Here is a 55,870-nt window from a genome sequence, read left to right on the forward strand (position 1 = left end):
CGCTCGATCGGGTCGGTGAGCTGCTGGGCGTAGAGCGTGGCGGCGGTGACCTGGCCGAGGCTGGCCCAGCCCTTCAGGTGGAACCAGCCGCCGATGAGCAGGGTCGCCACCATCGGCACCAGGTAGCCGAACTCGGCCACCGGCCAGAACACTGTCCGCAGATAGAGCGTGTAGCGCTCGGCCGCGTACGACCGGCTGATGTCCGCGTCGCCGCGGGCCCGGCGACGGGCCGCCTGCCGCAGCGCCTCGGTGGTCCGCGCCCCCTCGACCGTCTCGCTGATCCCGTCGGTGATGTCCGAGTAGGCGGCGTTCTCCCGCAGGTAGCCCTGCGGCGCGCGGCGCAGGTACCAGCGGGTGCCGGCCCACAGCACCGGCACCGCCAGCAGGCTGGGCAGCGCCAGCAGCGGGCCGGTCAGCACCAGCGCGCCCAGGATCAGTAGCACGGTCAGCGCGGCGATGAGCGTCTCCGGCCCGGCGAACCGGACCGTGCGGGACAGCGCGGCGACGTCCCGCGAGGTGCGGGTGAGCAGATCGCCGGTGCCGGCCCGCTCCACAGTGGCGAGCGGCAGCGCGAGCACCCGGTCGACGAACTCCTCCCGCAGCTCGGCGAGCACCCGCTCACCGAGCCGGGCCGAGGCGAGGTGCGCGAAGCGGACCAGCACCGCCTGCACCACCACGAACGCGGCGATGGCCGCCACGACCCGGTCCACAGTCGTCGCGGCGATGCCCTGGGAGATCCCCTCCACCAGGTCACCGAGCAGGCGCGGGGCGACGAGCCCGGCGCCGGCGGCGAGCGCGTGCAGGCCGAGCGCGACGGCCAGGCCACGCGGGTGACGGCGGATCAGCTCGCGCACGTACCGGCGGACCTGGGCGATGTCGGCGACGGGCAGCGCGTTGCTCATCGGTCCTCCTCCCGGCTCACCGTGGCGGCGTAGCGCGGCTCGCCGGCGAGCAGTTCCTCGTGCCGGCCCTCGGCGACGACCTTGCCGTCCTCGACGAAGACCACGTGGTCGGCGTGACCGAGCACCAGCGGGCTCGTGGTGCAGACGAGCGTGGTGCGGCCGCGGCGGGCCGGGCCGAGCCGTTCGGCGATGCGCGCCTCGGTGTGCGCGTCCACCGCGCTGGTCGGCTCGACCAGGATCAACGTCTCCGGGTCGGCGACCAGCGCGCGGGCCAGCCGCAGCCGTTGCCGCTGCCCGCCGGAGAACTCCCGGCCGCGTTCGGCGACCTCGCCGTCCAGGCCGCCGGGCAGCGCCTCGACGATGTCGGTGGCACTCGCCGCGGCCAGCGCCGCCGCCACGGCGCCGGGCTCGGCCCGGTCGTGCGGGTCAAGCTCCGTGCGCAGCACGCCGCTGAACAGCTGCGCGTCGTTGTCGGCCACCAGGATCCGCTCCCGCACCGTCGCCAGCGCCACGTCCCGCAGCGGTACGCCGTGCAGCGTGACGTCCCCGTCGGCGTACCGGCCGAGCCGGTCGGCGATCTCGGTGGCGTCCTGCGGGGTGGCGGCGGCCAGCGCGGTCAGCCGGCCCGGTCGCAGCACCAGTCCGGAACGTACGTCCGCCAGTTCGCCCGGCCCGGCCGGCACCGGCACCGGGGTGGCCGGGTCGGTGAACTCCGGCGCGAGCCGCAGCAACCGGACGACCCGGCGGGCCGCGACGTGTCCCCGGGTCAGCTTGTCGGCCGCCTCGGTGAGGTTGCGCAGCGGGCTGACCAGGAACGCGGTGTAGCCGTAGAACGAGACCAGCTCGCCGGCGCTGATCTCGCCGCGCAGCGCGAACCGGGCGCCCAGCCAGGTCACCAGCACCACGAAGACGCCGGGCAGCAGGATCTGCGCCGCCTGCAACAGCGACTCGACCCGCGCCACCCGCAGCCCGTCCGCGCGCAACGCCTGCGAGCGTTGCCGGTAGCGCTCGGACAGCACCGGCTCGCCGCCGACTCCGCGCAGCACGCGCAGGCCCGAGACGATGTCCGCGGCCCGGGCGGTGAGCCGGCCGGTCGAGTCCCGGTACGCGGCCTGCTGCCGGTGCAGCGGGCGGATCAGCAACGCCACGAGCGCCATCAGCAGCGGCACCCCGAGCACCACCACGAGGCCGAGCGGCTGGGAGGCGCTGAGCAGGATCACCGCCACGGTGACGATGCCGACCACCGAGCCGGCGCCCCGGGCGGTGATGTCGATGGCGCTGCCGATGTGCTCGATGTCGGCGGTGCCGATACTCACCACCTCGCCCGCCGCGACCCGCCGGGGCAGCGCCGCGCCGAGGCGGTTCGTGGCGTCCACCGTGACCTGCACGGTGCGGTAGGCGGCGCCGAGCCAGTTGTGCACCGCGCAGCGGTGGCGCAGGATTCCGGCGACGGCCTGCACCAGACCCAGCCCGAGCAGGGCCAGACTCCAGCGCACCAGCGCGTCCGGGTCGCGTTGGGCCAGGCCGGCTTCCACGGCGCGGCCGAGCACGGCCGGCACCAGCGCCTGGGCCAGCATCCAGATCACGCCGAGCGCGAGCCCGGCGCCGAAGATGACGGGATGTCGCCCGGCGAGCCACACCAGATATCGAGTGGCCGACCGCGCGTCGGGGGTGCCGGGATCGCCGGCCGGTGAGAAGCGCATGGCGCACCGACGCTAGGTGCCGGGGCGACCCGCGCGCCAACCAATTCCGGCGGCCGTGACGATCCTCGCGTCAGCGGTCGACCTGCGTGAAGTCCCAGCTGTGCGGCGGGCGGGCGATCAGGCGCGCCGGCGGCTCGGGCAGCTCCCGAGGGCTGTTCCGCCACTTGGAGACGACCACCAGCCGGTGGTCGGTGGAGGAGAACACCTCGCTGGAGACGTGCATCGGGTCGTGCTCGAACTCGGGCAGCGCGGTCTCGCAGACCCAGGTGATCAAATCGGCGAAGCCGTACGGCTCGGCCTTGGCCTCCCACATGCGGACGATCATGTCGGTCCCCTCCCCGCTCACACGCTGACCACTGTCAGCGGCATCGCCGAGTCGGCCGGCAGGTCCAGCCGGCTCGGCGCGACGCCCGCGGCGACCAGGTGGGAGCCGAGCGCGGCCACCATCGCGCCGTTGTCCGTGCAGAGCTTCGGCCGGGGCGTACGCACCCGGATGCCGTGCCTGCCGGCCCGCTGCTCGGCCATCGCCCGCAGCCGGGAGTTGGCCGCCACTCCGCCGCCGATCACAAGCGTGTCGATGCCGCTGCTGCGGCAGGCGTCGATCGCCTTGCCGACGAGCACGTCGCAGACCGCCTCCTGGAAGGATGCCGCCACGTCGGCGACCGGCACCGGCTCACCGGCCCGCTGCCGCGCCTCCACCCAGCGGGCGACAGCCGTCTTCAGGCCGGAGAAGGAGAAGTCGTACCGGTGTCCGACCAGGTCCTTCGCCGCGGTCAGCCCGCGCGGGAAGGCGATCGACGCCGGGTCACCGGCGCGCGCCTCGCGGTCGATGTACGGCCCGCCGGGGAACGGCAGCCCGAGCAGCCGGGCCACCTTGTCGAACGCCTCGCCGGCGGCGTCGTCGATGGTGGCGCCGAGCGGGACCACGTCGCGGGCCAGGTCGTCGACGCGCAGCAGCGAGGAGTGCCCGCCGGAGACCAGCAGCGCGATCGCGGGCTCGGGCAGCGGGCCGTGTTCGAGCGTGTCCACCGCCACATGTGCGGCGAGGTGGTTCACGCCGTACACCGGCTTCTCCGCCGCGACCGCGTACCCCTTGGCGGCGGCGACCCCGACGAGCAGCGCGCCGGCCAGGCCCGGCCCGGAGGTCACGGCGATGGCGTCGATGTCGGCGATGGTGACACCGGCTTCGCGCAGCGCCCGGTCCATGGTCGGCACGATGGCCTCCAGGTGGGCGCGGCTGGCCACCTCGGGCACCACGCCGCCGAACCGGGCGTGCTCCTCGACGCTGGAGGCGAGCGCGTCGGCGAGCAGCGTGTGCCCGCGCACGATGCCCACGCCGGTCTCGTCGCAGGAGGTCTCGATGCCGAGGATCAGGGGTTCGTCAGCCATGCGCGTCAGTCCTCGTTGCGCTGCATGACCAGCGCGTCGGTATTGCTCGGTTGGTAGTAGCCGCGCCGCACGCCGATCGGCTCGAAGCCGTAGGTGGCGTAGAGCCGTTGCGCGGGCGCGTTGTCCGCGGCGACCTCCAGCAGCGTGCTGCGGGCGCCGCGCCGGGCCGCCTCGGCGAGCAGCGCCTCCAGCAGCAGCCGGCCGATCCCCCGGCGGTGGGCGTCCCGGCGGACCGCGACGTTCTGCACCCACGCCTCGTCGGGCGGGGACACGGCCAGCCCGGCGTAGCCGAGGACGGCGCCGTCGTCGTCGGTGGCGACCAGGTAGAAGTGCCCGTTGGCGAGTTCGTTCCAGAACATCGCCGCCGACCACTGCTCGGCGCCGAAGAGGTCCGCCTCGATGGGCAGCACCTCGTCGATGTGCCACCAGCGGAACCGGCCCAGCCTCATGGCAGGACCGGCTTGTGGCCGGTGGCCGCGACCGCGTCCGGGCGGCGCAGGTAGAGCGGGGTGAGCGTCTCGCCGGGCGCGCCCGCGCGGATCCGCGGCGCGGCGAGACGGGCCAGCGCCAGCGGGTCCGGGTAGCGCGGCTCGTCGCGTACCGGCAGCCCCAGCACGTCCGCGTACCGGTGCGCGCCGTCGCCGACCGCGACGGTGACCGCAAGGTCGCGCGCCCGCTCCGCGACCACCGCCGGGGCGGCCACCTCCGGCCCGGCCAGGCGCCGGCCGGCGCCGTCGTAGACGGCCCAGTAGATCTCCCGGCGCCGCGCGTCGCTCGCCGCCAGCACCGGCTCGCCGGCGGCCGCCGGGTGGCCGAGCCCGTCCAGCGAGCAGACGCCGTACGTGGGTACGCCGAGCACCTGACCCATGGTGGCGGCGGTGACCAGCCCGACGCGCAGCCCGGTGAACGGGCCCGGGCCGAGGCCGGCGACGATAGCGGCCAGGTCGGCGGGCCGTGCACCGACGTCCGCCAGCACGGCGTCGACCTGCGGCGCGAGCAGCTCGCCGTGGGCGCGGGCGTCGACGGTGCACCGGGACGCGCGGACCGCGACGCCGTCCGCCGAGACCTCGGCAAGGGCCGCGGTCACCGCGGGCGTCGAGGAGTCCACCACGAGTACCAGCACGGTAAGCCAGCCTAGCCGTCCGCTCCGTCCGCCCCGTCCGCCCCCGGCACGCCCCCGGCACGCCCTCGGCACGCTCCCGGCACGCCCCCGGCACGCCCTCGCCGCTCGTCCGGTCACGATGCGTAGCGCCCGGATCAAAGAGAAGAGGTGAGAGCCTTATGCCTCTGGGTCATAAATATGACTCAGAGGCATAAGGCTAAGAAGAGGACTGCCATTCTCCGGAGATGACGGAGAGTCGCCTCGTTCGAGAAATCGCCCGGACCTTGCGGCGTGAACGCGAACAGGCAGGGCTCACCCAGCAGGCTCTGGCCGCCCGGTCCGGGCTCAGTCAGGCCGCCATCGCCCGGATCGAACGCGGCGACCGGCTGCCGAGCCTGACCGCCGCGGAACGCCTGCTCGCCGCGCTCGGCCGGCAACTGCGGATCGAGGTCGAGCCGCTGGACAGCCACCTGGACGCCGCGCTGGACGAGATGGCCGGGACGGTGCTTGCCGAGCGGATCGAAGTCCTCCGGCTGGACCGGATCATGGACGCCCTGGGCGACCTGCCGTACGTACTGTCGGGCGGCACGGCGGCACTGCTGCAGGGCGCGCCGCTGCCGGTGGACGCGGTCGAGATCGCGGTGCGCTGGCGGGACTCGCCGCAGTTCAGCGCGCTCCTCGATCGGATCTACGCGCAGCGCTGGGACGCTCGATGGCAGGTGTGGGGCGGCATCCACACGGAGCCCGAAGAGCCGGGCGAGCACCGCTGGCTGACCCGCTACGGCGAGCTGCGGGCCCGGATGTGCGAGGAACTGCCCGAGCCCATCGAGGTCCGCCTCGGTGAACGTACGTACCCGGTCGAGCCGCTGGTCGAGGTGGAGGTGACCGACCGGCGCACGGCCGAGCTGCTGTCCCGGTACCGCCGGCGCCTCGCCGCGGCGGGCGAGGCGCCGGGCGGGTCAGCCGGCTGAGCGCTCCCAGTCGACGGTGGGCAGCCCCGCGTCGGCCAGCGCCTTGTTAGCGGCGCTGAACGGGCGGCTGCCGAGAAAGCCGCGCGGGTTCATCGGGCTCGGGTGCCCGGCCTCCAGCACCACGTGCTGCGGGTTGGTCACCAGCGCCGCCTTCTTGCGCGCGTAGCCGCCCCAGAGCAGGAACACCACGCGCTGGTCGAGCGCGTCGAGCGCCCGGATGGTGGCGTCGGTGAACTCCTCCCAGCCCTTGTTGGCGTGCGAGCCGGGCGTGGCCTGCCGGACCGTCAGCACCGAGTTGAGCAGCAGGACGCCCTGCGCGGCCCAGCCGTCGAGGTTGCCGCTGCGCGGCTTCGGCACGCCCAGGTCCTCGCCCAGCTCCTTGAAGACGTTGCGCAGCGACGGCGGCACCGCCACCCCCTCGCGCACGCTGAAGCTCAGCCCGTGCGCCTGGCCCGCCTTGTGGTACGGGTCCTGCCCGAGGATCAGCACCCGGGTGTCGGCCGGCCCGCACAGCCGGTAGGCGGAGAAGAGGTCCTCCAGCGGCGGGAAGACCGTGGCGGTCGCGTACTCCCGGGCGACGAACTCGGCCAGCGCCGCGGTGCGGGCCGGGTCCAGGTGGGGGGTGAGCACGGCACGCCAGGCCTCCGGCAGCAGCGCCGGCAGGTCCAGGGTGGGGGCGTCGGGCATCGGCAACCTCTCCTCGTCGGTCGCCATCTTCTTACCAGCCGCGACCGACACTCCCGGGCGGCGGCAGGGCCGGGTACTGGACGAGAAAAGTTACCGGAGCGTAACCTACTGGCAAGTTACTTACGCCACACCGCCACTGCTAGCTTGCATCCACCACCATCGATGCTCGCTAGGAGTGCCCGTGAGCAGGAGAAACACCCGTCCCCGCACGCCCTCCGCCGCCCCCTCCCCCCGCCGCACGACCGGCCTCCGGATGCTGGCCGTCGCCGCGGCTGCAGCCACCTACCTGGCCGGATCCGGCGCAGCCGCAGCCGCAGCCGCAGACGGCACCACGCCGGTGGTCTCCCGCGGCGTGACGATCCCCGCCTTCTACCACCCGCCCGCCGACCTGCCCGCCACCAACGGCACGCTGATCCGTACCGAGCCGCTGCCGCTCGGGCTCAGCATCCCCGGGCTCGACGGCCGCCCGATGCCCGGCACCGCCACCCGCCTGATGTACCGGTCCACCGACTCCAACGGCCGGGCCGTCGGCGTGACCGGCGCCTACATCGAACCGTCGGCGGCGTGGCGGGGCACCGGCCCGCGCCCGCTGGTCGCCGTCGCCTCCGGCACCATGGGGCAGGGCGACCAGTGCGCGCCCTCGTTCGCCCTGCAACACCCGCTCACCCTCACCGGCGACACCCTGTCCGTCGGCTACGAGGCCCTGGCGATCTACCGCCTCCTCGCCACCGGCGCCGCGGTCGTCGTCACCGACTACGTCGGGCTGGGCGCGACCGACCGGCTGCACACGTACGTCAACCGCCTCGACGAGGGACGTGCCCTGCTCGACGCGGCCCGCGCCGCCCGCACCGTGCCGGGCGCGTCGGTCACCGACCGGTCCCGCGTCGGTCTGTACGGCTACAGCCAGGGTGGCGGCGCCAGCGCCGCAGCCGCCGAACTCCAGCCCACCTACGCGCCCGACGTGCCGCTGGCCGGCACCTACGTCGGCGCGCCGCCGGCCGACCTGACCGCTGTCATCGGCGGCATCGACGGCAGCGCGCTGGCCGGGGCGCTGGGCTGGTCGCTCAACGGCTTCGCCCAGTCCGACCCGGCGGTGCGGGACGTCATCGAGGCGAACGTCAACGACGCCGGCCGGGCGGCGCTCACCGACACCTCGACCATGTGCGTCGGTGACGCCATCCTCCGGTACGCGTTCACCAAGAGCAGCAGGTGGATCACCGGCGGCCGGTCCCTCACCGCTGTCATCGCCGCCTCGCCCGAGGCAGCCGCCGTCCTCGACCGGCAGCGCATCGGCACGCTCAAGCCCGCCGGCCCGGTACGCGTGGCGACCGGCGTCCAGGACGACATCGTGCCCCACCGGCAGGCCCGTCAACTGGCGGTCGACTGGTGCCGCAAGGGCGCCAACGTGACCTACCAGGCCGTCAGCCTGCCCAACCTCGGTGACAAGCTCCTCACCAACCACCTGGCGCCGCTCATCACCGACCAGGGCGACGCGGTGGCCTGGCTGACCGACCGGCTCGCCGGGCGCACCGCCTACTCCAACTGCTGGACGATGCCCCTTCAGCCCTAGGACAGTTCGGCGACCCGGGCGGCCCAGTCGCCGCCGACCGGCTCCAGCGTGACCGCCCGGGTGTCGTCGTCGCGGCGGTCGATGCGTACCCGCAGGTGCGCGTCGACCAGCTGCTCGACCATCCCCTCGCCCCACTCCACCACGGTGACCGCCTCGTCCACCGAGGCGTCCAGGTCGAGGTCGTCGATCTCCGCGCGCGGGTCGGCGGCCTCACCCAGGCGGTACGCGTCGGCGTGCACGAGCGTCACCCGGCCGCCCCGCGCCGGGTCGGGCCGATGCACCCGGGCGATGACGAAGGTGGGCGAGGTGATGTCCCCGCGTACGCCGAGACCGGCGCCGATGCCCTGGGTCAGCGCGGTCTTGCCGGCGCCGAGCGGGCCGCTGAGCAGCAGCAGGTCACCGGCCCGCAGCACCCCGGCCAGCCGCCGCCCGAACTCGTGGGTGTCGTCGACCGTCTTCAGCTCCACGACCACTGTCATAGCGAGTCCAGGAACCTCTCCAGCGCCACGTTCACCTCGTCGGCGTGCTCCAGCATCACCACGTGCCCACTGTCGTTGATCTTCACGAACTCGGCGTGCGGCAGCCGCCGGACGATCTCCTCGGAGTGCGTCACCGGCGTGATCATGTCCTTGTCGCCCACGATCACCAGCACCGGCGTGCCGGCCAGCGCCGCAAGCGCCGGGAACCGGGAGTGGGTGGCGATCGTGCGCAGGTAGCGGGTGACCGTGTCGGCCGAGGTGCGCGAGTTCATCATCTCGACGTACGACACCAGGGCCGGGCTCGGCTTCGACGTGCCGAAGCCGTACTTGCGGGTGAGCAGCCAGGCCACGTTCGACGTCGACCGGCGCGCCCGGTCGATCACGGTCCCGCCGTACCGGGTGGCGTTGCTCATCATGTAGAGCACCGGCGAGCCGACGCGGCCGAGCAGCGCGGGCGCCACCAGCTTGGTCTCCGCCGCGAGGCCGCCCGAGGTGGCCATCAGCACGGTGCCGACCACGCGGTCACCGAACATCTCCGGGTACAGCTCGGCCAGCGCCATGATCGTCATGCCGCCCATCGAGTGCCCGACCAGCACCAGCGGGCCGTCCGGGGCCACCTCGTCGAGCACCCGGCGCAGCGTGTGGCCCAGCGCGGTCAGGTCGTACTCGCCGCTCTCCAGCCGGCCGGAGCTGCCGTGCCCCGGCTGGTCGTACGCGACCACCCGGTAGTCGCCGCGCTCGGCGAGCCGCTTGCGCTGGAAGTGGAACGTGCCCATGTCCAGGCAGAACCCGTGCACCAGCACCACAGTCGGGTGCCCTGCGACAGGGCGGGTCGGCTCGACCACCTCGACGTGGATGTCGGTGCCGTCCGGCATCTCCAGCCGGTACGCCTCGTCGTAACGCTGCTCACCGAAGACCTCGTCGGCGTACCGGTCGGTGGGATCGTTCTTGAGCCGGCGGACCAGCACCCGCTCGCTGACCACGCCCGCCGCGAGCCCGGCGGCGGCAACGCCGACGGCGGCGCCGACCAGCCCGGCCACCTTGCCGGCAGCGGTACGCGGTCGCGGCAACCGGACACTCATGCGTGCTCGCCGTCGTAGACGCGGGGCACGCGCACACCGCCGAAGCGGGTCACGATCTCGTAGTTGATGGTGCCGACCGCCTCGGCCCAGTCGTCGGCGGTGGGCTCGCCGTCCGCGCCGCTGCCGAACAGCGTCGCCACGTCGCCGTCGGTCACCTCGTCGTCGCCGCAGTCGACCACGAACTGGTCCATGCAGACCCGCCCGGAGATGGTCCGGCGCTTGCCGGCGAGCTGCACCGGGCCGGTGTTGGAGGCGTGCCGCGGCACCCCGTCGGCGTAGCCGAGCGGCACCACCGCGAGGTTGGCCTCCTGCTCGGTGAGGTAGGTGTGGCCGTAGGAGACGCCGGTGCCGGCCGCCACCCGTTTGGTGAGCATCACCCGGGCGCGGGCGGTCATGGCGGGACGCAGACCGAACTGCTCGCCCGCGACCGGCGACAGGCCGTAGACGGCGATGCCGGGCCGGACCAGGTCGAAGTGGGTGTCCGGCCGGGTCAGCGTGGCGGCCGAGTTGGCCAGGTGCCGGTAGCGCGGACGCAGACCGGCACGCGTCACCATCTCCAGCCCCTCCTGGAACACGGCGAGCTGGCGGTCGGTGGTGGGGTGACCGGGCGAGTCCGCGTACACGAAGTGGCTCCACACGCCGACCACCTCGACCAGACCGTCGGCCTGGGCCTTCGCGGCGGCCTCCAGCAGCGCCGGCCAGTCGGCGACCGTGGCGCCACCCCGGGCCAGCCCGGTGTCGATCTTGAGGTGCAGCCGGGCCGGGCGGTCCGCCCGGCGGCTCGCCTGGATCATCTCGTCGAGCTGGGTGAGGCCGGCGCAGCCGAGGTCGACGCCGACGGTGATCCCGTCGTGCAGCGGCAGCCCGGGGCTGAGCAGCCAGGCCAGCACCGGCGCGGTGATGCCCTCCTCGCGCAGCCGCAGCGCCTCGGCCAGCGTGCAGACGCCGAGCTGGTCCGCCCCGGCGTCGAGCGCCGCGCGGGCGGCCGGCACCATGCCGTGGCCGTACCCGTCGCCCTTGACCACCGCCATCAGTTCGGCGCTGGTGCCGGCCTTGAGCCGGGTCACGTTCTCCCGGATCGCGTCCAGGTCGACGCGCACCTCCGACTGCCACATGTCCTCAGCCTACTTCCGTCAGTGATCATCAGCGCCGTGAGCCGAGCGGGCGGTGCCCGCCGCCACCGGGCGCCGCCGCCCGGATCAGCCCAGCCGGGCCAGTACCGGACGCAAGGCCGCGGCCACGTCGGGCGCGGTCACCGGACCGCCGCGCGCCGCCTCCCGCCCGGCCAGCCCGTGCAGGTACGCCGCCGCGGCGGCCGCCCGTTCCGGGGCCAGCCCGGCGGCGAGCAGCGAACCGAGCAGCCCGGCCAGCACGTCGCCGGTGCCACCGGTGGCGAGCACCGGGGTGCCGGTCGGGTTCACGTACGCGCGGCCGTCGGGCGTGCCGATGACCGTGCGGTCGCCCTTGAGCAGCACCACCGCGTTCATCCAGGCGGCCAGCCGCAGCGCGGCGGCGACCCGGTCGTCCCCCGGCATCTCGCCGCAGAGCCGGGCGTACTCCCGGTCGTGCGGCGTCACCACGATCGGTGCGTCCCGGCCGCGCAGCCGGTCGGCCAGCTTGCCGTCGACGAGCAGCGTCAGCGCGTCCGCGTCGAGCACCACCGGCACCGGCGCGGCGAGCACCGCGCGCAGCTCGGCGGCGGAGTCCTCGCCGGTGCCGAGCCCGGAGCCGCAGACCCACGCCTGCACCCGGCCGGCGTCGGCGACCCGGCCGGTGGCGATCACCGACGGATGCTGGTGCAGCACCTCGCCCTCGGCGCTCCCGGCGTAGCGGACCAGGCCGGTGGGACCGGCGAGCGCCCCGGCGACCGAGAGCACGGCGGCGCCGGGGTAGGTGGCCGACCCGGTGGCGACGCCTACTACGCCCCTGGTGTACTTCTCCGACGACGCGCCCAGCGCCGGCCACCAGTCGGCCACGTCCGTCTGCTCGATCACCTGGAGCGCCGGCGTGCCGCGCAGCCACGGCGTCAGCCCGATGTCGACCAGCTCGACCTCTCCGGCCAGCTCGGCGGCCGGCCCGACGACCAGTGCGGGCTTGAGCGCGCCGAAGGCGACTGTCACGTCGGCGCGGACCGCCCGGGGCCGCCCGGCGTCGGTGAGCGGGACGTGGCCGGTGTCGACAGCGACGCCGCTCGGCACGTCGACCGCGACCACGGTGGCGCGCGTGCCGCCGCGCCCGCGCTGCCCGGTCAGGCTCGCGGCCAGCTGCTCGGCCGTCTCGCGGAGCCCTCCGGTGCCGCCGATGCCCACGATGCCGTCGAGCACCAGGTCGACCACAGCGGGCGGCCGGTCGGCCACACGGCCGCCGGCGGCGCGCAGGGCGGCCAGGCCCTCGGCGTGTGCCCGGCCCGGCGTGAGGAGCAGCGCTGTCACCGCCACGCCCCGGCGGGCCAGATGCGCGCCCGCGAACAGGGCGTCGCCGCCGTTGTCGCCGGACCCGGCGAGCACCAGCACCCGGGCGCCGTAGACACCGCCCCGGTCGGCGAGCAGCAACGCGCAGCGGCGGGCCAGCCCGGCCGCCGCCCGCTGCATCAGCGCACCGGGCGGGAGGGTGGCCATCAGGCCCGCCTCCGCCGCGCGAACGTCCGCGACCCGCCACACCTGTCTCATGCCACCCCGCCCCGCTCGTCGCGCCGGCTCAGCATCCGCTCGCGGCTCCCCCGATCACGGCCTCACCCTACCGGCGGTACGCGCCCGGGACCGGCTGGCGAACAAGCCCTGTGGATAACCCGGACCGTTGTCCACAGGGGTCGGCGGCCACTGCCGGGTGCCGCCTAGCGTCCCGGTGTCCGGAACCGGCCGGTGGCGCCGGGCGAGGGAGGGCACGTGGTGGAGAAACCGTTCGACGTCGACCCGGAGCTGCTGCGATCGGTGGCGCGCGAGCTGGCCGACGACGCGTACCGGCTGGGCCGCGGGCCGGGCGCGGCACCGGAGTCGTTGCTGGTGGCGGCACCGGACGGCTGGCGATCCGCGGTGGCGCTGACCGAACTGGAGTCGGCCGTGCGGCGCTGGTCCGGCGCGCTCGGCGCCCGGGTGGCCGACACCGCTCAGGCGTTGCGCCGCGGCGCGGACGGCTACGAGGCGGTCGACGAACGCGCCGCCCGCCGCCTCACCGGGGTGCTCCGGTGAACGACGGTCCGGCCGACGCCGTGGACGTGCCGGTCGGCTACGCGCAGCTCTGGCGGGCCGATCCGGGCGCCTGGTCCACCGCCGGGGCGGCGTGGCGGGGCCTCACCACGCCGGTACGGCAGCGCGCCGACGCGTTGACCGCCCGGATCGGCACGCTCCGCCCCGGGTGGTCGGGTGCGGCCTCGACTGCCGCGCAGCGGCGCATCGGGGATCTGCGCACCGATCTCACCGACGTGCTGCCCGCACTGGTCGAGGTCGACCAGGTGCTCGCCGAGTTCGGCGCCCGGCTGGGCGCGGCGAAGGCCCGGCTCGGCGCCGAGGTGGCTCGCGCCGAGTCCGGTGGCCTGCTCGTCGACCGCACCGGCGCGGTCCGGCCCGACCCGGCACGGCCGCCGGGGCAGACCGGGCCGGCGGTGGTCGACGCGCGGGCCGGGATCCGGGGCGCGCTGACGCTCGCCGGCGCCGCCGACCGGGAGGCGGCCGGCCGGCTGGCGGAGCTGACCACCGCTGCGGTACGCGGCTGGGTGAGCGTCCCGCCCGCGTGGCGGCCCGGTCCCGGCGCCGGGCCGGCCGAGGTGAGCCGCTGGTGGGCCGGCCTGAGCGCGGCCGAGCGGCGCTGGCTGGTGGGGCGGGAACCGGGCCGGATCGGGCGCCTCGACGGGCTTCCGGCCGCCGTCCGGGACCAGGCGAACCGGCTACTGCTCGGCGACCGGCGGGAGCAGTTGCTCGCGCGCCGGCTCGGGCTGCTGCACCCGCTTCCGGCCGGGCCGTTGGAGGCGTCCCGGCGGGTCCGGCTCGCCGCTGCCGAGGCGGCGCTGCGCGGGCTGGACGGGCTCGGCGAGCGGCTGGCCGCGGGCGGGGCGCCCCGGGCGTACCTGCTGGGGCTCGACCCGGCCGGCGACGGCCGCGCGGTGGTGGCGCTCGGCAACCCGGACCGCGCCGCCTCGGTGCTCACGTACGTCCCGGGCATGACCTCGGATCTCGCCGACGCGCCGGCCGAGCTGGGCCGGGCAGCACGGGTGTTGCAGCGATGCGCGGCGCTCGGGCCGGGCGAGGAGGCGGCGGCTGTGCTCTGGCTGGACTACGACGCGCCCGGCTTCCTCACCGAGGCGGCCGGCACCCGGCAGGCCGAGGACGCCGGCCCGGCGCTGCACCGGTTCCAGGACGGGCTGCGGGCCGCGCACGAGGGCCCGCCGGCCCGGCAGACGGTGCTCGGGCACAGCTACGGCTCGCTCGTGGTCGGCACCGCCGCCCGCGACCACGGGTTGGGCGCCGACGCGCTGGTCTTCGTCGGCTCGCCGGGGGTCGGCGTCGACCACGCCGCCGAGCTGCGGATGCCCGCCGGTCAGGTCTGGTCGTCGACCGCGCCGGACGACGTGATCCGGCTGGCCCGCCCACCGGACGAGCTGGCCCGCCGCGCGCTGCTCGCGGGTACGCCGCTCGGTCCGGCGCTCGCCGTGCTCGACCCGCACGGCGAGCGACTCTGGTTCGGCGCCGACCCGAGCGCGCCGGACTTCGGCGGGAGGCGCTTCCCGAGCGCTCCGCACGGCCACACCGGCTACTGGGATCCGGACAACCCGGCGCTGGACGGCATGGCCCGGATCGTGCTGGGCCGATGACCGCCCGCGGCCCTCCGGCGACCGGTGCGCGGCCATCCGGCGGCCGCCCGCGAGGCAGGCCGGAGACGACGCGGTCCCTCCACCCGTCGTGCGGGCGGAGGGACCGTGGACGAGATCGGCTACTCGACAGTGACCGACTTGGCCAGGTTCCGGGGCTGGTCGACGTCGTGCCCGCGGGCGGCGGCGATCTCGGCGGCCAGCACCTGCAACGGCACCGTGGTCACCAGCGGCGCCAGCAGCGTCGGCGTACGCGGCACGTAGATCAGGTGGTCGGCGTAGCGGACCACCGCCTGGTCGCCCTCCTCGGCGATCACGATGGTGCGGGCGCCGCGGGCGCGGACCTCCTGGATGTTGGAGACGACCTTGTCGTGCAGCATGCCCCGGCCCACCGGGGAGGGCACGATGCAGATCACCGGCGTGCCCTGGTCGATCAGCGAGATCGGGCCGTGCTTCAGCTCGCCGGCGGCGAAGCCCTCGGCGTGCATGTACGCCAGCTCCTTGAGCTTCAGCGCACCCTCCAGCGCCACCGGGTAGCCCACGTGCCGGCCGATGAACAGCACCGTCGGCTCGGACTTCAGCTCGCGGCCCAGCTCACGGACCGGCTCGATGCGGTCCAGCAGCTCCCGCAGCTTGCCCGGCATCTCCTGGAGCTGGGCCACCACCGCGCCCACCTCGTCGGCGAACTTGATGCCGCGCACCTGGGCCAGGTGCAGGCCGATCAGGTAGCAGGCGACGACCTGGGTGAGGAACGCCTTGGTGGAGGCGACGGCGATCTCCGGGCCGCCGTGGGTGTAGAGCACCGCGTCGGACTCGCGCGGGATGGTCGAGCCGTTGGTGTTGCAGATCGCCAGCACGCGGGCCTTCTGCTCCTTGGCGTGGCGCAGCGCCATCAGCGTGTCCATCGTCTCGCCGGACTGCGAGATCACCACGATCAGCGTGGACCGGTCCAGCACCGGGTCGCGGTAGCGGAACTCGCTGGCCAGCTCCACCTCGCAGGGGATGCGGGTCCAGTGCTCGATGGCGTACTTGGCGACCAGGCCGGCGTGGTAGGAGGTGCCGCAGGCGACGATGAAGATCTTGTCGACGTCGCGCAGGTCCTGCTCGCTGAGGCGGACCTCGTCGAGGGCGATCTCGCCGGTCTCGGTGAGCCGGCCCAGCAGCGTGTCGGCGATGGCCTGCGGCTGCTCCTCGATCTCCTTGAGCATGAACCAGTCGTAGCCGCCCTTCTCGGCGGCCGACGAGTCCCAGTCGATGTGGAAGTCCGTGCCGCTCGCCGGCTGACCGTGGAAGTCGGTGATGTCGATGCTGTCCGGGGTGATCAGGACGATCTGGTCCTGCCCCAGCTCGACCGCGTCCCGGGTGTGCTCGATGAACGCGGCGACGTCGCTGGCCAGGTAGTTCTCGCCGTCGCCCCGGCCGACGACCAGAGGCGAGTTGCGCCGGGCGCCGACCACCGCGCCGGGGATGCCGGCGTCGACGGCGAGCAGCGTGAACGCACCCTCCAGGCGCGCGCAGACCACGCGCATGGCGGCGGCGAGCAGCGCCGGGCTGTCGGTCTCGCCGGCCGAGCGCAGGTCGGCCAGCGCGCGGGCGATCAGGTGCGCGGCGCACTCGGTGTCGGTGTCGCTGGCGAACTCGACACCCTCGTCCTCCAGCTCGGCGCGCAGCTTCGCGAAGTTCTCGATGATGCCGTTGTGGATCACCGCGACCCGGCCGTCCGGGGAGAGGTGCGGGTGGGCGTTGCGGTCGGTCGGGCCGCCGTGCGTGGCCCAGCGGGTGTGGCCGATGCCGGTGGTGCCGTCGCCGATGCCGATCGGGCTGGCGGCGCAGTCCTCGGGGTTGTCGGCCGCCCGCTCGGAGAGGACCTTCTCCAGGTTCGCGAGCTTGCCGGCCTTCTTCTCGGTCAGCAGCTCGTCCTCGCAGACCACGGCGACGCCGGCCGAGTCGTAGCCGCGGTATTCGAGACGCCGCAGTCCGTCAAGCACGATGCCGAGCGCCGGGCGCGCACCGGCGTAACCCACGATTCCACACATGGTCCGCAGCCTAACCGAGTTTCGCTCATCGTGCGTGCTCGGAAAGGCGGTTAACGATCACTGAACTTGAGCGAACCGAGCGCCGGGGATGCGATTACCGGACAAAGCACCATCCAGGTCGTTCCGCCCGTCCCTACCGGTTCGGGACGCGGGGCGCGGACCGCCGGCCGGGACCGCACGGCTGGTCGCCACCGCCTACATTGAGGCCGGGCGCCGTCCCCCGGCCCCACCGTTCCGCGGTCGTCCGCGCCGTACCCCTGTGAGCTGAGCCCATGTCCGAGACGACCCCCGCCCCCGAACCGGCCTCCGGACCGAGCGACCCGACCGCCGCGCCGGCCACGCCGCAGCCCTCGTCCTGGACGCCGCCGGACCCGTTGGCCGCCCCGCAGCCGTGGACGCCGCCCGCGCCCTGGTCGCCGCCCCCGGCACCGAGCCCGTGGGCGGCAGCCGGCCCGGAGAGCGCGTCCGGAACCGACCCGGCCTCGTCCCCGAGCGGCACGGGCCGGCCGGTGGGCGAACCGGGGTGGGCGGCTCCGGCCGACCCGGCCGCCACGCCACGCCCGGCCGTCCCACCGGCCTCCGGCGATCCGCAGGCCCCAGGCTTCCCGGCCACGCCCGGCTGGCCGTCCCAGCCCGGCGTCCCGGACTTCTCGGCACAGCCGGCCTGGACACCGGGCGCCTACCCGCCCGGCCCTCACAAATCCGGGTCCTACCCGCCCGGGCCCTACCCGCCGCCGTACGCGTATCCGGGCATGCCGCCGCGCCGCAGCGGCGGCGGCTGGGTGGCCGGTCTGGTGATCGGCATCGTCACCGTCCTCGCACTGATCGTCTGCGGCTGCGTCGGGCTGTCCTTCCTCGGCCGCTCCATGACCGAGGGGACGGCCTCCGGCGACCGGTACGACGGGCCGCTGTACGGCGAGCCCGACGGATGGGCCGACGAGCCCACCGGTCCCCCGGCCCGACCGGTCACCACCCCGTCCGGCGGACCCGGCAGGTTCACCGTCCTGTACGAGGTCACAGCCACCGACGGCGAGGCGGAGGTGCAGTTCTACGACGCGGACGCGAACTTCCACCAGCCCGGCGCCGTGGACACGCCCTGGCGGCTGAGCCTCACCGCGAACGACCGCGAGCGGGTGCAGATCATCGCCAGCCCCGTCGAGTCCGGCGAGGTGACCTGCCGGATCACCGTCAACGGCAAGGTCGTCTCCACGGACTCGGGCGAGTACGGCGCGACCTGCTTCGGCTGGTGAGCGGTCGGCGGCGGGCCGTAGGCTGGCCGCCGTGACGACGACCGATCCCCTGGTGGCCCGGATGCGGCCGTTCGGCACCACCGTCTTCGCCGAGATGTCCGCGCTGGCCGTGCGCACCGGCGCGGTCAACCTCGGGCAGGGCTTCCCGGACACCGACGGCCCGCCGGAGATGCTCGCCGCCGCGGCCGAGGCGCTGCGTACCGGCCACAACCAGTACCCGCCCGGCCCGGGGATCCCCGCGCTGCGCGCCGCCGTCGCCGGGCACCAGCGCCGGTTCTGGGGCCTGGAGTACGACCCGGACGGCGAGATCGTCGTGACGGCCGGCGCCACCGAGGCGGTCGCGGCGAGCATCCTCGCGCTCTGCGAGCCGGGTGACGAGGTGATCTGCTTCGAGCCGTACTACGACTCGTACGCCGCCTCGATCGCGCTCGCCGGCGCGGTCCGCCGCCCGGTGACGCTGCGGCCCGGCCCCGACGGCAGGTACGCGTTCGACCCGGACGAGCTGCGCGCCGCGTTCGGGCCGCGTACCCGGCTGGTGCTGCTGAACTCGCCGCACAACCCGACCGGCAAGGTCTTCACCGCCGACGAGCTGACGACGGTGGCCGAGCTGTGCCGGGAACACGACGTGTACGCGGTCACCGACGAGGTCTACGAGCACCTGGTGTTCACCGACGCCGCCGCGCCGCACGTACCGCTGGCCACGCTGCCGGGCATGCGGGAGCGGACGCTGCGCATCTCGTCGGCCGGCAAGACGTTCTCCTGCACCGGCTGGAAGGTCGGCTGGGTGAGCGGCCCCGCGCCGCTGGTGGCGGCGGTGCTGCGGGTGAAGCAGTTCCTCACGTTCGTCAACGCCGGGCCGCTGCAACCGGCGGTGGCTGTGGCGCTCGGGCTGCCGGACGCGTACTTCACCGGGTTCCGGGACGACATGCAACGCCGCCGGGACCAGCTCGCCGCCGGGCTGGCCGACGCCGGGTTCGGCGTGCTCGCGCCGGAGGGCACCTACTTCGTCACCGCCGACGTCACGCCGCTGCGCGGCCGGGACGGGGTGGAGTTCTGCCGGGCGCTGCCGGAGCGCTGCGGCGTGGTGGCGGTGCCGACGCAGGTGTTCTACGACGACGTGGAGGCCGGGCGCCGGCTGATCCGGTTCGCGTTCTGCAAACGGCCGGAGGTGCTGGCCGAGGCGGTGACCCGGCTGCGCCGGCTCCGGGCGGACGGATGAGCGACGAGCAGGCCACGCGGCTGCGCCGGTTCACCGCCCAGCGTGGCTGCGACACGATGCTCTCCGGCGTACGCCCGGCCTCCGTACGGGAACAGCTCGCCGCGCTCGATCAGGTGGCCGGGGACGACCCGCCCGACCTGTACGGCGAGGGCGGGCCGGTGGCGGAGCTGGAGCTGCGGGTCGCCGAGCTGCTCGGCGCGGAGGCTGCCGCGTTCTTCCCGTCGGGCACGATGGCGCAGCAGGTGGCCATGCGTCACGGGGCGGAGCTGACCGGCCGCGCCGGTGTCGGCCTGCACCCGCTCAGCCATCCGCTGACGCACGAGCGGGACGCGTACGCGCTGCTCGCCGGCGTACGCGCGGTGCGCACCACGAGCGCGCCGCGCAACCCGACTGCCGACGAGGTGGCGACGCTCGACGAGCCGATCGGCACGCTCTTCCTGGAGTTGCCGCTGCGGGACGCCGGGTTCGTGCTGCCGACCTGGGACGAGCTGGTGGCCGTCGTCGCGGCGGCGCGCGCCCGCGGCGCCCGGGTGCACTTCGACGGGGCCCGGCTCTGGGAGTCGTCAGTCCATCTGGGCTACTCGCCGGCCGAGATCGCGGCGCTGGCCGACAGCACGTACGTCTCGTTCTACAAGTCGCTGGGCGGCATCTCCGGTGCCGCGCTGGCCGGCGACGCGGAGCTGATCCGGTACGCGCGTGCCTGGCGGCACCGCTACGGCGGCACGCTGTTCCAGCAGTGGCCGGCGGCGCTCGCAGCGCTCGCCGGGCTGACCCGGGAGCTGCCCCGCCTCCCCGGGTACGTGGTGCACGCCCGGGTGGTGGCCGAGGCGCTGGCCGCCCTGCCCGGCGCCCGGGTGTACCCGGCGCCGCCGCACACCCACCAGTTCCGGTTCTGGCTGCCGTACCCGGCGGCCGTGCTGGACGCGGCGAACCTGGCGCTGGCCGAGGAGGAACGCGCGTGGTTCGTCGGCGGCTGGCGGGACACCGAGGTGCCCGGGCTGGCGCTGGCCGAGGTGACCGTGGCCGGGCCGGCGCAGGAGCTGGACGCCGGCGCGGTGGCCGACCTGGCCGCCCGCTTCCTGCGCCGGGTCCAGGCGAACTGACCGCCGCGTCCGGCCGAGCTGACCGGCGAGGAGGAAGAGCAGGCGGCCCGGGTCGGTCAGGCGACCGGGCTGGCGGTGCGGACCTGCTCGGCGATGCGCTCGGCGACCTCGCGCGCGGTGTCCTCGGTGGCCGCCTCGACCATGACCCGCACCAGCGGCTCGGTGCCGGACGGGCGCAGCAGCACCCGGCCGGTCTCGCCCAGCTCCGCCTCGGCGCGCTCGACCTCGGCCCGGACGGCCGGTGCGGCGGCGCCGACGGTACGGTCGCCGACCGGCACGTTGATCAGCACCTGGGGCAGCTTGGTGACCACGGCGGCCAGCTCGGCCAGCGAGGTGCCGGTGGCGGCCATCCGCGCCATCAGGTGCAGGCCGGTCAGCACGCCGTCGCCGGTGGTGGCGTACGCGGGCAGCACGATGTGGCCGCTCTGCTCGCCGCCGAGCGCCAGGCCGGAGGCGCGCAGCTCCTCCAGCACGTACCGGTCGCCGACCTTGGTCTCGACCAGCCGGATGCCGTGCTCGGACATGGCCAGCCGGAGACCGAGGTTGCTCATCACTGTGGCGACCAGGGTGTCCTGGGTCAGCTCGCCGGCGTCCCGCATGGCCAGCGCGAGGATCGCCATGACCTGGTCGCCGTCGACCTCGTTCCCGTCGGCGGTGACCGCGACGCAGCGGTCGGCGTCGCCGTCGTGGGCGATGCCGAGGTGGGCGCCGTGCTCGACCACCGCGGCGCGCAGCGCCTCGATGTGGTTCGAGCCGCACTCGTCGTTGATGTTGAGCCCATCCGGCTCGGCGTAGATGGCGATCACCTCGGCGCCGGCCTCCCGGTAGGCGACCGGTGCGACGTCGGCGGCCGCGCCGTTGGCGCAGTCGACCACGACCTTGATCCCGTCGAGGCGGTGCGGCACGGTGCCGACCAGGTGCTGCACGTAGTGGTCGGCGCCGTCGAGCAGGTCGTGCACGCGGCCGACACCGGCGCCGACGGGGCGCTTCCAGGCGGTGGTGGCGTTCGCCTTAACCGCCTCCTCGATCTGCATCTCGATCTCGTCGGGCAGCTTGTGCCCGCCGGCGGCGAACAGCTTGATGCCGTTGTCCGGCATCGGGTTGTGCGAGGCGGAGAGCATCACGCCCAGGTCGGCCTTTGCCTCGGCGGTGAGGAACGCCACCGCCGGGGTGGGCAGCACGCCGACCCGGACCACGTTGGCGCCGGCACTGGTGAGCCCGGCGACCACCGCCGCCTCCAGCATCTCGCCGCTGGCCCGGGTGTCCCGGCCGACCACCGCGAGCGGCGGATGGCTCTTGTCGGTCTCGGCCAGCGTGTGGGCCGCGGCCACCGCGACCGCAAGCGCCAACTCCGGGGTGAGATCCGCGTTCGCCCGCCCACGTACGCCGTCCGTGCCGAACAACCGGCCCATACCCGCCAACCTCCGTGGAACTGCCGATGAGAGGAGAAACGCGGAACGGCCGGTCCGCCTCCCGGGAAGGGGAAGCGAGCCGGCCGTCCGTCAGAAGTACAAGACGCTTGTGGTGATCAGCGCTTCGAGTACTGGGGAGCCTTGCGGGCCTTCTTGAGGCCGTACTTCTTGCTCTCCTTGACCCGGGCGTCACGGGTCAGGAAGCCGGCCTTCTTCAGGGCCGGGCGGTCGTCGGGCTCGCTGACGATCAGCGCCCGGGCGATGGCGAGCCGCAGCGCGCCGGCCTGGCCGGTGGTGCCGCCGCCACGCAGGTTGGCGATCACGTCGAACGCCTCGGGCTTCTCGGCGGTGACCAGCGGGTCCTTGATGAGCTGCTGGTGCACCTTGCTCGGGAAGTAGGCCTCGAGGTCGCGGCCGTTGCAGGTGATCTTGCCGCTGCCCGGGATGATCCGGACCCGGACGATGGCTTCCTTGCGCCGACCCACGGTCTGGATCGGGCGGTCACCACGGGGCGCGCGCGCGACGGGCGCCGGCGCCTCGGTGGCCTCGGGGGCGACCTCGGTGGCGGTGATGTCGGTCATGCTGCTTCCTTCGCCCGCGCTCACTGCGCGATCTGCTTGATCTCGAACGGCACCGGCTGCTGCGCGGTGTGCGGGTGCTCGGCACCGGCGTAGACCTTCAGCTTCTTGAGAAGCTGACGGCCCAGCTTGTTGTGCGGGAGCATGCCCTTCACGGCCAGCTCGATGGCCCGCTCGGGCCGCTTGGTGAGCAGCTCGTCGTAGCCGACCCGCTTCAGGCCACCCGGGTAACCGGAGTGGCGGTAAGCGACCTTGGTCTGGCGCTTGTTGCCGGTCAGCGCGACCTTGCCCGCGTTCACGATGACGACGAAGTCGCCCGTGTCGACGTGCGGCGCGAAAGTCGGCTTGTGCTTGCCACGCAGGAGCGTGGCGGCGTGGGTCGCCAGGCGGCCCAGCACGACATCAGAGGCGTCGATGACGTGCCACTGACGCTCGATCTCACCCGGCTTCGGGCTGTACGTACGCACAGGTCTACCTTGTCTCGTCGTCGGTCTGGGGTCGCGCGCCGAGGTGACCAGGAGTACCCAGCCGGACCAGCGCGCACGAACGACCAAGCGTACCTGATGCGGCACGCCTAAGAATGTCGTACAACAGCAGGCAACGATACCCGGCCGCCCGGCGGCAGGTCAAAACGGGGTCGCGCCGCGCGTGGCCTGCGGGTTCGTCATGGCACAGGTCACACGCCGACCAGCGTACGCGGTCCGGGACGCAGGTAGACCACCCAGGTGACCAGGAAGCAGAGCGCGTACCAGCCGATGAAGGCCAGGTAGGCGGCATCAGCAGTGCCGGAGGCCAGGAACGACTGCCGGAACGCCACGTTCACCAGCACCCCGCCCGAGGCACCGACCGCCCCGGCGATGCCGATCACCGCGCCGGCCAGCCGCCGGGCCCGCCGCTGCGCCGCCTCCGGGTCGCCGGTCAGCTCGCTCTCCGCGACGGCCCGGGCCCGGAAGATCGCCGGGATCATCTTGTACGTCGACCCGTTGCCGATGCCGGAGAAGACGAACAGCGCCAGGAACCCGGCCAGGTAGAGCGGGAACGACTTCTCCCTGGCGGCGTACAGCACCAGCCCGGCCCCGGCGGCCATCGCCACGAAGTTCCAGAACGTGACCCGCGCCCCGCCCAGCCGGTCGGCGAGCTGACCGCCCACCGGCCGGATCAGCGACCCGATCAGCGGCCCCAGGAAGGTCAGCCAGGCCGCGTCCACGGGCGTCGGGAACCGGTCGTGGAACTGGAGCTGGAGCACCTGGCCGAAGGCGAACCCGAAGCCGATGAACGAGCCGAACGTGCCCACGTAGAGCAGCGACATCACCCAGGTGTGCGGGTCGCGGGCCGCCGCGCGCAGCGCGCCCGGCTCGTTGCGCGCCCCCGGCACGTTGTCCAGCCACCGGGCCGCGGCCAGCGCGGCCAGCACGATCAGCGGCAGGTAGACCGCCGGCACGAGCCGGGGGTACGCGGCGCCGGCGGTCGCCAGCACCGCCAGCCCCACCAGTTGCACGGCCGGTACGCCCAGGTTGCCGCCGCCGGCGTTGAGCCCCAGCGCCCGGCCCTTGAGCCGCTCCGGGAAGAACAGGTTGATGTTCGCCATCGACGAGGCGAAGTTGCCGCCGCCGACGCCGGACAGGCAGGCCAGCACCATCAGCGTGGCGTACGACACCCCGGGCTCGATCAGCACCGCCATCGGCACCGCCGGCACGAGTAGCAGCAGCGCGCTCACGATGGTCCAGTTCCGGCCGCCGAAGCGGGCCACCGCCAGCGTGTACGGCAGCCGCAGCACCGCCCCCAGCGCGGCCGGTACGGCGGTGAGCAGGAACTTCCCGGCCGGGTCGATGCCGTACTCGGGGCCCAGGAACAGCACCGTGACGGACCAGAGGCTCCACACCGAGAAGCCGACGTGCTCGGCGAAGATCGAGACGTACAGGTTGCGCCGGGCGACCCGGGCGCCACCGGCCGCCCAGAACGCCGGGTCCTCCGGCCGCCATTCGGTGAGCCGGCCGGCGGTGGCGGCCGGAGGCGTGGTCGGTGCGGAAACGAGAGTGCTCACGGGCGACTCCTCCTCGTCGATGACGAGGCGACGCTCTCAGCCCGTGGTTTCCCCGGCGTGCCCCGCACGCGTCGGCCCGGCAACGGAGATCGCACGTCCGCCGGACGGCGCCGGTGAGGCGGTCACAGCTCCTGGAGGATCCGCAGCGCCCGGCCGACCCGCTGCATGGTCTCGGTGTCCGCCACGTCCACGCACTCGGTGAACCACTTCTTCATCGGCGAGGAGATCCGGTCGGGCATCACCACGTACGCGCCCATCGGCACGGCGAGCGGCGAGTCGCGCAGCAGCGACTCCTCGACCACCTCGGCCACGATCACGATCGGTACCACAGTGGCGTTGTAGACGTCGGAGCTGATCACCAGGCCGAACCGCTCCCGGGCGCCGGAGATGCGCCAGACCTCACCCCTACGCAGCACGCGGACGCCCGCCGAACAGGGCGTCGTCGACGAGCGCGACCTCCTGGGCGTCGGCCAGGGCGGCGGCTTCCAGGTCCAGGCCGGCACGGCCGACCGCGTCGGCGTGCGCGGTGAAGACCTCGCGCAGCGCCTTCTCCCGGGCGGCCTGGTCCATCCAGGCGGAGAGGGAGAGCCCTTCCCGCTTGGCGAACCGGCGCGCCTCCTCGATCGTCTCGTCGGAGAACGACAGCGTCACCTTGGCGGTCATGCCGGGAAGACTACCCATCGGTATGACCGCCAGTCATCCTCGTCCCCGCCGATCGCTGAATCGGACACCTACAGGTGAAACAAGCGAAGCCGGTTGCGGATATTGCACTTGGGGGCGACGATAGAGCAGGTCCGAACGGCTGGGACGACACAAGCCGCATCTGCCACAGGGAGCCGTCATGAGCCTCAGCACCGGCATGGCCGCCTCGGTCATGCCCACCGAGGGAGCGGAGCGCCAGAAGGCGGCCGCCATGGAGGAGTTCCTCGTGCGGCACCCCCTCGCCGCGGGCGGAGGCGTGGCCCGCCTCGTCTCGGCGGACGGCGAAGAGGTCGAGGTGCCCGCCCAGATGTTCGACGTCCTCCATCAGATCTCGGCGATGCTCGCCCGCGGCGACGGCGTCGCGATCAGCGCCATCTCCCGCGAACTGACGACGACCGAGGCGGCGAAGCTGCTCGGCATGTCCCGCCCCACACTCGTCCGCCTCCTGGAGAACGGGTCGATCGCGTCACACCGGGTCGGCAGCCACCGGCGCCTCTTCCTCCGCGACGTCCTCGCATTCCGGCAACGGCAGATGGAGGAGCGACGGAAGTCGTACGAGGCCTTGATGTGGGAATCCGACGCGCTGGGTTTCACCGACGACGTGTAGTTCCGGGCCCGGCCAGGGGGTGCTGGGTAGGGTGTCCACTGTGATCCCCAGCGCCTCACTGGTGTTCCTGGACGCGAGGACGTTCTGGCGGAATGGATGTATCGCCTGCGCCGTAAGCGGCCCGAGCATTCCGAGCAGGCGATCGGCGGGCAGCGACGCCGCTTCGTCCAGGCGTTCCCGTACGGCCTCGTCACCGGCTATTCGCCGAACGACGTTCCGTGCCCGCCGGACCCGGACGACCGGCACGTGCTGGCCGCCGCCGTCCACGGCCGCGCCGACATCCTGGTGACCGACGACCGGCGCGCCTTTCCGCCGGAATGCGTACGGGAATCGCTGTCGGTCCGCACCGGCGACGAGTTCCTCAACTGGGTGGCCGACCGTTCGATGCCTCTGGTCATGAGAACGTTGGCGCGGCAGATCGACTACTACCGGCGCAGCCTGGTCGCCGAGGACAAGGACGCGGTCGAACTGATCGCCCACCTACGTAAGGCCGGCGCGTCCCGTTTCGCCGATCGGCTCGAGAATCACCTCGCCGATCCGTCCGGCCGCTGACCGCCGAAGACCGCGAAACGCCATTCCTTGAAGAAGCAGTCCACGTCCACCAGGCCCGCCTCGGTCAGCCAGCGACACTGCTCGGCCACCGGGGCCGGCCGGTCGTGCCGCATCCGCTCCCGGGCGCCGGCGATCTCCTCGGCGTCGGAGCCCAGCTCGGTGATCCGCGCCGTCCACACCTCGTCGTAGCGGCGGTCCAGCGCGGGGGTCGGCCCGGCGACCTGCTCGGCGTTGACGAACACCCCGCCGGGGACGAGCGCGTCGGCGGCCCGCTTGTACAGCGCCCGCTTGCCCTCGTCGTCGAGGTGGTGGATGGCCAGCGCGGAGACCACCGCGTCGTACCGGCCGGCAGGCAGCGGGCCGGCCAGGTCGGCGTGGACGGTGCGGTGCGGCACGCCACGGGCGTCCAGGTGCCCGGCGGCCACCGCGAGCATGCCGGGGGCGCCGTCCACGAGCGTCAGGCGGACCCCGGGGACGGCCGCGGTCAGCAGCAGGGACAGCAGGCCGGTGCCCGCGCCCAGGTCCAGCACCTCGGGGGTACGCCCGGCGGCGAGCGCGGCGCGCAGCGGGGGTGCGGCCACCTCGACAGCGGTGCCGTAGAAGGCGTCGAAGCAGGGCACAAGGCGGCGCCGGGCCTGGTCGTAGCTGCCGGCCACCGCGTCGAACGCGTCCGCCACGCTCATCATGCCTCCCGTTATATGAGATTGTTGTCCCATATTCTAAGCCCCGCGGAGCGTCTCGTCACCCGCGTGCGGTGTGAAGCGCTCGTGACAGGACCGAAACAGAGCAGACCCGGACCGGAAACCGCCCGACGGCACGCTTTTCCGACATGACAGACGGTGCACGCACGGCGACGCGAACGGGGTCACGCCTCGTCGAGGCCGCCACGCACTGCCCGTACTGCGCGTTGCAGTGCGGCATGGTGCTACGCGCCACCGGCGACGGTGTCGAGGTCGGCGCCCGCGACTTCCCCACCAACCGGGGCGGGCTCTGCCAGAAGGGCTGGACCGCCGCCGACCTGCTCGACCACCCGGACCGGCTCACCACCCCGCTGCTGCACGACCGGCCCGGCGGCGAGCTGCGCCCGGCGACCTGGGACGAGGCGCTCGACCGCGTCGCCGCCGGGGTCAAGGACGTGCAGCACCACCACGGGCCGGACGCGGTAGCGGTCTTCGGCGGCGGCGGGCTCACCAACGAGAAGGCGTACGCGCTGGGCCGCTTCGCCCGGGTGACGCTGCGGACCCGGCACACCGACTACAACGGGCGCTGGTGCATGTCGTCGGCCGCCGCAGCCGGGAACCGGGCGTTCGGGATCGACCGGGGACTGCCGTTCCCGCTCGCCGACCTCGGGCACGCGGACACGCTGCTGCTGGTCGGCGCGAACCCGGCCGAGACCATGCCGCCGCTGATGCGGCACGTCGCCGACCTGCGGGAACGCGGCGGCCGGCTGATCGTTGTCGACCCGCGCGCCACCGCCACCGCCCGCCAGGCCGACCTGCACCTGCAACCCCTGCCCGGCACCGACCTCGCGGTGGCGAACGCGCTGCTGCACATCGCGCTCACCGAGGGCTGGCTGGACCGGGCGTACGTCACGGAGCGGACCACCGGGTTCGACGACGTCCGGCGGACGGTGGCCGGCTACTGGCCGGCGGAGGTGGAACGGCTCTCCGGCGTGCCGGTGGCCGACCTGTACGCGACCGCCCGCGCACTCGCCACTGTGGACCGCGCGGTCGTCCTCACCGCCCGGGGCGCCGAGCAGCACGCCAAGGGCGTCGACACGGTCACCGCCTTCATCAACCTCGCGCTCGCCCTGGGCCTGCCCGGCCGCCCCGGCTCCGGCTACGGCTGCCTGACCGGGCAGGGCAACGGACAGGGCGGCCGGGAACACGGGCAGAAGGCCGATCAGCTACCCGGCTACCGGCGCATCGACGACCCGGCGGCCCGCGAGCACGTCGCCGGGGTGTGGGGCGTCGACCCGGACTCGCTACCCGGGCCGGGGGTGCCGGCGTACCAGCTCCTCGACGCGCTCGGCACGCCGTCCGGCGCGCGGGCGCTGCTGGTGTTCGGTTCCAACCCGGTCGTGTCCGCGCCCCGCGCCGCGCGGGTCGAGTCCCGGCTGCGCGCCCTGGACCTGCTCGTGGTGGCGGACTTCGTCCGCTCCGAGACGGCCGAGCTGGCCGACGTGGTGCTGCCGGTCGCCCAGTGGGCCGAGGAGGACGGGACGATGACCAATCTGGAGGGCCGGGTGCTGCGCCGCCGGGCGCTGCGCGAACCACCCGCCGGGGTCCGTACCGAGCTGGAGATCCTCGCCGCGCTCGCCGAACGGCTGACCGGGGGCGGGACGCCGCTGCCGGCCGACCCGCGCGAGGTGTTCGCGGAGCTGGGCCGGGCCTCGGCCGGCGGGCCGGCCGACTACGCCGGGATCACCTGGGACCGGATCGACGCCGACACCGGCGTGTTCTGGCCCTGTCCGGACCGGGACGGCCCGGACACGCCCCGGCTGTTCGCCGACCGCTTCCCCACCCCGGACGGCCGGGCCCGGTTCCATCCGGTGACCCACCGGCCGGCCGCCGAGCCGGTGTGCGCCGACTACCCGCTGCACTTCACCACCGGGCGGGTGCTCGCGCAGTACCAGTCCGGCGCGCAGACCCGGCGGGTGGCCGCGCTACGCCGGGCCGCGCCCGGCGGCTTCGTGGAGCTGCATCCCGACCTGGCAGCACGGATCGGCGTGGCCGAGGGCGCGCCGGTACGAGTGGTCTCCCGCCGGGGTGAGTTGTGCGCACCGGCCCGGCTCAGCACGGCGATCCGGCCGGACACCGTCTTCGCGCCGTTCCACTGGCCCGGCGCGCAACGCGCCAACTCGGTCACCAACGACGCGCTCGACCCGGTCTCCGGGATGCCCGAGTTCAAGATCTGCGCGGTCCGGGTGGAGCGGGCATGAACGAACGCATCGTCGTCGTCGGCTACGGCATGGCCGGCGCCCGGCTCGCCGCCGAGCTGCACGCACGCGGCGGGAACCACTCGATCACAGTGCTCGGGGCGGAGCCGCACCGCGCGTACAACCGGATCATGCTCTCCACGCTGCTCGCCGGACGCATCGGCGAGCCGGACGTGGAGCTTGTCGAAGCCGTCGGGCCGGGCGTCGAGGTCCGCACCGGCGCGGCGGTCACCGCAGTGGACCGGGCCGCCGGCGAGGTGGTCACCGACGACGGCGAGCGGCACGGGTACGACCACCTGGTGCTCGCCACCGGCAGCCGGGCCGTGGTGCCGCCGCTGCCGGGCCTCGCCCCGGTGCCCGAGCGGGTCGTCCCGTTCCGCACGCTCGGCGACTGCCGGCGGATCCTCGGCGCCGCCGAGGGCGCGCGGCGCGTGGTCGTGCTCGGCGGCGGGCTGCTGGGTCTGGAGGCGGCCCGCGGGCTGGCCGCCCGAGGGCTCGACGTGACTGTGGTCCACCCGGTCGGGCACCTGATGGAACGCCAGCTCGACCCGCCGGCCGGCGCGGTCCTCGCGGGCACGCTCGCCGGCCTGGGCGTCCGGTCCCGGCTCGGGGTGCCGGCCACCGCCGTGAGCGCCGGCGCCGACGGCGTCCGCCTGCACCTGGGCGACGCCGGGACGCTCGACGCCGACCTGCTGGTGCTCTGCTGCGGGGTACGCCCCGACACCGCGCTCGCCGCCGCGGCCGGGCTCGCCGTCGAGCGGGGCGTGGTGGTGGACGACCGGATGCGGACGAGCGACCGGCGGATCTCCGCGATCGGCGACTGCGCCCAGCACGACGGGACGTTGACCGGGCTTGTCGCGCCGGCCTGGGCGCAGGCCCGGGTGGTGGCCGACGTGCTGACCGGCACGGACCCGCTGGCCCGGTACCGGCCCCGCCCGGCGGTGACCCGGCTCAAGGCGGCCGGTATCGACCTGGCCGCGATGGGCGACGTGGACGGGACCGGCGACCCGGGCGGGCCGGTCGAGGAGCTGACCTTCGCCGACCCGGCCCGGGGCACCTACGCCCGGCTGCGCATCCGGGACGAGCGGCTGACCGGCGCGATCCTGCTCGGCGACAACCCAGCGGTCGGCACCGTGGTGCAGCTGTTCGACAGGGGCGCGCCGGTGCCGGCGGACCGGCGTTCGCTGCTGCTCGGCCGGGCGTTCGGCGAGGCGCCGGCCGGTCCGGCCGCGTCACCGGCGCTGATGCCGGACGCCGCGACCGTGTGCCGGTGCAACGACGTGAGCAAGGGCGCGCTGGTGGCGTGCTGGCGGGCGGGTGCCCGGACGGCGGCGGAGCTGTCCGCGGAGACCCGGGCCGCCACCGGCTGCGGCAGTTGCCGGGACGCGGTGGCCGGCATCGCCGCCTGGCTCGCCGAGGTGGACCCGCCCACGGACGAGACACGCGACAGCGAGACGGATCGCGAGACGGTGGAGGTGTCATGAACGAGCGGCTGGTGGTGGTCGGCAACGGCATGGTGGGGCAGCGCTTCGTCGAAGCGCTGCGGGCCCGGGACACCGACGGGCGGTGGCGGGTCACGGTGCTCGCCGAGGAGCGGCGCCCGGCGTACGACCGGGTGCGGCTCTCGGCCGTGTTCGACGGGGTGGACGCCGGTGAGCTGAACCTGCACACGCCCGACGCCGGAGTGGACCTGCGACTCGGCGAACCGGCCACCGGCGTCGACCGGGCACGGCGGGTGGTGACCACGGCTGCCGGCGAGTACCCCTACGACGCGCTGGTGCTGGCCACCGGCTCGTACGCGTTCGTGCCGCCGGTCGACGGCACCGATCTGCCGGGCGTCTTCGTCTACCGGACACTCGACGACCTGGCCGCGATCCGGGAGCACGCACGGGGCCGCCGTACCGGCGCGGTGATCGGTGGCGGGCTGCTCGGGCTGGAGGCGGCGAACGCGCTGCGGCTGCTCGGGCTCGTCACGAGCGTTGTCGAGTTCGCGCCCCGGCTGATGCCGGTGCAGGTGGACGAGGCGGGCGGCGCGATGCTCCGCCGCTACGTCGAGGAACTGGACGTCACGCCGTACCTCGGGGTGGCCACCACGGCGCTGCGTCCCGGCCCGGACGGCACGGTGGCCGCGCTCGACCTGGCCGACGGCCGCAGCCTCGACGCGGAGCTGGTGGTGGTCGCCGCCGGGATCCGGCCGCGCGACGAACTGGCCCGGATGGCCGGGCTGCCGCTGGGCCCGCGCGGCGGCGTGCTGGTGGACACGGCCTGCCGGACCGCCGACGAGCGGATCTGGGCGGTCGGCGAGTGCGCGGCGGTCGACGGGGTCTGCCACGGTCTGGTCGCGCCCGGGTACGCCACCGCCGAGGTGGTCGCGGACCGGCTGCTCGGCGGCGCTGCGACGTTCCCCGGCGCGGACACCGCCACGAAACTCAAGCTGCTCGGCGTGGACGTGGCCTCGTTCGGTGACGCGCACGGCGTCACCCCCGGCTGCCTCGACGTGACGTACACCGACCCGGCCACCCGCTCGTACGCGAAGCTGGTCCTCTCCGACGACGCGCGGACGCTGCTCGGCGGCGTGCTGGTCGGGGACGCGAGCGCGTACCCGGCGTTGCGCGCCAGTGTCGGCGGACCGCTGCCCGCTCCCCCGCTGGCGTTGCTGGCGCCGGCCGGCGGCGCGGGCGCCGGTGCGGGCGCGTTGCCCGCCACCGCGCAGGTCTGCTCCTGCAACGCGGTGACCCGGGCCGACCTGGACGCGGCGATCGCCGGTGGGGCGACCGACGTGCCGGCGCTGAAGGCGTGCACCCGCGCCGGTACGAGCTGCGGCTCCTGCGTGCCGATGCTGAAGCAGCTGCTGGACGCCGCCGGGGTACGCCAGTCGACGGCGCTGTGCGAGCACTTCGACCACAGCCGGCAGGAGCTGTTCGACCTGATCCGGGTGCGGGACATCAGCACGTTCTCCCGGCTCGTCGCCGAGCACGGGCGCGGCAGCGGGTGCGACATCTGCAAGCCGGTGGTGGCCTCGATCCTGGCCTCACTCGGCACCGGGCACGTGCTCGACGGCGAGCAGGCGTCGCTCCAGGACACCAACGACCACTTCCTGGCCAACCTGCAACGCGACGGCAGCTACTCGGTGGTGCCCCGGATTCCCGGCGGGGAGATCACCCCGGAGAAGCTGATCGCGATCGGTGAGGTGGCGCGCGACTTCCGGCTCTACACGAAGATCACCGGTGGGCAGCGGATCGACCTGTTCGGCGCCCGGGTCGACCAGTTGCCGCAGATCTGGCGCCGGCTCGTCGACGCGGGCTTCGAGTCGGGTCACGCGTACGGCAAGGCGCTGCGCACCGTGAAGTCGTGCGTGGGCGACACGTGGTGCCGCTACGGCGTGCAGGACTCGGTGGGGCTCGCGGTCGCGCTGGAGCTGCGCTACCGGGGCCTGCGCGCGCCGCACAAGCTCAAGTCGGCGGTGTCCGGCTGCGCCCGGGAGTGCGCCGAGGCCCGGAGCAAGGACTTCGGCGTCATCGCCACCGAGACCGGCTGGAACCTGTACGTCGGCGGCAACGGCGGTTTCCGGCCCCGGCACGCCGACCTGTTCGCCACCGACCTGAGCACCGCGGAACTGGTCACCCTGATCGACCGGTTCCTCATGTACTACATCCGCACCGCCGACCGGTTGCAGCGCACCGCCGCCTGGATCGAGGCCATGGACGGCGGCCTGGACCACCTCCGGTCGGTGCTCGTGGACGACTCGCTCGGGCTCTGCGCCGACCTCGACGCGGCCATGGCCCGGCACGTCACGAGCTACTCCGACGAGTGGCGCGACGTCCTGGAGGACCCGGACCGGCTGCGCCGCTTCACCTCCTTCGTCAACGCGCCCGAGGTGCCCGACCCGTCCATCACGTTCACCCAGGAGCGGGGCCAGCCGGTGCCGGCCCGGGGCGCGCCCCCGGACGGCGGACACCGCCGCCAGCCCGTCGCGCTGGGCCTGCCGGAGGTACGCCGATGAGCCCCGTCGTCACGCTGGACTGGACCCCGGTCTGCCCGCTGGACCGGCTCGACCCCGACCGGGGCGTGGCCGCCCTCGTCGACGGCGTACAGGTGGCGGTCTTCCGTACCGCGAACGGGCTGTACGCGGTGGACAACCTCGACCCGGTCGGCGGCGCGTACGTCATGTCCCGGGGTCTGGTGGGCAGCCGGGGCGGCGTGCCCACGCTCGCCTCACCGCTGCACAAGCAGGTCTACGACCTCACCACCGGGCGGTGCCTGGACCTACCGGGCGTGACGCTGCGCCGGCATCCGGTGCGCTGCCGGGACGGCCTGGTCGAGGTGCGGTTACGGCAGGAGGAATGATGCGGGACGAGCTGGCCGGCTTCACCATCGGGGTCACCGCCGACCGGCGGCGCGACGAACTGGCCGCGCTGCTCCAGCGGCGCGGTGCGCGGGTGGTGCTCGCCCCGGCGCTGCGGATCGTCCCGCTGGCCGACGACACCGACCTGCGTGAGGCCACCCGGGCCTGCCTGGAACACCCGCCGGACGTGCTGATGGCCAACACCGGCATCGGCATGCGGGGCTGGCTGGAGGCGGCCGAGGGCTGGGGGCTGGCCGAGCCGCTGCGCACCACGCTCGCCCGCGCGTACGTGGTGTCCCGCGGTCCGAAGGCGACCGGCGCGATCCGCGCCGCCGGGCTGCGCGAGCACTGGTCCCCGGATTCGGAGAGCTGCGACGAGGTGGTCGAGCACCTGGTCCGGCGCGGGGTGGCCGGCCAGGTCGTGGCGATGCAACTGCACGGCGAGCGGCAGCCCGAGTGCGCCGACGCGCTGGTGGCGGCCGGCGCCACGGTGATCGAGGTGCCGGTGTACCGGTGGGCGCCGCCGGCCGACCCGGCGCCGCTGCACCGGCTCATCGACCTGGTGGCCGGGCGTCTCGTCGACGCGGTCACGTTCACCTCGGCCCCGGCGGCCGAGGCGCTGCTGCGCGCGGCCGGGGACCGTACCGAGACGGTGCTGGAGGCGCTGCGCGGCGACGTGCTGGCCGGGTGCGTCGGCACCGTCACCGCCGAGCCGCTGGTGCGGCGCGGGGTGCCGGTGAGCGCGCCGAGCCGGGCCCGGCTTGGCGCCCTGGTCCGCACCATCGTCGAGGAGCTGCCCCGGCGCACGGTCTCGGTGAAGGCGGCCGGGCACGTGCTGACGCTGCGCGGGCACGCCGCGGTGGTCGACGGGGAGCTGCGCCAGCTGGCGCCGGCGCCGATGGCGGTGCTGCGGGCGCTCGCCGCGTCGCCGGGGAAGGTGCTCTCCCGCACCGCGCTGCTGCGGACGCTGCCACGCGGCGCCGACGAGCACGCGGTGGAGATGGCGGTCGCCCGCCTGCGGGCGGGGCTGACGGCGCCCCGCGTGGTGCAGACGGTGGTCAAGCGGGGGTACCGCCTGCGGGTCGACTGACCCGCAGGCGGTCAGCCCACCGAGGCCGGGTAGCCGTGCTCGGCCTGGAGGCGGAGCATCGCGTGCTCGACCACCGTGACCAGCACCTGCTTGACCGAGTCCCGCTGGCGGGCGTCGCACAGGACCATCGGCACGTCCGGGGAGATGGCGAGCGCCTCCCGGACCTCCTCCAGCTCGTAGTGCGGCGCGTCGCCGAAGCGGTTCAACGCCACGACGTACGGCAGCTTGCGGTTCTCGAAGTAGTCCAGCGGCGCGAACGCGTCGGTGATCCGGCGGGTGTCCACCAGCACCGCCGCGCCCACCGCGCCCCGGATGATCTCGTCCCACATGAACCAGAAGCGGGTCTGGCCCGGCGTGCCGAACAGGTAGAGGATCAGGTCCTCGGCCATGGTGATACGGCCGAAGTCCATGGCGACCGTGGTGGTCTCCTTGCCCGGCACCTTCGACGCGTCGTCGATGCCCACGCCGGCCGCTGTCATCAGCGCCTCGGTGGTCAGCGGCTGGATCTCGGAGATCGCTCCGACAAGTGTCGTCTTGCCCACGCCGAAGCCACCCGCGATCACGATCTTCGCGGAGATGATCTCCCGGCCGCGGTTCACCCCGTCGGGGTCATAGTTCGCGAAGTCCACTTAGCACCCTTCCAAGCAGGTTCATCCGCGCCGCGAAACCCGTCGCGGGAGCGGCAGTGTGTAGCGTCAGCAGGCCCTCGGCCACCATGTCGGCGACCAGCACCCGGGTGACGCCCAGCGGCATCCGGGTGTAAGCGGCGATTTCCGCAAGCGACTGCGCCCGGCCCTCACAGACCGAGGAGATGCGGTACTTGTCGTGCCCGGCGAAGCGCGCCTCGGCCGACTGCGTCGGCGTGCTCGACAGCACCGCTTCGAGCGCGATGTTCTGCAACGGCTCGGTGCGGCCCCGGGTGACCGCGTACGGCCGCACCAGCGCGCCACGTGGATCACGTCGCGGGTCCATCTCGCGATCACCTCCCCTCGTTCGGAGCCGCACCGGCTCCGGTCGTCAGCTCCCCGGTCCGATCAGGACCGGACCGCGTCTCTCGGCAGCGGGACCAGTGCCTGGCCGACCCGCTCGACCAGCAGCGCCATCTCGTAACCCACCTGGCCGACGTCGCAGCTGCGCGCCGCGAGGACGGCCATCGACGAGCCGTCGCTGATGGACATCAGGAACAGGTAGCCGCTGTCCATCTCGATGACGGTCTGCAACACCCCGCCGGCGCTGAACATCCGCGCCGCGCCCTCGGTCAGGCTCACCACGCCGGAGGTGATCGCGGCGAGCTGGTCGGCCCGGTCACCGGGCAGGTCCCGGGAGGAGGCGAGCAGCAGCCCGTCCGCGGACACCGCCACCACGTGCGCGATACCCGCAACGCTGTCGGCGAAGTTGGTGAGAAGCCACCCCATGTCCTGCATGGCCGCCGGCCTGTTCATCGGTTCGTCTCCTTGGTCGAGGTGCTGTTCAGGTCGGCGCCGGCCGTACGGCCCCGCTGGACGCCACGGTGGTAGGCGGAGAGCAGACCGCGTACCTCGTCCGGCGTGCGCCGGCTGCGGTCCCGGCCGCTCTTCGGCTCTATCCCGCCGGGCACGAGCTGGGCCTGCGGCACCCGCTTGGGCAGCCCGGAGCGGGTGGTGCCGCCGGTGGTGGGCTCCGCGGCACGGCTGGCCCGGGACCAGCCCTCGTCGGCCGCCGTACGCCAGGCCTCCGGGTCGATCGGCGGCGCGGGCGCGGGCGCGGCGGCGGGTGGCGCCGGGGGCGGCGTCGCGGCCGCCGGCGGCGTGGACGGCACCTCCGGCGGGCTGTACGCGGACGGCGCGGTCGACGTGGTCAGCCCCGACGCCTGGGCCCCCGGGGTACGGGTGGGCAGCTTCGGACGCGCCGGCGCCGCTGGGGGCGCCACCGCCGGCTGTGCCGGCGCGGGCGGCTCGTCGAACGTGGGACGGGTGAAGATGGTGGTCTCGTCCTCTCCGTGCGAACGGAACCAGACCGCCTCCATCTCACGGAATATCGGCGCCTCGGCCCGCTGCTCGGGCCGGGCCACCACCGGCGTCGCCGGGGTGCTCTCCACCGCCGGCGCCGCCGCGAGCGGCTGGTAGGCCGGAGGCGCGGCCTGGGTCGCGGGTTGCGCGGTCTCGACACCCGGCGTCCGCTTGGGCAGGGGGTCGAGCGCGGGGTACGCCACCGTCGGTCCCCCGGCCGACCAGCCTGCTCCGGAGACCGGAGCCGGCGCGGTAGCGGGCGCCGCCGCCACCGGAGCGGGTGCCGCCACGGTGGGCAGCGCACCGGTCGCCCCACCCAGCTGTACGACGGGCGTGGTGTCGCGCGTCTCGCCGGGCGTCTGCCACCGCGACGGCGGAGCGGTGGTCGCCCCGCGCCACTGGTCGGCGAGCGTCGCCGTGGCCGCGCCCCGCCCGGCGCCGGCCAGCGCGTCGGCGGCGCCGACCTGGCTGAGCGGCGACTGTTCGACGGCGAGCGGCTGACGCGGCCGGGTCAGCGGGGCCTGGCCCCGGTTGGCCGGCAGCACCACTGTCGAGTTCGGCAGCGTGACCTGGGCGACTGTGCCGCCCTCGACGTTGCGACGCAGCTCGACGCGGATCCCGTAGCGGGAGGCGAGCCGGCTCACCACGGCCAGACCCATCAGCCGGAACGCGGCCACGTCGACGGTCGGCGGCGCGGCCAGCCGCCGGTTGAGCGAGTCGAGCTGGTCGTCGCTGAGGCCCAGACCGCGGTCCTCGATCTGGATCAGCACGTAGTCGCGGATCCGGCGGCCGTCGGCCACCACTGTGGTGTTCGGCGGTGAGAACCGGGTGGCGTTGTCGAGCAGCTCGGCGACCAGCCGGACGACGTCGTTGACGGCGTGCGCGGCCACCGAGATGTCGGTGTCGACGGTGCCGAACTCGATCCGGTTGTAGAGCTCGACCTCGGACTGCGCGGCGCGCAGCACGTCGGCCAGGAGCGCGTCGTCGCGACGCGGTACGGCCGAGTCGGCGCCGGCGAGCACCAGCAGGTTCTCGTCGTTGCGGCGCATCCGGGTGGCCAGGTGGTCCAGCTCGAACAGCTGCGCCAGCCGCTTCGGGTCCTCCTCGGAACGCTCGATCGCGTCCAGCTCACCGATCATCCGGTCGACCAGGCTCTGCGAGCGGCGGGCCAGGTTGAGGAACATCGCCGAGACGCTCGTCCGCAGCGCGGCCTGCTCGGCCGCGACCCGGACCGCCTCCCGGTGGACCACGTTGAAGGCCACAGCCACCTGACCGACCTCGTCGCGGTTGCTCAGCTTGATCGGATCCCGTACCTGCTGGACGATCTCGTCCACACCGCCGTCACCGATGGCGTTGACGTTCTGGAGCCGGCTCACCGCGTCCGGCAGGTCGTGGTTGGCCACGGCGAGCGCGCCCTCGCGCAGCCGGCGCAGCGAGTCGTTGAGCGAGCGGGCGAGCACCACGGCGAGCGTCACCGCGACCGCGAGCGTGAGCAGCACGAGCAGGCTCTCCACGATCGCCTGCCGGATCACGTCGGCGCGTGCCTCGTCGGCGTCGGCCAGCATGTCGTCCAGGAGCTGGATCTCGGCCCACCGCATCAGGTCGTCGACCGCGCCGATGGCGGCTGATGCCTCGTCGCGGGTGACCAGCGCCTGACGCCCGATGGACCGGGAGATGTCGCCCGCGACCCGGTCGGCGAGCTGGACGGCGTCACCGGAGACGGTGCGGTCCACCAGGGCCCGCTGGCTCGGCGTCGCGGACCGGGAGAAGGTGAGCAGCGCCTCCTGCTGACCCGTCAGCGTGGCCACGAAGGACGAGAACTGCTCCTCGTCGATCCTTCCGCCGTCGAGGGCGGTGAAGGCCACCGCCTGCTCCTCGGCCACCTCGGCCTTGGCGTGGGCGAACGCGGCCACCGCGCGGCGGGCGTCGGCCAGGCTGTCCGCGCCCGGCTGCTGGGCCAGGGCGTCGCTGTACGCGACCAGGTCGTCCAGCACGATGCCGTAGCGCAGGCTCGCCTCGGCCACCGGCATCTGCAGCCGGTCCAGCACCTCCTGGCGGGTGCCGTTCAACGTGGACAGGTGGGCGTCGATCACCTTGAGCTGGTTGCTGATCGCGCCCGTCACGTCGCCGAGCTTGCCCCGCTCGTCCTGGTACGCCGCGATGCGCTCGTCGGTCTGGCGCACCCGCAGGTTGTACGCGTCCGGCTTCTGGTTCGGGTCGGCCAGGAAGACCGCCGCCGCCATGCGCTCCTTGTGCAGGTCCTGGGTGAGCGCCGCGATGTCGACCGACACCGCGCTCAGCGACCGGACCTGGTCCGCCTCGTACGCGCCCTGGCCCACCGAGATGAGTCGGATAGTTGCCAGCGCGATGACAGCTGCGACCGGAACGACCAGGATGAGGGCGAGCTTGGAGCGGATCCGCGCGTCGCGCAGCCTGGGCAGGAGCCGGCGCCGATTCCGCTGTTCGGCGTTGGGGCTCCCGGGCAGGGTCGTAGGTCCGGTGCTCACGACATCGCCTCCGTCGTTTCTTCCACGCGTGACCCGCTGACCCGTGCCTGGTGCAGCGGCCAGCGCCACGCGCGGCACGGCCGCGATTTCATCAGACGAGATCCTGTTTGGGAAGCCGCGGTGAGGCAGGAAACGGTCGCGGTCGACGCAACCCGTGATCCGATCACCTAATACCTTCTTTTCTCCGACCCCCTGATCAGGGGATGTCACTCCAGAGTGGTCACACGCATCTGTGCAGTAATTGTCAGTTAATGTTCCGTGTCCCCAGCATGTGGGATGGCTGTCCCGAAACAGCACTCGACGGCCCGGCTTGACCACAGGCCCCGGCATTGGCAAGGTTTTGCAGGCTTCGCGCACACCGTACGGCAAACCAATCCCGTTCCTCCACTGAGGACGGACGAGCGGCGGTGATCGGGCGTCGGCCCGCGCCGCACCTGGAGGACTGAGTTGAGCCCCATCCGCTCCGCGCGCATCGCGGCGCTCGCATCGGCCGTGCTGGCCACCACGCTCACCGGCTGCGGGATCGGCGGGGAACCGCAGGACACCAGCCCGATCGTGATCGCCGCCGACCTGGAACTCTCCGGCGCCTCGGCGCCGGTCGGCAAGGTCTACCAACGGGCTCTGGAACTGAAGGTCGAGCAGTTGAACGCCTCGGGCGCACTGGGCGGCCGGAAGATCGATCTGCGGGTCAAGGACAACCGCTCGGACGCCGCGGAATCCTTGCGGAACATCAATGATTTCAGCGGTGACTCACGGGTGAGCGCCGTCATCATGGGCGGTTGCAACGAATGCGCCGTCGGCGCGGCCCGCACGATCGGTGAGAAGCGCATTCCGACGATCGCACTCGCGTCGTCGAGCGCGGTCACCGAGCCGGTGGCCGAGCGCCGATATGTCTTCAAGCTCGCCCCGAACGCCACCGACAGCGCCGCCGCGCTCGCCGCGGAACTGGACCGGCGCGGCGTCCGCAAGGTGGCCTTGCTGCACAGCGCCGAGGGTTACGGCCAGGAAGGGCTCACCGCCCTGCGCCGCGAACTGAGCAAGACCACGGTCAAGCTGGTCGGCAACGAGTCGGTGCGCGCCACCGACACCGAGGTCGGCACGCAGATCAACGAGCTGATCGCCCGCAAGCCGCAGGCCCTGGTCCTGTGGACCACGCCGGAGCAGGCGACGCTCGCCGCCACCACCGCCCGGCAGAGCAAGTTCCGCGGCTCGCTGTTCTTCGACGCCACGGCCGCCGGCGACCTCTTCCTCGGCCCGTCGGCCCGCTCCACCGAGGAGGCCACGCTGATCTTCACCCAGACCATGGTGATCGACGACGTGATCGCCACCACCCCGGCGAAGGCCGCGCGCCGGCAGTGGTTCCAGGACTACACCGCCCGGTTCGGCGGCTACAACGGCTTCTCCTCGTTCGCGGCGGACGCGGTCCAGCTGATCGCCGACGCCGAGCAGCGGGCCGGCGGCGAGCCGGGCGAGGTCGACCGGGACGCGCTGCGTGACGTGCTGGAGACCTCGCAGCTCGACGGGCTGTCCGGGCCGATCCGGATGACGCCGGACAACCACTCCGGGTTGATGCCGCAGGCGTTGACGACGCTCGTGGCTCGTGGTGGTCGTTGGCGGCTCGCTGGTTAGTCACTGTTGGGGGCGTGGCCCCACCGCAACCGGCTCCGGGCGGTCAGGCTTGATCCCTGCGCCGGTTGCGGTGGGGCCACGCCTGTCGTGGTCGGCCGCCATCCGTGGGTTGAGGTTTTCTTTCTGGATTCTCGGTCGACGTCGGGTTCTCGGGTCAGTGGCTAGCGGGCTGAGGTGGTGGCCCGCACCCAGGGCAGGGCCAGCCGCTCGACCAGGCTCAGGACGGCGTAGAGCACGATGCTCATCAGCGCCACCAGCACGATCGCAGCCCAGGCGGTCGCGGTGTCACCGACGCCGTTGTACTGGAGGATCTGGTAACCCAGACCCGGACGGTCGGAGTAGAACTCCCCGATCACCGCGCCGATCGCGGCCAGCGGCATGGCCACCTTGAGCCCCACGAAGATCTGCGGCAGCGCCGCCGGGAAGCGCACCTTGCGGAACGACTGCCACCACGAGGCGTTGAGCGACCGGCCCAGCTCCGCCAGGTCCGCCGGGGTGGTGGTCAGACCGGTGGCGGTGGAGAGCACGATCGGGAAGAAGCAGAGCAGGAACACCATGGTCAGGATGGGTTTCTGCCCCCAGCCCACCGCGACCACGAGCAGCGGCCCGAACGCGATCTTCGGGACCGCGTTCACCGCCACCAGCAGCGGCGCGAACATCCGCTCCACCCGGCGGGAGGCGGCCAGCGCCATCCCGATCAGCACCCCGGCCGCCGACGAGAGCAGGAAGCCGAACACTGTCATCCAGGTGGTGATGCCCAGCGCGGGCAGCAGCACCTCGGTGGTGCCGGCGAGGGACTTCCCCACCGCCTGCGGCGGGGGCAGCGCGGCCGGGTGCACCAGGCTCAGGCCCGAGGTGACCAGCCACCAGGCCGCCACCGCGATCACCAGTCCCAGCGCCGGCAATCCGACCGCCGCCGGGCGTACGGCCATCCCGCGCCGGACCGCCGGGCGCGGCGGCGCCTCCGGCCGGGCCTCGGTCGACTGTGTCAACGTGTCCTCCTCTCTGCGCCGGTCGGTGTGACCGGCACGGGAAGGGGGTGCGCCCCACCGGGGTGTCCGGCGGGTCGCACCCCCGTTGGCCCGAGCGGACCGGTCAGGCCTTCGGCGCGAGGTTGAAGTCGATGATCTGGTCGGGGGTCAGGTTCTGCTTCAGCGCACCGGCGCCCTGGAGCAGCGCGATGCTCTTGGCGACCCGGCCGCTGTCCAGCGTGCCGATCGCGGTGCCGGAGTTGCTCGACCGGACGTACGCGGCCATCAGCTGAAGCTCGGCGGACGCCGCAGCCGGGACGGCGGCCGGCACGTTCTTCTTCAGGATCTCGCCCGCCTCGTCCGGGTTGGCCAGCGAGTACTCCAGGCCCTTGAGCAGCGCGGCGGTGAACTTCTTCACCATCTCCGGCTTCTCCTTGGCGATCTTCGACGAGGTGATCAGCGCGTTGCCGTAGAGGTCCTGCATCACGTTGCTGTACGGCAGGACGACCGGCTTCTTCTTGGTCACCGTCTCCACCGTCGGCTGGCCGACGACGAACTGGCCGATGCCGTCGACCGAGCCCGAGCCGAGCATGCCGATCAGGCCCTGCGCCTCACCGTTGACCCAGGTCACCTTGCTGCCGTCGATGCCGGCGAGCCGGGCGTACGTCGGGAAGAGGTTGCGCACGACGGACGTCGGGGTGTCCGCGAGCTTCTTGCCTTCGAGGTCCTTCGGCGTGGCGATGTTCTTGCCCTCGACCGTGACGATGGCGGCCATGGTGCGCTGCTGGATCGCGGCCACCGCCACGAAGTCCTTCGCCTGGCCGTTGCCGAGCTGAAGGATGCCACCGGTCAGGTCGATCGGGCCGAAGTCGGCCTGGCCGCCGGTGATGGTCTGGATCACGGAGCCGGTGCCCTGACCGGGCTTGATGTCGACGTCGAAACCGGCCTCCTTGAAGAAGCCCTTGTCCTTCGCCACCCAGGCGTAGGAGTCACGCCCGAAGTTGCCGAACGAGGTGAGGTACGTCACCTTCTCCAGCGCCGCGCCGTTGCCGCCGCCGCTCTCGGACTTCTCCGAGTCGCTGCTGCAGCCGCCCACCAGGGCGAGGGCGGTGGCCATAGCCGCGGCGGCGACCGTACGGGTCAGCCTTCTCATCAGTGCACCATGTCCTTTCCGACCAGGACTTCTTCGCCGGTCGGGTCGTGGGTCCGACGGGGTCGGCAGGTGGGTTCGGCCGACTGGACCGTCGTGAGGGGACTCTTCGCGCGCAACAGCGTACGAGAAGCCAGATGACCTGCCGCCGCCGTCCCGGTTGCGGAACGGAAACGAAGTTGCGTGACGGAAAGCGGACTGACGTCCACCCCGGACGGTGCTATAGGCACGGTCCGCTACGCTAGCCCGGCTCGCGTTCGGACGACGTGGAAGGGAGCCGGCGGAAGATGATCCGACTGTCCGGGGTGTCCCGCACCTTCGACGGCCGTTCGGGGCGGGTGGAGGCGTTGCGCGGCATCGACCTCGACGTCGCCGAAGGCGAGTTCGTCGCCGTCCTCGGCCGCTCCGGCTGCGGCAAGTCCACGCTGCTGCGCATGATCGCCGGCCTGCTGCCGGTCACCGGTGGTGAGATCACCGTGGGCGGTACGCCGATCACGAAGCCTCGCCGCGACGTGGCGATGCTGTTCCAGCGTCCGGCGCTGCTGCCCTGGCGCTCGGTGCTGGACAACGTGCTGCTGCCGGTGGAGATCTTCGGCTGGCGCCGCGCCGAGCACCGCGACCGGGCCCGCCAGTTGCTGGAGATGGCCGGGCTGGGCGGCTTCGAGAAGCGCCTCCCGCACGAGCTGTCCGGCGGCATGCAGCAGCGCGTGTCGCTGTGCCGGTCGCTGATCGGCTCGCCCCGGGTGATGCTCATGGACGAGCCGTTCTCCGCGCTCGACGCGCTCACCCGCGAGGAACTCTCCGGCGAACTCCAGCGGGTGCACATGGAGACGAAGGCGACGATCGTCTTCGTCACCCACTCGATCGACGAGGCGGTGCTGCTCGCCGACCGGGTCGTCGTGCTCAGCCCGCGCCCCGGCCGCATCCGCGAGGTGGTCGAGGTGAACGTCCCCCGGCCGCGCACGCTGGGCCGCCACGAGCACCTGGAAGACGTCGCGCGGATCAGCGCCGAGCTGCACGAACTGCTGATGGAGCGGGACGCCCCCGGCGTACCCGTGGGAGGCCGGTGACCATGCGGGTCTCGGTGTTCACCGAACCCCACCGCGGTGCGGACTACGACGACCAGCTCCGGTTCGCCCGGCTGGTCGAGGAGACCGGCTTCGAGGGCTTCTTCCGGGCCGACCACTACCGGGCCATGGGGGACGAGCCGGCGCTGCCCGGCCCCACCGACGCCTGGCTGACGCTCGCCGCGCTGGCCCGGGAGACCTCCCGGATCCGGCTCGGCACGCTCGTCACGTCCGCCACGTTCCGGCTTCCCGGGCCGCTCGCCGTCATGGTCGCCCAGGTCGACCGGATGAGCGGCGGCCGGGTCGAGCTGGGCATCGGCGCCGGATGGTACGAGCGCGAGCACACCGCGTACGGCATCCCGTTCCCGCCGGTCAGCGAGCGCTTCGACCGGCTCGCCGAGCAGTTGGAGATCGTCACCGGGCTGTGGCGCACCCCGTCCGACGAGACGTACAGCTTCACCGGTGAGCACTACCGGCTGGTCGACGCGCCCGCGCTGCCCAAGCCGGTGCAGCAGCCCGGCCCGCCGGTGATCGTCGGCGGCCGGGGACCGAAGCGCACCCCCGAGCTGGCCGCCCGCTACGCCGACGAGTTCAACATGCCGTTCAAGAGCGTGGCCGAGACCGCCGCCGCGTACGAGCGGGTGCGGGAGGCGTGCGACCGCGCCGGGCGGGACGCCTCCGGCCGCGCGCCCCTGACGCTCTCCGCCGGCATCGTGGTGGCGATCGGACGCACCGACGCCGAGGCGCAGCGCCGGGCCGCGCCGCTGCACGTCACGAGCGCGCTGCCGCCGGAGGACCCGGTGGTCGGCTCCCCCGCCCAGCTGGTCGACCGGATCGGCGAGTTCGCCGCGATCGGGGCCACCCGGGTGCACCTGCGCCTGATCGACTTCGACGACCTCGACCACGTGGAGCTCATCGCCGCCGAGGTGCTCCCCCGACTGGACGGACCACGATGACCGAACTCTCCGCCGACCTCGAACTCGGCCCGGTGGGCCAGGAGATCGTGTACGAGAACGACCGCGTACGCGTCTGGCACATCCGGCTGGAGCCGGGTGAGCGGCAGCCGCTGCACCGCCACGACCACCCGTACCTGGTGGTGGCGATCCAGGGCGCCAAGAACGTGGTGCAGACGATCGACGGCACCACCATCGACGCCGACGAGCCGACCGGCGGCGTGGTCTACCGCGACCCGGGCGCGGTGCACATGCTGACGAACGTCGGCGACACCACCTACCTCGCGCGCCTGGTCGAGCTGAAGTAGCCACACCGGCAGGTTCGCCGCGCCGCGCGGCGGCAAGGTGGCGATCGGGGGCACCGGGCCGTAACGTGCCCGACATGGCCTTTCGGACGTGGGGCAGGCTGCTGCTCACGGCGCTCGGGGTGAGCGTGCTGGCCGGGGCCGGCCAGTTGGGGATCGCGTACGGCTTCGGAGTCGTACGCCTCGACGGCGCGTTCGTGGACGTCTCGGTCAACCGGTGGCCCGCCCAGCTCGTCTGGGTGGGCTGGTTCGCCGCTGTCGCCACGGTCGCCGGAGCCGTCCTCACCGAGCGCTTCGCCCGTCGCGACGACAGTCCCGGCGGCACCACCGAACTGCTCTCCATCGCCGGCGTCAGCGCGCTGGGCGCGACGGTGGTCGCCCCACTGTGCATGCAACCGGCCCGCGCGGCCGAGCTGGGCGGATCCGTCGACCCGGTCTGGGCCGCAGGCATCTGCGCCGCCCTCGGCGCGGTGGTCGGAGCGGGCGCCGCGATCGCCGTCCTGCTCAAGCCGCCGTTCGGCTGGGGCGTGGCGGTCACCGCCGGGATCGTCTGGCTGATGGCGCTGCTCTCCGTCGCGCCCACGATCGTGTCCAGCCGGCCGCTGGCCACGGTACGGCTCGGCGTCCTCGAACCCTCCTGGCTGGATCCGGAGGCGGCGCAACGCCTGTCCATGCTGCTGCTGCCGGTGCTCACGCTGCTGGCCGGCGGGGCGGTCGGCGTGCTCGCCCGCCGGGCCGGATGGCCGCCGCTGGTGGGCGGCGCGGCCGGGGCGGCCGGCCCGGTGCTCGTCGCGTTCGCCTACCTGACCGCCGGTCCCGGCTCGGCGACCGACCGCTACCAGGTCGCGCCCTACTACGGCGCGCTGATCGCCGTGATCGCCGGTGCGCTCGGCTCGACCGCCACCACAGTGCTGCCCCGGCCGGTCACCGCCACCGGTGACCCCGACGCCGTCGAGGCCACCGACATCCTCGCGCCGCTGCCGCACTCGTCCACTCCGGGCGTCCCGGCCGCCCCGCCCGCGCCTCCGGTGACGAGCGGCGCCGCCGCGCCGGCGCACTGGAACTGGCCGGAGCCCGGCGGCTCGGCCACGGCGACGTCCCCGGCCGGTACCGATCTTCCCGCCGCCGGCCGGCCGGCCCTCGCGGATCTGCCCGCCGTCGATCAGCCGGCCGTTGCGGAACGGCCGGCGGGTGAGCGCCCGGCCGTCGCCGACACGGGCCACGGCCAGCCCATGCCGGGTCTGCTGCCCCCGGGGCGCCGGACCTCGGCCATCGACGTCCTCGCCGCGGGCCGCCCCGACCCGGTCCCGGTCCCGGGTCCAGGTACGGACATGGGCACGGGTCCGGGCACGGACATGGGCACCGCCCACGCGGGCGGCACCGGCGAGGCGGTCACCACGGACCGCGCAGGCACCGCCGACCGGGCCGTTGCCGGTGCCGAACCTGCCGATGCAACGTCCGGGCAGGCGACCGGCGTCCCGGACAGCGAGGCCGCCTCGGGCACCGGCTCGGCAGCCGGCACGGACGATGCCGCACCGGAACCGCCCCAGGAAGCGGCGGCGACCGCGCCACGGGTGACCCGGCCGCGCCGTACCCGCGCCAGCCGGTCCAGCGGCACCACCGACGGATCGACGGCACCCGCCGACGCCACAGCACCCCGCCCAGCGGATGCCGCCTCCCCGAGCGCCGCTGCGGGCACCACCTCGGAAGCCACGTCACCGGCCACCGGCGGCACCGCCGAGGGCCACGTTCCCGGCCCGCGTACTGACAGTGGCCCACTCGCCGGACCGGTCACGGCCGACGCGGACAGCGACACCCCCGCCGCGCCACCGGCCGAGGCCACCGGAGACACCGGCGCCACAGGCCGCTCCACCCGCTCCCGGCGCCCCCGCGCCCCGAAGGCCGGACCGCGTGCCACCGGCCCGGCCTCCCCCGGCTCCGGCCCGGCCGACGTCGCGCCGACGACGCCGATCGAGCAGGCCGACGCCAGGTCGACGATGCCGAGCAGCCCGGCCGACGCCCCGCTGACGACGTCGAGCAGCCCGGCTCCCCGCACCGATGCCCCCACGGCGGATGTCGCACCGACCGGGCGTCCCGGACGCAATTTCTTCTTCGACGACCCGGCGCCGACCCCGTCGTCCCGGCCCCGGTTCCCGATGTTCGAGGACGTCACCGGAGCGCCCGGCGAGGTACGCCCGGCCTGGCCGATCACCCCGGCGGCCCGCCCGCACCGCGCCACCACCGAACCGGACGCACCGGCCCGGGACGACGCGGAGGCGTCCGCCCCGGCCGAGCCGGCGCCGCGCCCCCGCCACCGTGGCCTGCCCGAGCCGGGTGCGAGCACCGGATGGGACGCGCTCGCCACGAACGCCCGCCCGGCGGGGCCGCTCGCCCGGCCGGAGGCGGGGAGACCTGTCGCCCGGCCCGAGGCGGCGACCGCCGCACCGGGCGAGGCGGGTGCCGCGCTGCCCGAGGCCGCCGCCGCGGAGACGGAGGCGGACTCCCGGCGCGGGCGGCACGCCGAACCGGACGACGCCGACGCGTCCGGCGGGAAGCCGAAGACCCGGCGCGGCCTGTTCCGGCGCAACCGGGCCAAGGGCGACCCGGAGCCGGCCGACCGTACGGCCGAGCCGGGTGCCGAGGCCGACGACGAGTACGTGGACTGGGTCGCCGGTCTCGCCTCGGACGACAACGCCGACGACGCCCGCTCGCTGCGTACCGGGCGGCACCACCGCGAGTGAACGGCGGCCCGGGGCGGGCCGGAAGCGACCCGCCCCCGGCCTCGCTCACGCCAGCGGCAGGTAGACCCGTGACCCGGAGGCGACGAACTCCTCCGACTTGCCGCGCATGCCCCGCGCCGCGTAGTCCTTCAACTCCTGCGTGATCTTCATGGAGCAGAACTTCGGCCCGCACATCGAGCAGAAGTGCGCCGTCTTGGCGGGCTCGGCGGGCAGCGTCGCGTCGTGGTACGCCCGCGCGGTCTCCGGGTCCAGCGCCAGGTTGAACTGGTCCTCCCAGCGGAACTCGAACCGGGCCTTGGACAGCGCGTCGTCCCACGCCTGCGCGCCGGGGTGCCCCTTGGCCAGGTCGGCCGCGTGCGCGGCGATCTTGTACGCGATCACGCCCGCCTTCACGTCGTCGCGGTCGGGCAGCCCGAGGTGCTCCTTCGGGGTGACGTAGCAGAGCATCGCGGTGCCGAACATGCCGATCATCGCCGCGCCGATCGCGGAGGTGATGTGGTCGTACGCGGGCGCGACGTCGGTGGTCAGCGGGCCGAGCGTGTAGAACGGCGCCTCGTGGCACCACTCCTGCTGGAGGTCCACGTTCTCCTTGATCTTGTGCATCGGCACATGCCCGGGGCCTTCGATCATCACCTGGACGTCGTACTCCCAGGCGACCTTCGTCAGCTCACCGAGCGTGCGCAGCTCGGCGAACTGCGCCTCGTCGTTGGCGTCCGCGATGGAACCGGGGCGCAGGCCGTCACCGAGGGAGAACGTGACGTCGTACTTCGCGAGCAGCGAACACAGCTCCCGGAAGTTCGTGTAGAGGAAGTTCTCCTCGTGGTGCGCCAGGCACCAGGCCGCCATGATCGAGCCGCCCCGCGACACGATGCCGGTGACCCGGTCCACCGCCAGCGGCACGTACGGCAGCAGTACCCCGGCGTGCACGGTCATGTAGTCGACGCCCTGCTCCGCCTGCTCGATGACGGTCTCGCGGAACACCTCCCAGCTGAGCTTCACCGGGTCGCCGCCGACCTTCTCCAGCGCCTGGTAGATCGGCACCGTGCCGATCGGCACCGGCGCGTTCCGCACGATCGCCTCGCGGGTCTCGTGGATGCGCTTGCCGGTGGACAGGTCCATCACGGTGTCCGCGCCCCACCGGGTGGCCCAGGTCAGCTTCTCCACCTCCTCGGCCACCGACGAGGTGACAGCCGAGGTGCCGATGTTGGCGTTGACCTTCACCAGGAACGCCTTGCCGATGATGGCCGGCTCGCACTCGGGGTGGTTGACGTTGAGCGGCAGCACGGCCCGCCCGGCCGCGATCTCGTCCCGGACGAACTCCGGCGCCACCGACTCCCGGACCGCCACGAACTCCATCTCCGGAGTGACGATCCCGGCCCGGGCGTACGCGAGCTGCGTCGGCCGCTTCCCCTCCACACCCGCCAGCGGCGTGCCGGCGCCGCGTACCGGGGCCACGTCGCCGCGCTCGGCGATCCACTGACCACGCAGCGCGGGCAGCCCCACCTCCGGGTCGGAGCCGGGACCGGAGGTGTCGTAGAGCCGTACCGGCGGGTTGTCCCCGGTCAGCGTCACCTCGGCGAACGGCACCCGGACGTCCGGGCGTGACCCTTCCACGTACACCTTGCGACGTGCCTGCATGACAGCCTCCCTGTCGCTCATGCGGACCAGCCGAAGTGGTCCAGCGGGCCGCGTCCCGCGCCCAGCTCCCAGGTCCGCGCGCCGGTCAGCGCGCGGGTGACGTACTCCTTGGCGGCCGCCACCGCGACCGGCACCGCGTCGCCCGCGGCGAGCCGGACCGCGACGGCGGCCGAGAACGAACAGCCGGTGCCGTGGTTGTGCCGGGTGTCCACCCGGGGCGCGCGCAGCAGGCGGGTCGTCCCGCCGCCGGCGAGCACGTCCACCGACTCGCCGTCGGCGTCCACGTCGCCGCCGGTCACCACCACGAACGCCGGGCCGCGCGCCGCCAGCGCCTCCGCCGCCGCGACCATCTCCTCGACGGTGCCCACCGGGCCTCCGGTGAGGGCCGCGGCCTCCGCGCAGTTCGGTGTCGCCACCTCCGCGTACGGCAGCAACCGCTCGACCGCCTCCACCACGCCGAGCCGGTGCCCGCTCGTGGCGACCAGCACCGGGTCGACGACCAGGTGTGGCAGCCGCCCGGCCCGGGCCGCCTCGGCCACCGCGTCCGCGACCGCCGGGGTGCCGAGCATGCCGGTCTTCACGGCGCGCACGTCGAAGTCGCCGAGGACGCTGTCCATCTGGTCGCGCACTGTCTGCGGCGGCAGGGGCAGGACGGCGTCCACGCCCCGGGTGCTCTGCGCGGTGACGGCGGTGAGCACTGTGGTGCCGTACGCCCCGAGCGCGGCGAACGTCTTGAGGTCGGCCTGGATGCCCGCTCCTGCTCCGGAGTCGGAGCCGGCGATGCTGAGAACTGTTTTCGGCGTCACTGGTTCTCTTCTCCGGTGGTTGCTGTGACGGCTGCGGCCGACAGTGGTTGCGGTCGGGGCTGCGGCCGACCGTGCCCACTCCGGGCGGTCAGGCTTGATCCCTCCGTGGGCACGGTCGGCCGCAGCCCTGTCGCGTGCGGGCCGTGGTCGGATCGCGCGGGGTGGGTGCGCGCCACACGGGTGGCCGCCTCCTGGAAGGCTCTGCCCAGCGTGGTGGCGGTTTCGGTGGGGTCGTCGGCGCGCATGATGGTGCCCAGGACTGCTACTCCGGTGGCGCCCGCCTCCACGCATGCACTGACCTGAGCTGCCGTTTCGATGCCGCCTAGTGCCAGCACGGGCACCTTGGTCACCGCGATCAGCTCGCGCAGTCCGTCGGGTTGCAGGGGTGGGCCGTAGCCGGGCTTTGTTCTTGTCTCGTAGACCGGGGACAGCGTGGCGTAGTGCTCGGTGGTGAGCCGGGCCAGCTCGGCGGTGTCGTGACAGGACCGGCCGACCAGTCCGACTGCGGGCGGCGGGTACGGGCCGGCGGCGGGCAGGTGCACCGCGTCCCCGTCGAGCGGATCGGGTCCGGCCACGACGAGCGTGCCGCCTGCCTCGGCGAGGATCGCGCGCAGCTCGACGGCGAGCGCGAGGCGTTCGGCGCGGGGCAGGTCCTTCTCCCGCAGCACCACCCAGCGCACTCCCCCGCCGACGGCCCCCGCGACCACGTCGACGAGAGCCCTCTTGGCGACCCGCCGATCGGTGAGCAGCACGACCCCGGTCGGGCCGGTGTAGATCTTGGTACGCGGCCGCCCCTCCACGGGCGCCTCCGTACCAAGATCCGCAACGCGTACGGCGGTCACAGGTCGGGCCGTCCCTCGTCGGGGGTGGACGGCAAGGCGTGGAAGCGGCGGGTGATGCGGCCCGCGCCGTACGCCAGGTGCCCGGCCTCGACCGCGTACCGCATGGCCGTGGCCATCGCCACCGGGTCGGCGGCCCGGGTCACGGCACTGGCCAGCAGCACCGCGTCGCAGCCCAGCTCCATCGCCAGGGCCGCGTCGGAGGCGGTGCCGATGCCCGCGTCGAGCACCACCGGCACGTCCACAGCCGCCCGGATCAGCCGGATGTGGTGCGGGTTGCCGATGCCCAGCCCGGAGCCGATCGGCGACCCGGCCGGCATCACCGCCGCGCAGCCCACGTCGGCCAGCCGCCGGGCCAGCACGGGATCGTCCGAGGTGTACGGCAGCACGGTGAACCCGTCCGCCACCAGTTCCTCGGCGGCGCGCAGCAACTCCACCCCGTCGGGCAGGAGCGTGCGCTCGTCGCCGATCACCTCCAGCTTCACCCAGTCCGTGTCGAACGCCTCCCGGGCCAGGTGCGCCGTCTTCACCGCCTCCACGGCGGTGCGGCAGCCGGCCGTGTTCGGCAGCAGCCGTACGCCGCAGCGCTCCACCAGGTCGAGCAGGCCGCCCGACCTGCCGGGCGTGGTGTCCACCCGGCGCAGCGCCAACGTCACCAGCTCGGTGCCGGAGGCGCGGATCGCCTGCTCCAGCACGTGCAGGTTGGCCGCGCCGCCGGTGCCGAGGATGAGCCGGGAGCCGAACGCGACCCCGCCGATCTCCAGTGTGGACATCCGCTCACCCGCCCTGGGTGGCGCTGAGTACCTCGACCCGGTCGCCGTCGCGCAGCACGCTCGCCGACCAGCCGCCGCGTGGCACCACCTCGCCGTTGACCGCTACGGCGAGCCCGCGCTCCCGGTCGGTGACGGTGCGGACCACCTCGGCGACGGTGACGCCCTCGGGCAGCGTCCGGCCGGTGCCGTTGACGATCAGTTCCACGTGCGCTCCTTCCCGAAGCGGTCCGGGGTGAAGGGGGCGAGCGCGGGATCCGGCTCGCCGGTGACGATCAGCTCGGTGACCAGGTCGGCGGTGACCGGGGTGAGCACGATGCCGTGCCTGTGGTGCCCGGTCGCCGCGAGCACGCCCGACTGCCCGGGGAGCGGCCCGATGATCGGCGCGTTGTCGGGCGTACCGGGGCGCAGCCCGGCAACGGCCTCCACCAGCTCGTACTCGACGAGTTCCGGCACCAGCTCGGCGGCGGCGCGCAGCAGTGTCAGCACGCCACCGGCGGTGACCTCGGTGTCCGCGCGCTCCTCCACAGTCGCCCCGACCACGACCTCACCGCTGTCCCGGGGCACCAGGTAGACCGGCTCGCTGTCCGCGTACCCCCGGATCACGTGCCGGAAGCCCGGCGGACCGCCACCCGGCGCGCGCAGCCGCAGCACCTGGCCCTTGACCGGCCGGACCGGCAGGCCGGTCAGCGCCGCCGCGCCGCAGCCGGCCGCGACCACAGTGACCTGGGCGTCCACCTCGGACAGCGCGCCGACGCGGGCCGGGCGCAGCTCCACGCCGGCGCGCTCCACGGCCGTCCGCAACGCGGCGACCAGCCGTCGCGGATCCACTTGGTGGTCGCCGGGGGCCACCGCGCCGCCACGCACGCGCGGTGCCAGCGCCGGCTCGCGGTCGCGCAGCTCCGAGGGGCGCAGCGGCGTGATCGGCAGTCCCAGACCCCGTTGGTACGACCACAGCCGCCCCGCCTCGGCCAGGTCGTCGGCGGTGAGCCCGACCACGAGCGTGCCCTCGGTGCGGTAGCCGATGTCGACGCCGCTCGCCCCGGCCAGCTCGGCCGCGAAGCCGGGCCAGCGGGCGGCGGACCCGATGAGAAGCGCTGTGAGTTCGTGCTCACCGAAGTACGCCTCCGCGACCGGCGACAGCATCCCGGCGGCCACCGACGAGGCGCCCGACCCGGGCCGGTCGTCGTGCACCACCACGCGCAGTCCGCGCTGCGCGCACCGCCACGCGATCGCGAGTCCCACCGGCCCGGCGCCCACCACCGCCACGTCGGTAAGGAAGGGCCCCTGTTAACGCCTCCGGTAGAGGAAGGGCCCCCTTTTAACACGTCAGCGCCCGCAGCAGCTCGGCGGTGGCGTGCGCGGGATCGGCAGCCAGGCTGAGCGCGCCGACCACCGCCACCCCGTACGCCCCGGCGGCCCGCAGCGCCGGCACGCTCGCGGCGGTCACCCCGCCGATCGCGATCACCGGAACGCTGACCGCCTCGGCGACCGCGCGTATCCCCTCGGGGCCGATCGGGTCCGGCAGGCCGGACTTGGTGGTGGTGACGTGGCACGGGCCCACGCCCAGGTAGCTCGCGCCCGCATCCACGGCCGTACGGGCGCCCACCGGCTCCCGGGCGGTCGCGCCGAGCACCGCGTCCGGGCCGAGCACGCGGCGCGCGGCTGCGACCGGCAGATCGTCCGCGCCGACGTGGCCCCCGGCGGCGTCCACCGCGAGCGCCACGTGCAGCCGGTCGTTGACCAGGCACTGTGCCCCGTACGGCCGGCACGCCTCGGTCACCCGGCACGCCAGCTCGTACGCCTCCCGGTCGGTGGCGTCGTCCTCCACGCGCACCTGCACGACGAGGTCGGCGCCCGCCACGGGCAGGGCGGCACGCAGCACGGCGAGCGGGTCACGCCCCGGCCGGGTGTCGGTGATGAGATGCAGTCGTCCCAGGGACAGCACGGCAACGCTCCTCCCTGCGCCGGCATTACCCGGATCAGGTTCGACGGTCGGGGGCTCCCAGCCCCCCTCTCAGCCCGGTCCGCACCGGGCTCCCGTGGGTCACTTGCGGCCTACCGTACGACGCCTCCCGCCCGTACGGAACCCCGGGTGAGGTTTTTCCCAGGAACCGTTCACATGCCGTACCGGGGCAACAGGTGACCGTCTCGTCACGACACGCTGCCGGGATGTCCGTTCCCGCCCGTGTCCCGCGCCGCCTGGCGATCCTGCCGTTCCGGGGCAGCCGTGCCGTCTCCGAAGGACTGCTCACCTGGACGATGCTGCGCGGGCCGACGTGGATCCGCCTGCTGCCGGACGTGTACGTGCACCGGGACGGACACCGCGCCGACGACCACCGGATGTGGTGCGAGGCGGTGGCGTTGCGCCTGCCGCCGGGTGCCGCACTGGCGGGACGCAGCGCCGCCTGGTTGTTCGGCACGGACGTGCTCAGCCGCGACGCGCCGGTCACCGTGCTGCTGCCGAGCCCGGCCCGCATGCGTCCTCATCCACGGCTGCTGGTGACCCGGTCGCCCCTGCCCGAGTCGGACCGCACCCGGTTCGCGGGGCTGCCGGTCACGACCCCGCTGCGTACCGCGTTCGACCTGGGCCGGCAGGGCTCACTCGCCGAGGCGCTGGTCGCCGTCGACGCGCTGCTGCGTCGCCGGGTCGTGAAGCTGCCCGTCCTGCGGGCCTACGCCGCCGACCGGCCGGGTTGGCCGGGCGCTCCGCTGCTGCGCGAGGTACTGACGATGGCCGAGCCGTTGAGCGAGTCCCCGATGGAGACGCGGCTGCGGCTGCTCCTCCTCGACGCCGGTCTCGGCCCGCTGACCGCCCAGCACGAGGTGCGCGCCGGCGGACGCTTCGTGGCCCGGGTGGACCTGGCCTGGCCGGCTCTCCGCCTCGCGGTCGAGTACGACGGCGACCACCACCGGGAACGGGCTCACTTCCGGCGGGACGTGGCGCGCCTGAACGCGCTCCGCGCGGCCGGGTGGGTCGTGCTCCGGTTCACCGTCGACGACGTGCTACGCCGGCCCGACGCCACTGTCGCCCTGGTGCGCCAGGCCCTGGCAGAACGTCGCGCCGCCGCGGCAAACCACTGATCCGCACCCGCCGCCCGCCGAACCCCGCCGCGCCCCCGCAGCCCGCAGCCCGCAGCCCGCAGCCCGCAGCTACGAGTCTCGCCCCGCCGCGCCACCGGCCCGGCCACCGCCACCCGCCGCCTGGCCGAGCCGGACCGAGGCGGGCCGAGCCGGGCCAAGCCGGGCCGGGCCGGGCCGCCCGAGACACCACGGGCGTCAGGAGGCCGCCCGCAGACACCTATGGCGTTCCACTCGCGACTGAAACTGGCGACAAGTGGAACGCCATGGGTGTCTCGAGGCCCTCTTGACACCCATACCGTTCCACCCATCGTGAGCGCTGCCTCTGAGTGGAACGCCATGGGTGCCTCCGCGCGGCGGGCGGGCCCCGGTGGGCGCACGCCCGCCGCGCGGGGCAAGCCCCGACGCCGCACGCCGACGAGCGGGCGCACCTGCGACGCGCGGGCGGAACGAACACGGGTGGACCAAACGCGCGGGCGGACCCGACGCGCGAGCGGGCCCAACGCGCGGGCGAGTGCGTCGGCACCGGCAGGGACGATCAGAGGATGGCGTCCAAGGCGGTCAGGTCGTCGTCGGACGGCTGCCACGTCCCGGCTTCGGCATTGGCCTTCACCTGGTCGGGAGTGGTCGCGCCGGCGATCACCGACGTCACGGCGGGACGGGCCGCCAGGCCGCCGATCGCCACCTGGAGCATGCTGATTCCGCGCTCGGCCGCGTACGCCTCGATCGCCTCGATGACGTCCCAGCGCGCGGCGGCCAGCCGCTCGGCGTACCGGCCGCCACCGGCCAGGCGGCTGCCCGCCGGGGGCGCCTCGCCGCGCTTGTACTTGCCGGTGAGCAGCCCGTTGGCGAGCGGGAAG

The 55,870-nt window shown here is 74.0% G+C and carries 53 protein-coding genes and 1 riboswitch (2 of these 54 only partly in view); of the genes, 20 read left to right on the forward strand and 33 right to left on the reverse strand.

Annotated features, from left to right (window positions below; all coding sequences use genetic code 11):
- From MICAU_RS27115 to tsaB, 6 genes are all read right to left on the reverse strand, one after another.
- Positions 1 to 902, reverse strand: the 5' portion of a protein-coding gene (locus MICAU_RS27115; RefSeq protein ID WP_013288553.1) for an ABC transporter ATP-binding protein. Its footprint begins 868 nt before the window's first position; 902 of the gene's 1,770 nt are visible here — the first part of the coding sequence; its start codon is at positions 900 to 902; the stop codon falls past the left edge of the window.
- On the reverse strand, positions 899 to 2,605 hold the full coding sequence (locus MICAU_RS27120; RefSeq protein ID WP_013288554.1) for an ABC transporter ATP-binding protein: 1,707 nt from the start codon (positions 2,603 to 2,605) through the stop codon (positions 899 to 901). The genes MICAU_RS27115 and MICAU_RS27120 overlap by 4 nt, the downstream gene beginning before the upstream one ends.
- 70 nt (positions 2,606 to 2,675) lie before the next feature.
- Positions 2,676 to 2,930 carry a hypothetical protein gene (locus tag MICAU_RS27125; protein ID WP_013288555.1) on the reverse strand — a complete coding sequence of 85 codons (255 nt, stop codon included), beginning with the start codon at positions 2,928 to 2,930 and terminating at the stop codon, positions 2,676 to 2,678.
- Between the two features lie 17 nt (positions 2,931 to 2,947).
- Positions 2,948 to 3,994, reverse strand: coding sequence for a tRNA (adenosine(37)-N6)-threonylcarbamoyltransferase complex transferase subunit TsaD (gene tsaD / locus MICAU_RS27130; RefSeq protein WP_013288556.1), 1,047 nt, complete (start codon positions 3,992 to 3,994; stop codon positions 2,948 to 2,950).
- 5 nt (positions 3,995 to 3,999) lie between these two features.
- A complete protein-coding gene (gene rimI / locus MICAU_RS27135) occupies positions 4,000 to 4,443 on the reverse strand; it encodes a ribosomal protein S18-alanine N-acetyltransferase (protein WP_013288557.1) in 444 nt (147 codons plus the stop codon).
- Entirely contained in the window at positions 4,440 to 5,117 is a 678-nt protein-coding gene (gene tsaB / locus MICAU_RS27140) for a tRNA (adenosine(37)-N6)-threonylcarbamoyltransferase complex dimerization subunit type 1 TsaB (RefSeq protein ID WP_013288558.1), read from the reverse strand. Before tsaB ends, rimI begins: the two co-directional genes overlap by 4 nt.
- Positions 5,118 to 5,341: 224 nt before the next feature.
- Between tsaB and MICAU_RS27145 the strand changes: the two genes are divergently transcribed.
- Positions 5,342 to 6,067 carry a helix-turn-helix domain-containing protein gene (locus MICAU_RS27145; RefSeq protein ID WP_013288559.1) on the forward strand — a complete coding sequence of 242 codons (726 nt, stop codon included), beginning with the start codon at positions 5,342 to 5,344 and terminating at the stop codon, positions 6,065 to 6,067.
- Here MICAU_RS27145 and ung read toward each other — a convergent pair.
- Positions 6,056 to 6,754 carry a uracil-DNA glycosylase gene (gene ung, locus MICAU_RS27150; protein ID WP_013288560.1) on the reverse strand — a complete coding sequence of 233 codons (699 nt, stop codon included), beginning with the start codon at positions 6,752 to 6,754 and terminating at the stop codon, positions 6,056 to 6,058. The genes MICAU_RS27145 and ung overlap by 12 nt on opposite strands.
- A 181-nt stretch (positions 6,755 to 6,935) precedes the next feature.
- On the opposite strand from ung, the gene MICAU_RS27155 reads away from it, so the two are divergent.
- Positions 6,936 to 8,324 carry a lipase family protein gene (locus MICAU_RS27155; protein WP_013288561.1) on the forward strand — a complete coding sequence of 463 codons (1,389 nt, stop codon included), beginning with the start codon at positions 6,936 to 6,938 and terminating at the stop codon, positions 8,322 to 8,324.
- Here the strand turns inward: MICAU_RS27155 and tsaE are convergent.
- The 4 genes from tsaE to MICAU_RS27175 all read right to left on the reverse strand — a co-directional run bounded on the left by tsaE (position 8,321) and on the right by MICAU_RS27175 (position 12,554).
- Positions 8,321 to 8,803: a tRNA (adenosine(37)-N6)-threonylcarbamoyltransferase complex ATPase subunit type 1 TsaE gene (tsaE, locus tag MICAU_RS27160; RefSeq protein ID WP_013288562.1), complete on the reverse strand. Its 483-nt coding sequence runs from the start codon at positions 8,801 to 8,803 to the stop codon at positions 8,321 to 8,323. The two genes, MICAU_RS27155 and tsaE, sit on opposite strands and share 4 nt — an antisense overlap.
- Positions 8,800 to 9,885: an alpha/beta fold hydrolase gene (locus MICAU_RS27165; protein ID WP_013288563.1), complete on the reverse strand. Its 1,086-nt coding sequence runs from the start codon at positions 9,883 to 9,885 to the stop codon at positions 8,800 to 8,802. The genes tsaE and MICAU_RS27165 overlap by 4 nt, the downstream gene beginning before the upstream one ends.
- Entirely contained in the window at positions 9,882 to 11,000 is a 1,119-nt protein-coding gene (gene alr, locus MICAU_RS27170) for an alanine racemase (RefSeq protein ID WP_013288564.1), read from the reverse strand. Before alr ends, MICAU_RS27165 begins: the two co-directional genes overlap by 4 nt.
- 84 nt (positions 11,001 to 11,084) lie before the next feature.
- On the reverse strand, positions 11,085 to 12,554 hold the full coding sequence (locus MICAU_RS27175) for an NAD(P)H-hydrate dehydratase (RefSeq protein ID WP_030269389.1): 1,470 nt from the start codon (positions 12,552 to 12,554) through the stop codon (positions 11,085 to 11,087).
- A 216-nt stretch (positions 12,555 to 12,770) separates the two neighbouring features.
- Here MICAU_RS27175 and MICAU_RS27180 point away from each other — a divergent pair, with 216 nt between their 5' ends.
- Complete coding sequence (locus MICAU_RS27180) at positions 12,771 to 13,073, forward strand: type VII secretion target (RefSeq protein ID WP_013288566.1); 303 nt, start codon at positions 12,771 to 12,773, stop codon at positions 13,071 to 13,073.
- The gene (locus MICAU_RS27185) at positions 13,070 to 14,692 is read left to right on the forward strand and encodes an alpha/beta hydrolase (RefSeq protein WP_013288567.1); all 1,623 of its coding nucleotides are present in this window, start codon (positions 13,070 to 13,072) and stop codon (positions 14,690 to 14,692) included. The genes MICAU_RS27180 and MICAU_RS27185 overlap by 4 nt, the downstream gene beginning before the upstream one ends.
- Before the next feature lie 119 nt (positions 14,693 to 14,811).
- On the opposite strand, the gene glmS is transcribed toward MICAU_RS27185, so the two are convergent.
- Positions 14,812 to 16,725: a glutamine--fructose-6-phosphate transaminase (isomerizing) gene (gene glmS, locus MICAU_RS27190; protein ID WP_013288568.1), complete on the reverse strand. Its 1,914-nt coding sequence runs from the start codon at positions 16,723 to 16,725 to the stop codon at positions 14,812 to 14,814.
- Between the two features lie 272 nt (positions 16,726 to 16,997).
- Between glmS and MICAU_RS27195 the strand changes: the two genes are divergently transcribed.
- The 3 genes from MICAU_RS27195 to MICAU_RS27205 are packed head-to-tail and all read left to right on the forward strand — an operon-like array spanning position 16,998 to position 20,297.
- Positions 16,998 to 17,975 (forward strand): MmpS family transport accessory protein, encoded by a 978-nt coding sequence (locus MICAU_RS27195; RefSeq protein WP_013288569.1) that lies wholly within the window; start codon positions 16,998 to 17,000, stop codon positions 17,973 to 17,975.
- A 31-nt stretch (positions 17,976 to 18,006) separates the two neighbouring features.
- Positions 18,007 to 19,194: a pyridoxal phosphate-dependent aminotransferase gene (locus MICAU_RS27200; protein WP_013288570.1), complete on the forward strand. Its 1,188-nt coding sequence runs from the start codon at positions 18,007 to 18,009 to the stop codon at positions 19,192 to 19,194.
- Entirely contained in the window at positions 19,191 to 20,297 is a 1,107-nt protein-coding gene (locus MICAU_RS27205) for a threonine aldolase family protein (RefSeq protein WP_013288571.1), read from the forward strand. The genes MICAU_RS27200 and MICAU_RS27205 overlap by 4 nt, the downstream gene beginning before the upstream one ends.
- Before the next feature lie 56 nt (positions 20,298 to 20,353).
- On the opposite strand, the gene glmM is transcribed toward MICAU_RS27205, so the two are convergent.
- The 6 genes from glmM to MICAU_RS27235 all read right to left on the reverse strand — a co-directional run bounded on the left by glmM (position 20,354) and on the right by MICAU_RS27235 (position 24,994).
- Positions 20,354 to 21,709 (reverse strand): phosphoglucosamine mutase, encoded by a 1,356-nt coding sequence (gene glmM, locus MICAU_RS27210; RefSeq protein WP_013288572.1) that lies wholly within the window; start codon positions 21,707 to 21,709, stop codon positions 20,354 to 20,356.
- Positions 21,710 to 21,825: 116 nt separating this feature from the next.
- Entirely contained in the window at positions 21,826 to 22,290 is a 465-nt protein-coding gene (rpsI, locus tag MICAU_RS27215) for a 30S ribosomal protein S9 (RefSeq protein WP_013288573.1), read from the reverse strand.
- Positions 22,291 to 22,310: 20 nt separating this feature from the next.
- A complete protein-coding gene (gene rplM / locus MICAU_RS27220) occupies positions 22,311 to 22,754 on the reverse strand; it encodes a 50S ribosomal protein L13 (RefSeq protein ID WP_013288574.1) in 444 nt (147 codons plus the stop codon).
- Positions 22,755 to 22,963: 209 nt separating this feature from the next.
- A complete protein-coding gene (locus tag MICAU_RS27225) occupies positions 22,964 to 24,331 on the reverse strand; it encodes an MFS transporter (protein ID WP_013288575.1) in 1,368 nt (455 codons plus the stop codon).
- A gap of 122 nt (positions 24,332 to 24,453) precedes the next feature.
- Complete coding sequence (locus tag MICAU_RS27230; protein ID WP_013288576.1) at positions 24,454 to 24,747, reverse strand: type II toxin-antitoxin system PemK/MazF family toxin; 294 nt, start codon at positions 24,745 to 24,747, stop codon at positions 24,454 to 24,456.
- Entirely contained in the window at positions 24,737 to 24,994 is a 258-nt protein-coding gene (locus MICAU_RS27235) for a DUF6364 family protein (RefSeq protein ID WP_030269378.1), read from the reverse strand. The genes MICAU_RS27230 and MICAU_RS27235 overlap by 11 nt, the downstream gene beginning before the upstream one ends.
- Before the next feature lie 178 nt (positions 24,995 to 25,172).
- On the opposite strand from MICAU_RS27235, the gene MICAU_RS27240 reads away from it, so the two are divergent.
- Together MICAU_RS27240 and MICAU_RS27245 are read left to right on the forward strand one after the other, a co-directional pair.
- Positions 25,173 to 25,640: a helix-turn-helix domain-containing protein gene (locus tag MICAU_RS27240; protein ID WP_013288578.1), complete on the forward strand. Its 468-nt coding sequence runs from the start codon at positions 25,173 to 25,175 to the stop codon at positions 25,638 to 25,640.
- Between the two features lie 84 nt (positions 25,641 to 25,724).
- Positions 25,725 to 26,192 (forward strand): PIN domain-containing protein, encoded by a 468-nt coding sequence (locus MICAU_RS27245; RefSeq protein ID WP_255348697.1) that lies wholly within the window; start codon positions 25,725 to 25,727, stop codon positions 26,190 to 26,192.
- Here MICAU_RS27245 and MICAU_RS27250 read toward each other — a convergent pair.
- Positions 26,165 to 26,878: a class I SAM-dependent methyltransferase gene (locus MICAU_RS27250; RefSeq protein WP_236619347.1), complete on the reverse strand. Its 714-nt coding sequence runs from the start codon at positions 26,876 to 26,878 to the stop codon at positions 26,165 to 26,167. The genes MICAU_RS27245 and MICAU_RS27250 overlap by 28 nt on opposite strands.
- Positions 26,879 to 27,021: 143 nt before the next feature.
- Between MICAU_RS27250 and MICAU_RS27255 the strand changes: the two genes are divergently transcribed.
- From MICAU_RS27255 to MICAU_RS27275, 5 genes are read left to right on the forward strand one after another with little or no spacing between them, the layout of a single operon-like run.
- Positions 27,022 to 29,133, forward strand: a complete 2,112-nt coding sequence (locus MICAU_RS27255; protein ID WP_013288581.1) for a molybdopterin oxidoreductase family protein — start codon at positions 27,022 to 27,024, stop codon at positions 29,131 to 29,133.
- Complete coding sequence (locus MICAU_RS27260) at positions 29,130 to 30,614, forward strand: FAD-dependent oxidoreductase (RefSeq protein ID WP_013288582.1); 1,485 nt, start codon at positions 29,130 to 29,132, stop codon at positions 30,612 to 30,614. Before MICAU_RS27255 ends, MICAU_RS27260 begins: the two co-directional genes overlap by 4 nt.
- Positions 30,611 to 33,133 carry a nitrite reductase large subunit NirB gene (gene nirB, locus MICAU_RS27265; RefSeq protein ID WP_013288583.1) on the forward strand — a complete coding sequence of 841 codons (2,523 nt, stop codon included), beginning with the start codon at positions 30,611 to 30,613 and terminating at the stop codon, positions 33,131 to 33,133. Before MICAU_RS27260 ends, nirB begins: the two co-directional genes overlap by 4 nt.
- A complete protein-coding gene (gene nirD, locus MICAU_RS27270) occupies positions 33,130 to 33,477 on the forward strand; it encodes a nitrite reductase small subunit NirD (protein WP_013288584.1) in 348 nt (115 codons plus the stop codon). The genes nirB and nirD overlap by 4 nt, the downstream gene beginning before the upstream one ends.
- Complete coding sequence (locus MICAU_RS27275) at positions 33,477 to 34,565, forward strand: uroporphyrinogen-III synthase (protein ID WP_013288585.1); 1,089 nt, start codon at positions 33,477 to 33,479, stop codon at positions 34,563 to 34,565. Before nirD ends, MICAU_RS27275 begins: the two co-directional genes overlap by 1 nt.
- 11 nt (positions 34,566 to 34,576) lie before the next feature.
- On the opposite strand, the gene MICAU_RS27280 is transcribed toward MICAU_RS27275, so the two are convergent.
- The 4 genes from MICAU_RS27280 to MICAU_RS27295 all read right to left on the reverse strand — a co-directional run bounded on the left by MICAU_RS27280 (position 34,577) and on the right by MICAU_RS27295 (position 39,060).
- A complete protein-coding gene (locus MICAU_RS27280) occupies positions 34,577 to 35,194 on the reverse strand; it encodes a GTP-binding protein (protein WP_013288586.1) in 618 nt (205 codons plus the stop codon).
- A complete protein-coding gene (locus MICAU_RS27285) occupies positions 35,175 to 35,537 on the reverse strand; it encodes a DUF742 domain-containing protein (RefSeq protein ID WP_013288587.1) in 363 nt (120 codons plus the stop codon). The genes MICAU_RS27280 and MICAU_RS27285 overlap by 20 nt, the downstream gene beginning before the upstream one ends.
- Before the next feature lie 62 nt (positions 35,538 to 35,599).
- A complete protein-coding gene (locus MICAU_RS27290; RefSeq protein ID WP_013288588.1) occupies positions 35,600 to 36,007 on the reverse strand; it encodes a roadblock/LC7 domain-containing protein in 408 nt (135 codons plus the stop codon).
- Positions 36,004 to 39,060, reverse strand: a complete 3,057-nt coding sequence (locus MICAU_RS27295; protein WP_013288589.1) for a sensor histidine kinase — start codon at positions 39,058 to 39,060, stop codon at positions 36,004 to 36,006. Before MICAU_RS27295 ends, MICAU_RS27290 begins: the two co-directional genes overlap by 4 nt.
- A gap of 447 nt (positions 39,061 to 39,507) precedes the next feature.
- Between MICAU_RS27295 and MICAU_RS27300 the strand changes: the two genes are divergently transcribed.
- A complete protein-coding gene (locus MICAU_RS27300; protein WP_013288590.1) occupies positions 39,508 to 40,689 on the forward strand; it encodes an ABC transporter substrate-binding protein in 1,182 nt (393 codons plus the stop codon).
- Between the two features lie 161 nt (positions 40,690 to 40,850).
- Here MICAU_RS27300 and MICAU_RS27305 read toward each other — a convergent pair whose 3' ends face one another.
- Both MICAU_RS27305 and MICAU_RS27310 read right to left on the reverse strand, forming a co-directional pair.
- Positions 40,851 to 41,621: an ABC transporter permease gene (locus MICAU_RS27305; protein ID WP_244879790.1), complete on the reverse strand. Its 771-nt coding sequence runs from the start codon at positions 41,619 to 41,621 to the stop codon at positions 40,851 to 40,853.
- Positions 41,622 to 41,784: 163 nt separating this feature from the next.
- Positions 41,785 to 42,813 carry an ABC transporter substrate-binding protein gene (locus MICAU_RS27310; RefSeq protein ID WP_013288592.1) on the reverse strand — a complete coding sequence of 343 codons (1,029 nt, stop codon included), beginning with the start codon at positions 42,811 to 42,813 and terminating at the stop codon, positions 41,785 to 41,787.
- Between the two features lie 284 nt (positions 42,814 to 43,097).
- Here MICAU_RS27310 and MICAU_RS27315 point away from each other — a divergent pair, with 284 nt between their 5' ends.
- The 4 genes from MICAU_RS27315 to MICAU_RS27330 all read left to right on the forward strand — a co-directional run bounded on the left by MICAU_RS27315 (position 43,098) and on the right by MICAU_RS27330 (position 47,876).
- Entirely contained in the window at positions 43,098 to 43,880 is a 783-nt protein-coding gene (locus MICAU_RS27315) for an ABC transporter ATP-binding protein (protein WP_013288593.1), read from the forward strand.
- A gap of 2 nt (positions 43,881 to 43,882) precedes the next feature.
- Positions 43,883 to 44,833 (forward strand): LLM class F420-dependent oxidoreductase, encoded by a 951-nt coding sequence (locus MICAU_RS27320; RefSeq protein ID WP_013288594.1) that lies wholly within the window; start codon positions 43,883 to 43,885, stop codon positions 44,831 to 44,833.
- On the forward strand, positions 44,830 to 45,138 hold the full coding sequence (locus MICAU_RS27325; protein ID WP_013288595.1) for a cupin domain-containing protein: 309 nt from the start codon (positions 44,830 to 44,832) through the stop codon (positions 45,136 to 45,138). Before MICAU_RS27320 ends, MICAU_RS27325 begins: the two co-directional genes overlap by 4 nt.
- Before the next feature lie 74 nt (positions 45,139 to 45,212).
- On the forward strand, positions 45,213 to 47,876 hold the full coding sequence (locus tag MICAU_RS27330) for a hypothetical protein (protein ID WP_013288596.1): 2,664 nt from the start codon (positions 45,213 to 45,215) through the stop codon (positions 47,874 to 47,876).
- A 45-nt stretch (positions 47,877 to 47,921) separates the two neighbouring features.
- Here MICAU_RS27330 and thiC read toward each other — a convergent pair whose 3' ends face one another.
- From thiC to thiE, 7 genes are all read right to left on the reverse strand, one after another.
- A complete protein-coding gene (gene thiC, locus MICAU_RS27335; RefSeq protein ID WP_013288597.1) occupies positions 47,922 to 49,514 on the reverse strand; it encodes a phosphomethylpyrimidine synthase ThiC in 1,593 nt (530 codons plus the stop codon).
- A 17-nt stretch (positions 49,515 to 49,531) separates the two neighbouring features.
- A complete protein-coding gene (gene thiD, locus MICAU_RS27340) occupies positions 49,532 to 50,320 on the reverse strand; it encodes a bifunctional hydroxymethylpyrimidine kinase/phosphomethylpyrimidine kinase (protein ID WP_013288598.1) in 789 nt (262 codons plus the stop codon).
- Positions 50,317 to 51,120 (reverse strand): thiamine phosphate synthase, encoded by an 804-nt coding sequence (locus MICAU_RS27345; RefSeq protein ID WP_013288599.1) that lies wholly within the window; start codon positions 51,118 to 51,120, stop codon positions 50,317 to 50,319. The genes thiD and MICAU_RS27345 overlap by 4 nt, the downstream gene beginning before the upstream one ends.
- Before the next feature lie 38 nt (positions 51,121 to 51,158).
- Positions 51,159 to 51,932 carry a thiazole synthase gene (locus MICAU_RS27350; protein WP_013288600.1) on the reverse strand — a complete coding sequence of 258 codons (774 nt, stop codon included), beginning with the start codon at positions 51,930 to 51,932 and terminating at the stop codon, positions 51,159 to 51,161.
- Between the two features lie 4 nt (positions 51,933 to 51,936).
- Positions 51,937 to 52,137, reverse strand: a complete 201-nt coding sequence (gene thiS / locus MICAU_RS27355) for a sulfur carrier protein ThiS (protein ID WP_013288601.1) — start codon at positions 52,135 to 52,137, stop codon at positions 51,937 to 51,939.
- Positions 52,128 to 53,198, reverse strand: coding sequence for a glycine oxidase ThiO (gene thiO, locus MICAU_RS27360; protein WP_013288602.1), 1,071 nt, complete (start codon positions 53,196 to 53,198; stop codon positions 52,128 to 52,130). The genes thiS and thiO overlap by 10 nt, the downstream gene beginning before the upstream one ends.
- Positions 53,199 to 53,250: 52 nt before the next feature.
- Positions 53,251 to 53,877: a thiamine phosphate synthase gene (gene thiE, locus MICAU_RS27365; protein ID WP_013288603.1), complete on the reverse strand. Its 627-nt coding sequence runs from the start codon at positions 53,875 to 53,877 to the stop codon at positions 53,251 to 53,253.
- Positions 53,872 to 53,983: riboswitch (TPP riboswitch) on the reverse strand. (Overlaps the previous gene by 6 nt.)
- A 118-nt stretch (positions 53,984 to 54,101) precedes the next feature.
- On the opposite strand from thiE, the gene MICAU_RS27370 reads away from it, so the two are divergent.
- A complete protein-coding gene (locus tag MICAU_RS27370; RefSeq protein WP_013288604.1) occupies positions 54,102 to 55,013 on the forward strand; it encodes a DUF559 domain-containing protein in 912 nt (303 codons plus the stop codon).
- A 535-nt stretch (positions 55,014 to 55,548) separates the two neighbouring features.
- On the opposite strand, the gene MICAU_RS27375 is transcribed toward MICAU_RS27370, so the two are convergent.
- On the reverse strand, positions 55,549 to 55,870 hold the 3' end of the coding sequence (locus tag MICAU_RS27375) for an aldo/keto reductase (protein WP_174361744.1). It continues 641 nt past the right edge of the window; 322 of the gene's 963 nt are visible here — the last part of the coding sequence; its start codon lies off the right edge, out of view; its stop codon occupies positions 55,549 to 55,551.

It is taken from the genome of Micromonospora aurantiaca ATCC 27029, assembly GCF_000145235.1.
GTDB lineage: Bacteria > Actinomycetota > Actinomycetes > Mycobacteriales > Micromonosporaceae > Micromonospora > Micromonospora aurantiaca.

Coding starts and splice junctions, on each gene's coding strand:
- MICAU_RS27120 (WP_013288554.1), bottom strand. CDS start 2,605: ATGCGCTTCTCACCGGCCGGCGATCCCGGCACCCCCGACGCGCGGTCG.
- MICAU_RS27125 (WP_013288555.1), bottom strand. CDS start 2,930: ATGATCGTCCGCATGTGGGAGGCCAAGGCCGAGCCGTACGGCTTCGCC.
- tsaD (WP_013288556.1), bottom strand. CDS start 3,994: ATGGCTGACGAACCCCTGATCCTCGGCATCGAGACCTCCTGCGACGAG.
- rimI (WP_013288557.1), bottom strand. CDS start 4,443: ATGAGGCTGGGCCGGTTCCGCTGGTGGCACATCGACGAGGTGCTGCCC.
- MICAU_RS27145 (WP_013288559.1), top strand. CDS start 5,342: ATGACGGAGAGTCGCCTCGTTCGAGAAATCGCCCGGACCTTGCGGCGT.
- ung (WP_013288560.1), bottom strand. CDS start 6,754: ATGCCCGACGCCCCCACCCTGGACCTGCCGGCGCTGCTGCCGGAGGCC.
- tsaE (WP_013288562.1), bottom strand. CDS start 8,803: ATGACAGTGGTCGTGGAGCTGAAGACGGTCGACGACACCCACGAGTTC.
- MICAU_RS27165 (WP_013288563.1), bottom strand. CDS start 9,885: ATGAGTGTCCGGTTGCCGCGACCGCGTACCGCTGCCGGCAAGGTGGCC.
- alr (WP_013288564.1), bottom strand. CDS start 11,000: ATGTGGCAGTCGGAGGTGCGCGTCGACCTGGACGCGATCCGGGAGAAC.
- MICAU_RS27175 (WP_030269389.1), bottom strand. CDS start 12,554: ATGAGACAGGTGTGGCGGGTCGCGGACGTTCGCGCGGCGGAGGCGGGC.
- glmS (WP_013288568.1), bottom strand. CDS start 16,725: ATGTGTGGAATCGTGGGTTACGCCGGTGCGCGCCCGGCGCTCGGCATC.
- MICAU_RS27195 (WP_013288569.1), top strand. CDS start 16,998: ATGTCCGAGACGACCCCCGCCCCCGAACCGGCCTCCGGACCGAGCGAC.
- MICAU_RS27205 (WP_013288571.1), top strand. CDS start 19,191: ATGAGCGACGAGCAGGCCACGCGGCTGCGCCGGTTCACCGCCCAGCGT.
- glmM (WP_013288572.1), bottom strand. CDS start 21,709: ATGGGCCGGTTGTTCGGCACGGACGGCGTACGTGGGCGGGCGAACGCG.
- rpsI (WP_013288573.1), bottom strand. CDS start 22,290: ATGACCGACATCACCGCCACCGAGGTCGCCCCCGAGGCCACCGAGGCG.
- MICAU_RS27235 (WP_030269378.1), bottom strand. CDS start 24,994: ATGACCGCCAAGGTGACGCTGTCGTTCTCCGACGAGACGATCGAGGAG.
- MICAU_RS27240 (WP_013288578.1), top strand. CDS start 25,173: ATGAGCCTCAGCACCGGCATGGCCGCCTCGGTCATGCCCACCGAGGGA.
- MICAU_RS27250 (WP_236619347.1), bottom strand. CDS start 26,878: ATGATGAGCGTGGCGGACGCGTTCGACGCGGTGGCCGGCAGCTACGAC.
- MICAU_RS27255 (WP_013288581.1), top strand. CDS start 27,022: ATGACAGACGGTGCACGCACGGCGACGCGAACGGGGTCACGCCTCGTC.
- MICAU_RS27260 (WP_013288582.1), top strand. CDS start 29,130: ATGAACGAACGCATCGTCGTCGTCGGCTACGGCATGGCCGGCGCCCGG.
- nirB (WP_013288583.1), top strand. CDS start 30,611: ATGAACGAGCGGCTGGTGGTGGTCGGCAACGGCATGGTGGGGCAGCGC.
- nirD (WP_013288584.1), top strand. CDS start 33,130: ATGAGCCCCGTCGTCACGCTGGACTGGACCCCGGTCTGCCCGCTGGAC.
- MICAU_RS27275 (WP_013288585.1), top strand. CDS start 33,477: ATGCGGGACGAGCTGGCCGGCTTCACCATCGGGGTCACCGCCGACCGG.
- MICAU_RS27285 (WP_013288587.1), bottom strand. CDS start 35,537: ATGGACCCGCGACGTGATCCACGTGGCGCGCTGGTGCGGCCGTACGCG.
- MICAU_RS27290 (WP_013288588.1), bottom strand. CDS start 36,007: ATGAACAGGCCGGCGGCCATGCAGGACATGGGGTGGCTTCTCACCAAC.
- MICAU_RS27305 (WP_244879790.1), bottom strand. CDS start 41,621: ATGGCCGTACGCCCGGCGGCGGTCGGATTGCCGGCGCTGGGACTGGTG.
- MICAU_RS27310 (WP_013288592.1), bottom strand. CDS start 42,813: ATGAGAAGGCTGACCCGTACGGTCGCCGCCGCGGCTATGGCCACCGCC.
- MICAU_RS27315 (WP_013288593.1), top strand. CDS start 43,098: ATGATCCGACTGTCCGGGGTGTCCCGCACCTTCGACGGCCGTTCGGGG.
- MICAU_RS27320 (WP_013288594.1), top strand. CDS start 43,883: ATGCGGGTCTCGGTGTTCACCGAACCCCACCGCGGTGCGGACTACGAC.
- MICAU_RS27325 (WP_013288595.1), top strand. CDS start 44,830: ATGACCGAACTCTCCGCCGACCTCGAACTCGGCCCGGTGGGCCAGGAG.
- MICAU_RS27330 (WP_013288596.1), top strand. CDS start 45,213: ATGGCCTTTCGGACGTGGGGCAGGCTGCTGCTCACGGCGCTCGGGGTG.
- thiC (WP_013288597.1), bottom strand. CDS start 49,514: ATGCAGGCACGTCGCAAGGTGTACGTGGAAGGGTCACGCCCGGACGTC.
- MICAU_RS27350 (WP_013288600.1), bottom strand. CDS start 51,932: ATGTCCACACTGGAGATCGGCGGGGTCGCGTTCGGCTCCCGGCTCATC.
- MICAU_RS27370 (WP_013288604.1), top strand. CDS start 54,102: ATGTCCGTTCCCGCCCGTGTCCCGCGCCGCCTGGCGATCCTGCCGTTC.